We start from the raw sequence: 57,671 nt of genomic DNA on the forward strand, positions 1-57,671 counted from the left end.
TTTTAAATAAACCTCAGGATCAACAAGTTGAGTTAACACTTCGCTCAAACGTGTACGATGATGAAGTTTTTATTGATGGGGTTAGTTTTGGCTCTACGCGCTTAGTAACTCGTTTACCGCGTGGTGTGCATAACGTAGAAATTCGCAAATTGGGCTATAAGCCTTATCAAGTGAGAGTCGATTTATCAAAAGCGCAGACTATTCATGCTAATTTAGTAAAAAAGTCTGAGTCGATTGCTGCACCGGCTTACACTCGCGAGCAACCAAAATCTGCAAGTCGTACTGCTAGTACTACGCGTAGCGCAAACGTACAAAGCAATGTTGTCGTTGTGCCCGCTGGTAAATTTAAAATGGGCGATATTAACGGCAATGGCTTAGCAAACGAGCGACCAGTAATTGAAAAAGTAATTGCTAGCTCGTTTGCAATGCAAACAAAAGAAGTAACCGTAGGGGCTTATGAGTCATTTGTAGCAAGTACAGGTTATAAAACACAAGCAGAGCAAAGCAAAGGGTGTGCGTATTACTTAAATGGCGAACCAGTATGGGAAGCTAATTTAAACTGGCGTAACCCAGGCTTTGAACAAAGTAGCGATTTTCCTGCTGTGTGTTTAACGTTTAATGATGCCAAAGCTTATGCAGAGTGGCTATCTGGCGAAACAGGTCAGCAATACCGTTTACCTAATGAGGTAGAGTGGGAATATGCAGCACGTGCAGGCACAGAAACAGAATACCCTTGGGGTAACGAAATAGGTAAAAACTTAGCTAACTGTGGTTGGTGTGGTAGCGAATGGTCAAACAAACGTGCAGCACCGGTTGGTTCTTTTTCTCCTAACGCATTTGGATTATACGACACCGTAGGCAATGTGTGGGAATGGACAGCTAAAGAGTCAGGCGAATCTGATGTAGCAGTAAGAGGCGGTGCGTGGAACTTTGCGCCAAGCCTTGCGCGTGCTTCAACACGATTAATTTTAGCGCCAGATTTTAGATCTAACTACATTGGCTTTCGCTTAGTCCGCGAACGATAGCATTAACGAAGGAAGCCTAGCTTCCTTTTTTCACAATTTAACAAAGGTAGCTGTGCTTTATATTGCTCATCTAATGAAGCATGTTAAAGTGAGTGCAGCTAACATAAGAACGTATTTCAAAGGTCATCCAGCCTCATGTTTAAAAAACTCCGTGGTATTTTTTCAAACGATCTATCGATCGACTTGGGTACAGCCAATACCCTTATTTATGTAAAAGAAGAAGGTATTGTACTTAACGAGCCTTCAGTAGTCGCTATTCGTCAAGAACGTGCTGGTGGACCTAAAAGTGTTGCGTCTGTAGGTACAGAAGCAAAGCAAATGTTAGGCCGTACTCCAGGTAATATTAAAGCGATTCGCCCGATGAAAGACGGCGTAATTGCCGATTTTTATGTAACTGAAAAAATGTTACAACACTTCATCAAGCAAGTGCATAACAACAACTTTATGCGTCCAAGCCCACGCGTACTTATTTGTGTACCGTGTGGTGCTACTCAGGTAGAAAAACGCGCTATACGCGAATCTGCAATGGGCGCCGGCGCGCGTGAAGTTTACTTAATTGAAGAGCCAATGGCTGCGGCAATTGGTGCAGGTTTACCTGTATCTGAAGCAACTGGTTCTATGGTTGTTGATATTGGTGGCGGTACCACAGAAGTGGCTATTATTTCACTAAACGGTGTTGTTTACTCATCGTCTGTGCGTATTGGTGGCGACAAGTTTGATGAAGCCATTATCAATTATGTACGCCGTAATTTTGGTAGCTTAATTGGTGAAGCAACAGCTGAAAATATTAAGCACCAAATAGGGTCTGCTTTTAAAACAGATGAACCAATTGAAATAGAAGTTCGCGGCCGTAACTTAGCTGAAGGTGTTCCTCGCTCATTTACGCTTAACTCGCACGAAATATTAGAAGCCCTACAAGAGCCACTAATGGGCATTGTAAGTGCAGTAATGGTTGCACTAGAGCAATCGCCACCAGAGCTTGCGTCAGACATTTCAGCTCATGGCATGGTATTAACTGGCGGTGGCGCACTATTAAAAGATTTAGATCGTTTATTAATGGAAGAAACAGGCATTCCTGTGGTTGTTGCCGACGACCCTCTTACGTGTGTAGCACGTGGCGGCGGTAAAGCACTTGAAATGATTGATGTTCATGGTGGTGACGTTTTTAGTTACGATTAATGAAATTACTGTTTGGACAAACCATCTCTTTGCAGCTGCGACTTTTTGTCGCAGTGCTTTTGAGCATAGTACTCATTGCGGGCGATAAGTTTACACAAGGCGGTACGGTTGTACGTACGAGCCTTAACACCCTTGTTAGCCCATTAATTTACGTTGCAAACCTGCCTTACGAAATATTTAGCTTAGGTGCTAAAAGCCTGCATACCCGCGATCAACTATTAAGTGAAAACGAAGCGCTGAAAAAAAAGCAAATGCTGCAAAGCGAACAGCTACAGCAGTATCAGTTTTTAGCCCGTGAAAATCAAAAACTGCGTGCCTTACTTGGCTCATCTGCCAAGCAATCTAACCGTAAAAAAATAGCACAAGTGTTATCTGTTCATTCAAACCCATACAGTCATCAGGTAGTTATTAACCGTGGTACAACCGACGGCTTAAGCGAAGGCCAAGCTGTAATAGACGAAATGGGTGTAGTGGGGCAGCTAACAAAAGTAGGTTCAACTACCTCACGTGTTTTACTCATGACCGACACTACACACGCTACACCTGTTCGTATACTTCGAAACGATGTACGTACTGTGGTAGAAGGCATAGGCAAAATTAATGTGGTTAAGCTTTCGCATGTGCCGCATAGTTTAGATGTACGCATTGGCGATGTATTAGTTACATCAGGCCTAGGAGGAACCTTCCCTGAAGGTTACCCCGTTGCTGTTGTTACTGAAATTAACCGCGATGAAGGCCGCCCGTTTGCGCAAGTATTTGCCGAGCCAATTGCACAGTTAGACCGAATTCGTCTACTGGTTATTTTATGGCGCAATCAACAGGAGCAAATCAGCGATGATTAGCCGTTATTCATTGTTAATTGCCCTAAGCATATTTTTTGCTTTAATAATGGCGTTAATGCCATTGCCTTTTTCGTTTGAACCTTTCAGGCCAGATTGGGTGTTACTTGTATTAATGTACTGGTCTTTAGCTGTACCACACAGGCTAAATATAGGCACAGCATGGGTAGTTGGTTTATTAATGGATTTAGCTTTAGGCTCGCCGCTTGGGGTTAACTCACTCACCTATTCAATTTGTATTTTTGTTACTGCAAGCAACTTTCAAAAAATTCGCAACTTTTCGCTTTGGCAGCAAAGCTTATTAGTTGGATTATTTTTAACCTTGTACCACCTAATGCAATTTTGGCTAAATCACTTTTTATTGGGCGTTTATTTTAACCCACAATATTTATGGCCAGTTGCTACCGGAATGGTTAGCTGGTTTTGGGTATTTTTACTTCTTCGCAAATACCGCAGACATTTTAGGATCAGGTAATGACAACCGCAGTATATTTGGCATCAGCTTCCCCTCGTCGTAAAGAGCTGTTAAGCCAGTTAGGCATTGAGTTTGAACAATTTAGTGTAGATGCTGACGAAACCCCACTTGTTAATGAACAGCCGCATGCTTTAGTAGAGCGTTTAGCACGCTTAAAAGCCCAAAGTGGTGTAGCTCTTGGATATACCGACCGCCCTGTGCTTGGTAGCGACACTATAGTGGTAATAGATAATGAGTCTTTGGGTAAGCCGCGCGATAAAAACGATTTTACTACTACATTAAAGCGTTTATCAGGTAACACACACCAAGTGCTGACAGCTGTGGCCTTTGCTACACAAACTGATGTACTAAGCTGTGTAGTGAGTACCGATGTAACCTTTAAAACACTCACAGATGAAGAAATAGCAGCCTATTGGGAATCTGGTGAGCCGCAAGACAAAGCCGGTGGTTATGGCATTCAAGGTTTAGGTGGGCGCTTTGTAACACATATTGCAGGTAGCTATTTTGCCGTTGTAGGCTTACCTTTATACGAGACCGAACAATTATTACAAGCATTCTTAAGAAGGTAACATGAGTACAGAATTACTAATAAATGTCACGCCAAGTGAAAGCCGTGTTGCCCTAATAGAAAACGGTGTACTACAAGAAATTCAGCTAGAGCGAATTGGTAACCTAGGTATTGTTGGTAACATTTACTTAGGAAAAATTAGCCGCGTACTGCCAGGTATGCAAGCTGCGTTCGTAGATATAGGCCTAGAAAAAGCCGCTTTTTTACATGCATCAGATATTGTTAATAGCGCTTCAATTGTTGAAGGAGTAGACGACGAGCCGATTAAAAAAGTACAAGATATCCGTGAGCTTGTGCGCCAGGGTCAGTACATTATGGTGCAAGTGGTTAAAGACCCACTAGGTACTAAAGGCGCTCGCTTAACTACCGATATTACTATTCCTTCTCGTTATTTAGTGTTTATGCCAGATGCTACTCATGTAGGTGTAAGCCAACGCATCGAAACAGAAGAAGAACGCGCGCGCCTTAAAAAAATAGTAGCAGAATACGGCGACGACAATGGCAGCTTTATAGTACGTACAGCTGCCGAAGGTGCAAGTGAAGCCGAGCTTAGGCACGATGCTGAATTTTTACGTAAACTGTGGCAAAAAATTGTATCGCGCCGTAAAAAAACTAATAAAGCCAGTATATTACATGAAGACCTTACACTTGCCTTTAGAACCCTGCGAGATTACGTAGGTGAAGATATGGAGCGCATTAGGGTCGACTCTAAGCTTACTTATCAAGAGCTAAAGTTATTTACTGAAGAGTTTGTACCTTTGCTTTCTCAAGCACTTGAATATTACCCAGGCGAGCGCCCAATTTTTGATTTATTCGATGTTGAAAACGAAATTCAAAAAGCGCTGCACCGCAAAGTTACGCTTAAATCAGGTGGTTATTTAATTATCGACCAAACCGAAGCAATGACCACGGTTGATGTAAATACAGGCGCGTTTGTAGGGCATCGTAATTTAGAAGAAACCATTTTTAATACCAACGTTGAAGCCACATCAGCAATAGCACGCCAACTACGACTGCGTAATTTGGGCGGCATTATTATTATCGATTTTATCGACATGATCAGCGAAGATCATAAACGCAGAGTATTACACTCACTAGAGTCGGCGCTATCTAAAGACCGTGCAAAAGCCAATATTAACGGTTTAAGCGCACTAGGTTTAGTTGAAATGACCCGCAAACGTACTCGCGAAAGTCTAGAGCATATATTATGTGATGTGTGCCCAGCGTGCTCTGGTCGTGGTTCACAAAAAACAGTTGAAACCGTGTGCTACGAAATACTGCGTGAAATAGTGCGTGTTAACCGCGCTTATGATGCCGACAAATTTATGGTTTATGCAGCCCCAGCTGTAAGTGAAGCTTTACTCAATGATGAGTATCACAACCTTGCTGAGCTTGAACTATTTATAGGAAAACAAGTCAACATTCAAACAGAGAGCCTATACAGCCAAGAGCAGTTTGATGTGGTAATGATGTAATGAAAGCCAAAGCGGTCTGTTTTTTTTGTTTTAGAAAATTATGGCAAACCTGCGCCATAATTTTAGTATTACTGGCCGTGATTGTTTCTATTTTAAAGTACACCCTACCTTATGCAAACGACTACAAAGGCGATATAGAAACCTACCTGCACGACAAATTTGCCATTAGTCTTTCTATAGGCGCTATCTCTGCTAGCTGGCAAGGAGCAGGCCCTGCACTCGTTTTAGAAGACCTGTCGTTTAAAGATAACGAAACAGCACCAATCTCTCTTACTATTGCTAAAACAAGCCTAGAGCTCAACTTATGGGAAAGCATTAAAACCTTTCAACTTAAGTCAAACTACTTTGTGATTAACGGTTTTCATACCAGTGTAAATATTCAAAACCTGTTTAATAATACCAATAACGAAGAAGTATCGTTTGAGCAAAAAGAGCTAATAGAAGAGCTATTTTTAGGTGATACAGGCCACTTTGCAATTGAAAACTCTAGCATTAACTTTATTTTAGAAGATGGTAGAGAGCGAAAGTTACTGCTAGAGAATATAGTATGGCAAAACCAAGACGAGCAGCACTTAGGCAGTGGTAGCCTTGCTTTACCCGGTATAAGCGTTGGTAGTTTTGATGCGCGCATAGCTCTAAGCGGCAAAACCATAGAGCAAATAGCGGGTGATATATACGTTCAAGCTAATAATGTTGATGTGTCAAACTGGCTTGCACAATATATAAATACCGAAAAACAACAGCTCCATACAGACATAAATTTAAAGTCATGGTTAGCGCTTAAAAATGGCTTTATAAGTGACGTTAAAATGCAATGGATGCCAAGCTTTGTTCGCTGGCAGCATAATGCTCAAACTAAACAGGTAAGTTTAAGTGAAGGCGGGTTTCACTTATTCCCAGAGCAAAAATCGTGGCACTTAAAAAGTACCGGCTTAGCATTTAGTAATAACGACAAAACATGGCCTAGTTTAGAGTTTGAAGCAAAGCTGGGTAAGCAAAACAAAGTATGGCTACAGCAAGTTGATTTAACTTTGCTAAGTAATTTAGCATCGTTAACTAATTTTGATGCCTTACAGCCTTTTTTAAACCGCCAGCCTAGCGGCTTTATAGACCAAGCCTACCTTGAGCTCAACCCAAAAGAGCAATGGCAGTTATGGTTTTCTGCTAATAATATTGGCTGGCAGGAAGTTGCAGGTATACCAGCCGCTCAAGCGCTCAGAGTATCTGGCCTTGTAAACCAAAGCCGGGGCCGCATAGACCTATTTGGTGAAAATGGCACTTTAATTACCGGCGAGAGTTTTAGTAAAAACATAGATTATAACCAGCTTAACGTTGAGCTAGATTTAGCGAAAACAGAGCAGTATTGGTCTGTAAGTAGCGATAATATTTGGTTTGATAACAACGAAATTACACTTGCGGCAGAGCTAAATTTAACCCTGAATGACGAGCCACGCCTCGATCTTTACGCTGAAGTATTTGCAGAAGACGCAAGCATTGCTGGGCACTATTTTCCGTTAAAAGCCATGAGCCCTAAGCTTGTTAGCTATTTAAATGGTGCCATAAAAGGGGGCGATGTATCTAAAGCACAAGTGCTGTTTGCTGGTCCTTTATCTGGCTTTCCTTTTACCGACGGTAGCGGCCAATTTGATGTGCTAGCGCAAATAGATAACGCAACGTATGAGTTTGATCCTAACTGGCCTGTGGTCAATAATGCCAATGTGCAGCTGCATTTTGCCAACGAGCGAATGGATATTTATAGCCAGCAAGGGCAATTGGTAAATTTAGATTTAGGCAAAAGTGTACATGTGAGTATTGCCGATTTAATGGATGCCGATGAGCTCGTCGTACAAATTGATAAAAAAGCGCCAATGGAAAAGCTCCATGACTTTTTTGCCGCGACGCCTATTGCCGAGCCATTGGCTAATATTTTTGAAGTAATACAAGGCAAGGGCGAAGCTGATGCGAGTGTAACGCTTTTAATTGGCTCTAAATTTAAAGGTGGTGCTAGCGTAAGCGGTAAAGTAGGGCTTAATAACTTACCACTTTATATTGCCGCACCAGGTATTGAGCTGGAAAAGCTAAACGGCGAGTTAAGTTTTGAAAACGATATTATAAGCTTAAAAAATGCCACAGCTACGTGGCTTGGTATGCCGCTGACGATTGACTACACCAGCCAAAACGAAGCTAAAAGCTATCAAGCCAATATAAATATTAAGGCATTGTTAGATGCAAAAACATTAACAGACAAAGCTCAAGGTGTATTAAATGGTTATTTAAGCGGGCAGAGCGAAGTGGATATTGGGCTTGCGCTTAATTTTACTGAGCAAGGCTTTAATTATCGGGCTCAGGTAAGTTCAGCGTTATTAGGTTTAACCAGTACATTGCCTGCTCCTTATAGCAAAACAAGCGATCAGGTATGGCCGCTGGATGGCGTAGTCCAAGGCGATGATATTTCTAATCTAATAACTGCTAATGCTAATGAGCAGTTGTATTTTAATGCCATTTTAGAAAACGGCCAGCCGCAATTTAGCAATATGCATATTGTACTAGGCAAGCAAGATTTAGGGCTTAATCAAAAAGATTTGAGCGTAAATATTAACCTAGAGCAAACTCAGTTAGACAAATGGATTGATCTGATTGATCAAATAATTAAAGCGGCTCAATCAAAACCTGATCAACAAGCACCTGGCATTATGCCGCCATTAAACGAAGTCGTCGCGAATATTAAACGCGTAAATGCCAGCGACATTATTTTCAACGATTTTGAAATGCGTTTAGCGCCTATGCAAAACGACTTATTTTTAAAATTGAATGCTAAAGAGCTCAGAGCTGGCGTGTTTATTCCAACGTCACAGCCTAGCCAACCTATTCGTATTACTAGCGATTATTTGAGGGTTAACTTTGCACCCCATGTAGAAGAAGATATTGAGGTTACCGATATATTGCCCGAGCAAAACCTCACGTGGCTTAATAACGTACCGGCTATAGAGTTTGAATGTGCCGATTGCAAAGTGGCTAGTTATCAACTTGATAAAGTAAGTGCTTCATTGGTTGGTGAAGGAGATAGGCTCTCTATTTCTGAGCTGGTTGTTGATAAGGGCGATCATATCTTACGCACTCAAGGTCAGTGGCAAAATGGCTTAACGCAATTAAATGGTGAGCTGAAAAGCGACGACATAGGCGCCCTGTTTAATGAGTTTGATATAACTACCGCAATAAAAGACTCCAAAGCTGATATTAACTATAACCTTGCATGGCAAGCAGCACCTTACGATTTTGATGTTCCCAGCTTAAGTGGTGAGGTTAAATGGGATTTAGGCGAAGGCCATATTGCAGAAATTAGCGATGGTGGTGCGCGTGTATTTTCATTACTTAGCCTTGACTCATTAGTACGTAAATTAAAGCTCGATTTTAGAGATGTCTTTTCAAAAGGTTTTTTTTATAACAACTTGCAAGGTTCAATGCAGCTTGAAAAAGGCATTGCATACACAAAAGATACAAAAATGGATGGCGTACCTGCCGATTTAGCTATTAAAGGGTATGCTAACCTCAACACCCTTGAAATTGATTACGACCTAGCCGTTGCGCCTCAAGTAACCTCGAGTATTCCAGTTATTGTGGCGTGGATGGTTAACCCAGTAACTGGGCTTGCAGCACTTGCGCTTGATAAGGTGATTCACTCAGCCAGAGTAATCTCGGAGATCAACTTTAAAGTCACCGGCAAAATGAACGATCCGGTTGTGCAAGAACTCGACCGTAAAAGCCGAGAAGTTACCTTACCACAAGCTGCGCAAAATCAGCCACAAGCTTCGAGTACGCTTAAGCTTAAAGATGCTGCGCCAACGGCTACACAATGAATACAGCAAACGCGCAAATAGTTGCTTTGCAAATGTGCTCAGGCACAAACCCAGAGCAAAACATGCAAGCGCTCACACAAGCATTAAATGAGCTACCGGTAACACGGCCCATGCTAGTATGTTTACCAGAGGCGTTTTTAGTTTTTAGTAAAAGTGGCCAGGATACCTTAGCCATTGCTAAAAAGGCCAAGCAGTATAAACAGCAATTAAGCGCTCTTTGCCAAAAACATAATATTTGGTTAAATGCCGGCACCATACCTGAGCCGTATAATGAGCATAAATATTTTGCCGCTTCGCATTTATTTAATAGCCAAGGCAAGTGTGTTGCTACATATAATAAAATGCATTTATTTGATGTTGATGTGGCCGATAAAACCGCAAGTTACCGAGAGTCAGACTTTACGCAAGCAGGCAATGATGTTGTCGTTGTCGCCACGCCATTTGGTAAAATTGGCTTAACAGTATGTTATGATCTGCGTTTTAGTGGGTTATTTAACGAACTTGTCCGCCAAGGCGCTGAAATTATTTTAGTTCCTAGCGCCTTTACAGTGCCTACAGGGCAGGCACATTGGTTAGCGTTACTTACTGCTCGCGCGATAGAAACGCAGTGCTATGTAGTTGCAGCCGCGCAGGAAGGGACGCATCAAAATGGCCGCCAAACATATGGCCACAGTATTATTATTTCACCGTGGGGCGAGCAACTAGCAGCATTGCCGAGCGGGATTGGGCTTATAAGCGGTCACGCAAACTTAAGCCAGTTAAATAAAATTAGAAGAGATATGCCCGTGCAGTCTCATCAACGATTTAGAGAGCATTTATTATGAATTCGGTTGAACAGCATTTATTACACGACAGCCAGCTAAATCGAGAAGAACTCGAAAAAACGCTTGGGTATATTCATCAGCATAAAGTGGATTACGCCGATTTATACTTTCAATCTAGCCACCACGAATCGTGGGTATTAGAAGACGGCCTAGTAAAAGAAGGCTCTTACAATGTAGAGCGCGGCGTAGGCGTACGTGCTGTGAGCGGTGAAAAAACCGGTTTTTCTTACTCTGATGCAATAAACCTAGAAGCGTTAAACAAAGCAGCTACTGCAGCGCGCAGTATTGCAGACGCTGGCGAAGACAAAGCAATTAAAGTATTTAGCGATGTAAAAGCAAAAGAGCAGTTTGCACCGCATCAACCTATTTCAAGTATGAGCGATAGCGATAAAGTTAGCTTACTGCGTGAACTTGAAAACTACATTCGTGAACTTGCACCTGATGCAGAGCAAGTTATTAGCTCTATGTCGGCCGTTTATGAAGAGGTATTAATTGCAGCAAGTGATGGCACATTTGCTACCGATATTCGCCCACTTATTCGTTTAAACTGCTCTGTACTACTTGAAAAAAATGGCCGCCGTGAACGTGGCGGTGCAGGCGGTGGTGCTCGTTTAGATTACGGTTACTTTAAAGAGCTTGTTGAGGGTAAACCTCGCTGGATGGGCTTTGCTGAAGAGGCTGTACGCCAAGCTAAAGTAAACTTAGAGGCTATTGATGCGCCAGCAGGTACTATGGAAGTTGTACTTGGCAATGGCTGGCCTGGCGTTTTATTACACGAAGCAGTAGGGCATGGTCTAGAAGGCGACTTTAACCGTAAAGGGGCGTCGGCATTTAGCGGCAAAGTAGGGCAAAAAGTAGCCTCTGAGCTATGTACTGTCGTTGATGATGGCACAATGGCTGATCGCCGTGGTTCACTTAACGTTGACGATGAAGGCACACCAGCGGCTTATAACGTACTTATTGAAAACGGTATTTTAAAAGGCTACATGCAAGATAAGCTCAATGCACGTTTAATGGGTGTAAACCCAACGGGTAATGCACGCCGCGAATCATACGCACACTTACCTATGCCGCGTATGACTAACACTTACATGTTAGGTGGTGAGCACAGCCAAGCCGATATTATCAGCTCAGTTAAAAAAGGCGTATTTGCCCCAAACTTTGGCGGCGGACAAGTTGATATTACCTCAGGTAAGTTTGTATTTAGCGCATCAGAGGCGTACTTAATTGAAAACGGTAAAATTACCCAGCCAATTAAAGGTGCAACGCTAATTGGTAACGGCCCTGAAGTGATGCAGCATATTTCTATGGTGGGTAACGATTTAGCGCTAGATAAAGGCGTTGGCGTATGTGGTAAAGATGGCCAAAGCGTACCTGTTGGGGTGGGTCAACCAAGTCTGAAAATTGACCAGCTAACGGTAGGCGGTACTGCCTAGTAAATAATAAAGCGCAAAGTAATTTACGCTTTAAATATTATATAAGCGAGGCTTAAGCCTCGCTTTTTGTTTCTTTGTTTTTCTTCGCTTCTTCGTACCACAAAGCCATAAAACACTCTGTTAGTTTATGCTCTATTTCAAGTGCTTTATTTGTGGGGCAAAACAGCGTAAAACTTGCTTTAAACTCGCCTAGCTCCGTTGTACCAAAGTGAATCACTGGTGCAGGGCCCGATATTTTAGCGTCTAGTTTTCGCTCTATCATTGAATTATAACGTGTTGCCACATCCTGAAACTCTTCACAATAAAGCTTAGCCTGATTGACTAATTCGTCATGAATAACGTACGGGTTAAAGCTCTCTCTTCGTACTATTGTAAAGTGGTGCGTTACAAAGCGCTTTACATAGTTAAGGTTTTTTATTGAGCTGGTGATTAGCTTATTATTAGGAATGTAAATGGTTTTACGTGAAAACTGATAAGTATGCATGTCTATTTCGTGCATTGTTGTTTTAACCCAGTCGGTTTCGGCAACTTCACCAAAATAATCACCTACCTGAATCCAATCGCCCACTCTAAATGGCCGTGTGGTCACTAAATAAAAAAAGCCAATAACGCACTGAATAAACTCGCGCGTAGCAAGTACAATGGCAACAGCAAAGGCTGCAATCGAAAGCGCAAAATTTTGAATTTCGGTAGACCACACAAACAGCAGCGACAACACCATTACAAAATTAATAAAGTGCTTTATGTTGTGTGTAATGTAGCGAATGTCTTTTTCTTTTTTTTCTGCGCGATTTCTTGCAAGCTTATCAACGAGTACTTTTAGCACAAACGCAATGGCAAGCACGAATAGCGACACTAAAAAAGGGTGCATGAGTATGTCTTTAATCATAATTTCCAAGCTGGTGTAGTTTTATACGCACAAGTATATGAATTAACTAAAGCATTAAGCAAATAAAAAGCCCTTACTACGCAAATAGTAAGGGCTTTTTAACAATGCTTTGCTATTAGCGCATTGTTACAAACTCTTCAGACCCTGTAGGGTGCAGTGCTACAACTGCATCAAAGTCAGCTTTTGTTGCGCCCATTTTCATGGCAACAGCAAAACCTTGAATCATTTCATCAACCGCAAAGCCAATGCCGTGTAAGCCAACAACTTTTTCTTCAGGGCCTACACATACAAGTTTCATTGCACATGGTTGGCGGTGCTGCGTAACTGCAGTGTACATAGCGGCAAAGCCCGACTTGTACACTTTTACGTTTTCTTCACCGTGGCGCGCAATCGCTTCTTGCTCGGTTTCGCCAATAGTACCAATAGGCGGGTGGCTAAATACTACCGTTGGTACTAAGCTGTAATCCATTTTTAAATCGTCAGGTAGTTCTTTATTGAACAAGCGCTCTGATAACGTACGCCCTGCTTTAACGGCTACTGGCGTAAGCTCAATACCGTGTTCAATAATATCACCTACAGCGTAAATACCTGGCACGTTTGTGTTTTGGTATTCATCAACTTTTACGTAGCCTGAGCTATTTAGCTCAACACCTGTTGCTGCAATGTTGATTACATCGGTGCTTGGCTCACGACCAATGGCCCAAATAACTTGGTCAACATTTTGGCTATAACCATTTTCAAAATGAATGGTTAAGCTACCATCGCTTTCTTTAACAACTTCTTTAGGCGAGCATTCGGTGTGAAGCGTTGGCCCTTCTTTTTTCATTATCTCTACGAGTGTATCAACCAGTAAGGTATCAAAGTTACGCAGTGGAGCATGTTTACGTACAAACAAGTGTGTTTCTGTACCTAGCCCATGTAATACACCAGCAAGCTCTACGGCAATGTAACCTGCGCCAATTACAGCTACGCGCTTAGGCTGCTCTTTTAGTTCAAAAAAGCCGTTTGAATCAATACCGTATTCTGCACCAGGAATATGAGGAGCATGCGGGCGACCACCTACTGCTATTAAAATATGGTCTGCAGTGTAATGTTCGCCATTAACTTCAACTGTTTTGTTATCTACAAATTTAGCAAAGCCATTAATTACGGTAACGCCGTTACTTGCAAGGCCGTTATCGTATCCTTTATGAATGCGGCTAATGTAGGCTTCACGGCTTTCAACTAATTTACCCCAATCAAAGCCTTTTACTTCTACGTTAAAACCGTAATCAGGTGCATATAAGTTAATTGCTTCAGCAACTTGAGCGCCGTGCCACATTACTTTTTTAGGCACACAACCTACATTTACACAGGTGCCACCCATGTGCTTTGCTTCAATAAGAGCTACTTTAGCGCCACGCATTGCAGCACGGTTAGCAGATGCAATTCCGCCGCTACCACCACCAATTGCAATGTAATCAAAATGCTGAGCCATGTTTAATCCTCAAAAAATATATTTAACTATAATGTGCCGATGATAGCATATGCTAAGTGCAAGTCACCCAACGCGGTGCTGTAAAAACCGATAAATACAACAAACGAAATAGTTTATTATGGCGATCAGTTAATCACGCTTTTTATCCTAAGCTATAACAGACCCCTTAATCGAGGCTTGTATTTCATCGTTTTGCCCCAACTTCAAATTCATAGTCAATTAAATTGAGAAAATTCATGAGCGAAGCACAAACAAATCCACTCATTGGCCTAGAAGGCTTACCACCATTTTCAAAAATAAAGCCAGAGTACGTCGTGCCGGCACTAAAACATGGTATAGAGCAATGTCGTCAAGCCATTGACGATGTACTCGCTAAAGGTTCATACACGTGGGATGAGTTAGTGCTACCACTTGAAGAAGTGGATGACAAACTGTCGCGCTTATTTTCGCCGGTTTCTCACTTAAACTCGGTGATGAACAACGATGAATTACGTGAAGCTTACGAGCAATGTTTACCGCTTATTTCTGAGTATTCTACGTTTGTTGGCCAGCATCAAGGTTTGTATAAAGCCTATAACGCGCTTTACAACAGCGACGAATTTAAAACACTAAGCACGGCTCAGCAAAAAAGTATTACTAATGCACTACGTGACTTCAAACTTTCGGGTATTGCTTTAGCAGCTGACGAGCAAAAGCGTTACGGTGAAATTAGTGCTCGCTTATCAGAGCTTGCTTCTAAATTTGGTAATAATGTGATGGATGCAACACTTGCATGGCATAAACACATTACCGACGAAAGCCAATTAGCAGGGTTACCAGAGTCTGCTTTAGCGCTTGCTGCTGACACCGCTAAAAGTAAAGAGCTAGAGGGTTGGGTATTCACGCTCGACTTTCCATCTTACTTGCCAGTAATGACTTACGCAGATGACCGTGAATTACGCAGAGAAACCTACACGGCATTTTGTACCCGCGCGTCTGATCAAGGTCCAAACGCCGGTGAATACGATAACTCAGATATTATGAAAGAAGAGCTTGCGCTTCGCCATGAGCTAGCGCAGCTATTAGGCTTTAATAATTACGCTGAAAAATCTCTTGCGACTAAAATGGCTGAATCACCAGCTCAAGTATTTTCGTTTTTAGAAGATTTAGCGGCTAAATCTAAGCCTCAAGCAGAGCAAGAAGTTGCCGAGCTAAAAGCGTATGCAGAGCAAAAGCATGGTATATCAGAGCTTCAAGCCTGGGATTTTGGTTACTACAGCGAAAAACTAAAGCAAGAAAAATACGCTATTTCAGATGAAGTACTGCGCCCGTACTTCCCTGCAAATAAAGTACTTAGTGGTTTATTTGAAACCGTTAACCGTTTATTCGGTATTACGGTTAAAGAAGTCAACGATTTTGATAGCTACCACAGCGATGTGCGTTTTTTCGAAATTTACGACAGCAGCAACACATTACGTGGCCGTTTTTACCTAGACTTATACGCACGTGAGCGCAAGCGTGGTGGCGCGTGGATGGACGACTGCATGGGCCGTAAAGTACGTGCCAGTGGAGAGCTACAAACGCCTGTAGCTTATTTAGTGTGTAACTTTAATAAAGCCGTAGGCGATAAACCTGCGCTATTTACACATGATGAAGTAACCACATTATTCCACGAATTTGGCCATGGTATTCATCATATGCTTACTCAAGTAGATGCTGCGCCCGTTGCCGGTATTAATGGTGTAGCGTGGGATGCCGTAGAGCTGCCAAGTCAGTTTTTAGAAAACTGGTGCTATGACGAAGAGGCGCTTAGCTTTATTTCAGGCCACTTTGAAACAGGTGAGCCATTACCAAAAGAGTTACTTGATAAGCTACTAGCAGCTAAAAATTATAACTCGGGTATGCAAATGCTGCGTCAAATTGAGTTTTCGTTATTCGATTTTAAAATTCATAACGATTACACAGCGGGGCAAGAGTGCCAAATTCAAGCAATACTAAACGATGTTCGTAGCCGTACATCGGTTGTTAATCCGCCTGAATTTAACCGTTTCCAGCACGGTTTTAGCCATATTTTTGCCGGTGGTTACAGTGCGGGTTATTACTCGTATAAATGGGCTGAAGTACTTTCGGCCGATGCATTTTCTAAATTTGAAGAAGAAGGCATTTTTAATGCCGCCACTGGCCAAGCCTTCTTACAAAATATTTTAGAAAAAGGCGGCAGTGAAGAGCCAATGGAGTTATTTAAAAAGTTCCGCGGCCGCGAGCCAAACGTTGATGCCTTACTGCGTCACAGCGGTATAGCTGCATAAACAACTACTTAACCTTATAAAGCGCCTATATGGCGCTTTTTTTATGTTTTTTAATATATTGGCCATTTGTTTTTAGTAATTTTAACCTCCCGTACTATGCTTTGTGTATACGCAGCAAAATGGACTAGGGCATGGCAAAGTTGGTACTAACAATTGATGACGATTTATATGTGCATCGAATTATTGAAGAAGCTTTAGCGGGCTTTTGTAAGCTTATTCACGCTAAAGATGGCGAACAAGGATTTAAGCTAGCCAAAAAGCACACACCCGACATAATTTTACTCGATATAGAAATGCCTGGTAAATCAGGTTATGAAATTTGCCAAGCTTTAAAAGAAGATGAACTTACACACGATATTCCTGTGATGTTTTTGTCTTCAAAGGTTGAGCTAACAGACCGCGTAAAGGGTTATAGTGTTGGCGCATCCGACTACATTACTAAACCCTTTAATACCGAAGAGCTTATGGCGCGCATAAAAGTGCTTTATGAGTACCGACAGCAATGTGTAAAACTTAAATATGATGTAGCTAAAGCACAAAATACAGCGGCTATGGCGTTAGCTGAGTCGGGAGACATGGGCCGTATAGTAAGGTTTGTAGGGCAAAGTTTTCACTCACATAACTTTCATTCATTAAGCGAGCACTTACTTGCATTTTTTAGCCCATTTAATTTAGATGTGGTGGTGGTTTTTTGGTATCAGGGGAGTAGCTTTTTTTATAGCTTAGAGTCGGGTGTGTGCCCGCTTGAGCAAGAGCTATTAGATCAACACCGAAACGCAACTCGATTTGTTGATATTGGTAACAGCACCATTATTAACTACCCAAAAATATCATTACTTATAAAAAATATGCCTGTTGATAACCGTGCACTTTACGGACGTTACAAGGATTTATTTCCGCATATTCTTGAAGTTACAAATGAAAAGGTCGTTGCTATGGAAAGAAACGAAAACAGCTTTGAGCAAGCCACGCAAATTAGTACTGCACTGCAAGACATAGTAAAGCAGTTAAACAGCCAAAATATTGCCCAAAATGACTATGCAAAACAGTTTATAGAGCAATTGCATGAATTGGACTGCGCTATAAAGCAACAGCAAATACAAACAAACACCGCCGACTTAACTTTGTATATGTCGCAGCTAGATCACACTATGGAGCTATTGGTTTCTGCAAATAGTGATTTAGCCTTTATTAAATATCAGCTTAAGCAAGTAACAGAAAGCCGTAACGAGTTATTGTGTAACCTGCGTAGTAAAGTAGAGCAGGCAAGTGCACAAAGCCTAGCTCACCAAAGCGATATAGAGCTATTTTAGTGCGTTAACGCTTGTTATACTGCAGCTGAAATTTATCGTCGGAGTGTGTAGTGGTTATTCAGTGTGCTTTTAAAGAGTTGCGCCCATATTTAAATGAGCTAGAAACGCGTTTTAACTTGGCTCAGTGGGCGCAAAGTTGCAGTGGTTTTAGCCTACATTACGACGAAACCGGCCTAAATTTACTTAAAACTGATGAACCCAAGCTCGCTGCTATAAACGTAGATTTTGTAACAGGGGCTGTGGCGCACAGGCGTAAATTTGGTGGCGGCAAAGGGCAGTCTATAGCTAAAGCGGTAGGCTTAAATAAAGGCGCAACGCCGGTAGTATTAGATGCAACGGCAGGCCTTGGCCGAGACGGCTTTGTATTAGCCTCCTTGGGCTGTAAGGTAATACTGCACGAGCGTCATCCCGTAGTAGCGGCATTACTATTTGATGGTTTAAAACGTGCCTATGACGATGCTGAAATTGGTCCTTGGATGCAACAAAATATGAGCTTAGTGTTCGGCTCAAGTCATACTTTGTTGGAGCAATGTGAGAGCATGCCCGATGTAGTGTATTTAGATCCTATGTTTCCACATCGTGAAAAATCAGCGTTAGTTAAAAAAGAAATGCGCGTATTCCAAGAACTTGTTGGCGCAGACACCGATGCGGACGACCTACTCGATTTTGCCTATCCACTTGCCAGTAAGCGTGTTGTTGTAAAGCGCCCCGATTACGCCCCATTTTTAAATGACAAAACGCCTAGCATGCAAATTAAAACAAAAAAGAACCGTTTTGACGTTTATGTAAAAGCGGCCATGGTTTAACTGTATTATTCATATTTTGATCGGGTTTAAGGATCTAGGATCTTATTGCTATTTTATGTTAGAATTCGCGCAATTTTTTGGCATAGCAAAGTAGCACAGCAATGATCTTAGATGATATTCGCATCGTTTTAGTTAACACCTCACACTCTGGCAATATTGGTTCAGCGGCTCGCGCCATGAAAACCATGGGCTTATCAAAACTGTATTTAGTAGACCCTGCCTGTGAAGTAGATAGCCATGCAAGCGCACTTGCAGCTGGCGCTACCGATGTATTAGGAAATGCGGTTATTGTTGACACTGTAGCTGATGCCATTGCTGATTGTGCATTAACAATTGGTACAAGTGCTCGCTCGCGTACGCTTTCGTGGCCTATGGTTGAGCCACGTGAATGTGGAGAAAAGCTTGTTGAAGAGGCTGTAAATGGCCCAGTAGCGCTTGTATTTGGTCGTGAAAATAGCGGCTTAACTAACGAAGAGCTTCAGCTTTGTAATTACCATGTATGTATTCCTGCAAATCCAGATTACAGCTCACTTAATTTAGCAATGGCAGTACAAACGCTAAGCTATGAAACACGCATGGCGTTTTTAAATCAGCAACCTAAAACAGAGCAAGCCGATGACGATGCGGCTTACCCAAGCTCAAAGCAAACAGAGTTGTTTTACGACCATCTTGAAGAAACACTCGACAACACAGGCTTTATTATTAAACAGCACCCAGGTTTAGTAATGACTAAGCTGCGTCGATTGTTTAACCGTGCACGCCCAGAAGAAGCAGAATTAAATATACTGCGCGGTATTCTTACCTCAATAAATAAATCTATTCCTAAGTAAGGTATAGCGATTGGTTATAAAAACCACGGTTAAAAAGCTCGCTAATACTTGACTAAAACACTCAGGTAATTACAATACACATAATACTTGACCAAAAAGGTCAGGTATTAAAAATTTGTTAATGTACTTAGCTCAAAGCAAAGTGCGTTTTAATCAAATTTTTATCAAGTGATAATACTTGACTATTTTACTCTGGTAATTAAAATTTGCACTCTTTTGTGCGGGGGGCGTTATGAAGTTAACATCTAAAGGCAGATATGCCGTTACAGCTATGCTGGATGTTGCACTACATGCGAGTGTAGGTCCTGTAGCCCTTGCTGATATTTCACAAAGACAAGAAATTTCTTTGTCTTACCTTGAGCAATTATTTGCCCGTTTACGTAAAAATGGTTTAGTGAGCTCTGTTCGCGGCCCTGGTGGTGGTTATTTACTAGGTCGAGAAGCAGCCGTTATCTCTGTTGGCGATGTCATTAGCGCCGTAGACGAGTCGGTAGATGCCACGCGTTGCCAAGGTGCCGATACCGGGTGTCAAAGTGGTATGCGATGCTTAACTCATAACTTATGGTCTGATTTGAGCGCACGCATAGAAGAATTTTTAAATAATATTACCTTAGCTGAATTGGTGGAAAAATCGGATGTGAAAGAAATTGCATCTCGCCAAGATAACAGCATCAATAATGCAATTAAGCAGTTGGAAAACATTCAAGTAAGCTGTCAACTTTAAGGTTGACCTGCAGCGGAGAGAGAAATGAAGTTACCGATTTATTTAGATTACGCAGCGACCACGCCTGTTGACGAGCGTGTTGCAAAAGAAATGATGCAATGCCTTACAATGGACGGTAATTTTGGTAATCCTGCGTCACGTTCGCACCGTTTTGGTTGGCAAGCTGAAGAAGTGGTTGACCAAGCGCGTACAGATATTGCCGATTTAATTAATGCCGACCCGCGTGAAATTGTTTTCACTTCGGGCGCAACAGAATCAAACAACCTTGCAATTAAAGGTGCTGCACAGTTTTACAAAAAGAAAGGTAAGCACGTTATTACCGCTAAAACTGAGCACAAAGCAGTAATCGACACATGTCGTGAGCTTGAGCGTCAGGGTTTTGAAGTAACCTACATGGACGTTGAAGAAAACGGCCTGCTAGACCTTAAAAAGCTTGAAGAAACAATGCGTGAAGACACTGTTCTTGTAAGCATCATGCACGTAAATAACGAGCTAGGTGTAATTCAAGACATCAACACTATTGGCGAAATGTGTCGCGAACGTAAGATTATGTTCCATGTAGATGCAGCGCAAAGCGCAGGTAAAGTATTAATCGATGTACAACAGCTTAAAGTTGATTTTATGTCGTTCTCAGGCCACAAAGTATATGGCCCTAAAGGTGTAGGTGCACTTTACGTTCGTCGCAAACCACGTGCTCGCTTAGAAGCACAAATGCACGGTGGCGGCCATGAACGTGGTATGCGCTCTGGCACACTAGCAACTCACCAATTAGTGGGTATGGGTGCAGCATTTAGAATTGCTAAGCAAGACTTTGAAAAAGATCACGCACATATCAGCGCACTACGTAAACGCCTAATTGACGGCATTATGGCTGATATGGACGAAGTATACTTTAACGGCGCACAAGACCAGTCAGTACCAGGTATTGTAAACATCAGCTTTAACTTTGTTGAAGGTGAGTCGTTACTCATGGCAGTAAAAGACATTGCGGTATCATCAGGGTCTGCGTGTACATCAGCAAGCTTAGAGCCTTCATATGTACTACGCGCACTGGGTCGTAACGACGAATTAGCACACAGCTCAATTCGTTTTAGTATTGGCCGTTTTACTACCGAAGAAGAAATTGATTACACCGTTGAATTAATGAAAAACTCTATCGGTCGCCTACGCGAGATGTCTCCTTTATGGGAAATGCATCAAGAAGGTGTTGATTTAGATTCAGTTGAATGGGCTCACCACTAATACGTGTGAGCACCTACCGTAGCAGGTAATGAGGATAGAATTATGGCTTATAGTGATAAAGTAATCGACCACGTAGAAAACCCACGTAATGTTGGTGTTTTAGACAAAAGTGATCCGTCAGTGGCAACGGGTATGGTTGGCGCACCAGCATGTGGTGACGTAATGAAATTGCAAATTAAAGTATCGTCTGAAGGCGTTATTGAAGATGCAAAATTTAAAACATACGGTTGTGGCAGTGCAATTGCTTCATCTTCACTTGTAACAGAGTGGGTTAAAGGCAAAACATTAGACGAAGCAGCAACAATAAAAAACACTGATATCAGTGCAGAGCTTGAATTACCGCCAGTGAAAATTCACTGTTCAATTTTAGCCGAAGATGCAATTCAAGCAGCAATTGCTGATTACAAAAGCAAACAAGCGAAGTAAGAGAAACTCATGGCAGTGACATTGACAGATGCGGCAGCAAACCGCGTACAATCATTTTTAGCAAACCGCGGTAAAGGTTTAGGCCTGCGCGTTGGCATTAAAACGACGGGCTGTTCAGGTCTTGCTTATGTACTAGAGTTTGTTGATGAGCTTAACGAAGACGATGAAACCTTCGCAGCTAAAGGCGTTACCTTAATTGTTGACGCCAAAAGCTTGGTTTACATTGATGGCACCGAGCTTGACTACACCAAAGAAGGCTTAAATGAAGGGTTTAAATTTAATAATCCTAATCAAGCCGACGAGTGTGGTTGTGGCGAAAGCTTTACTGTTTAAGCTCAAACTTGTTTTGAATACCTAAGTTACTTGGGTATAAATAAGCCCTGCCAGTAATTGTAGGGCTTTGTTATTTGTGAAATTTGTTTTTCTAAATTTTATTGGTTGAAGCTATGCGTTACTTTGAGTTATTTGCAATACCGGTTGATTACAATATTGACTTGGCAACAATAAATAAGCATTACCTAGAGCTGCAGCGCGCAGTGCACCCCGATCGTCATGCTAATGCGAGCAGTCGCGATAAGCTTATGGCCGTACAAAGTACCGCTGAAATTAACGACGCACTACAAACTCTTAAGCACCCAGTAAAACGTGCTGAATATATGCTTAGTGAGCTAGGTGTAGATATTCGTGCTGAGCAACAAACACTGCAAGATCCTATGTTCTTAATGCAGCAAATGGAGTTACGTGAAGAGTTAGAGGAGCTTGAATCAGCGAGTGATCCTGATGTCGCTATCGCCAATTTTGAATCACAAATAAAGCAACTAAAAGCCCAATACAGTAATGAACTTGCCGAGCAACTTGCAAGTAACGACGAGGCGCAATATCAACAAGCTGCTGACAACATTCGCAAATTAAAGTTTGTATATAAACTAAAAGACGAACTTGAGCGCATTGAAGACAGTTTATTTGACGATTAATTACTTGCTGCAAAGCGAGCAACACGAGTTTAAAGAGCATTATGGCATTATTGCAAATTGCTGAGCCGGGGCAGAGCGCGGCACCACATGAACACAAATTAGCAATAGGTATTGACTTAGGCACCACTAATTCGCTGGTTGCGACGGTACAAAGTGGCGAAGCCCGCACATTAACAGATGACCTTGGCGCAGCGATGTTACCATCGGTTGTGCGTTACCAAGCAGGTGGCATTACCGTAGGCAGTGATGCAGCACAGGCTGCAACACAAGACCCAGCAAATACACTTATTTCAGTTAAGCGCTTTTTAGGTAAAACACAGGCTGAAATTGAACAAAGCTACGGCCAGTTGCCGTACCAATTTTGCGAAGACAACGGCTCACTAGCTATTGAAACCGAAGCTGGAAAAATCAGCCCAGTAAAAGCATCTAGCCATATTTTAGCGGCGCTTAAAGCCCGTGCAGAGCAAAGCTTTGGTAACCAAGAAATTTTAGGCGCAGTAATTACTGTGCCTGCATACTTTGATGACGCACAGCGCCAAAGCACCAAAGACGCTGCAGAACTTGCAGGCATTAACGTATTACGTTTATTAAATGAGCCAACAGCCGCAGCCGTAGCTTACGGATTAGATTCGGGGCAAGAGGGCATCATTGCGGTATACGATTTAGGTGGCGGTACGTTTGATATTTCAATACTTCGCTTACATCAAGGTGTGTTTGAAGTTATGGCAACTGGCGGCGATTCAAGCTTAGGTGGCGATGATTTTGACTCATTATTAGTAGATTACTTTAAAAAACAAACTCAAGTAACGAGCTTATCTCCTTCAGTACTACGTTTGTTTATTAACAAAGCGAAAGCCTGTAAAGAAGCGTTAAGCCAATACGCTAAAGTAAATGTAGTGCTTGAGTTTGACGAGCAAAAACACACCGTAGAAGTAACCCGCGAAACCTTTGACGAGCTGGCTATGCCACTTGTTAAAAAGACGCTTCGTTCTTGTCGTCGTGCTGTAAAAGATGCCGGTATTGAAAACGAAGAAGTACTTCAAGTCGTTATGGTGGGCGGTTCTACACGTATGCCACTGGTTCGTAGTCAAGTAGAAAGCTTTTTTGAAAAAGAGCCACTTACCTCAATCGACCCTGACCGTGTAGTCGCACTCGGTGCTGCATTACAAGCTGATGTTTTGGTAGGTAATAAGCCAGATTCAGACATGTTATTACTTGATGTATTACCACTGTCGCTTGGCCTTGAAACCATGGGTGGATTAGTCGAAAAAATAATTCCACGCAATACCACAATACCAGTTGCCCGCGCACAAGAGTTTACTACGTTTAAAGATGGCCAAACCGCCATGTCTTTACATGTGCTACAAGGTGAGCGCGAACTGGTTGACGATTGTCGCTCATTAGCTAAATTTAGCTTAAAAGGTATTCCGGCGATGGCCGCAGGTGCTGCGCACATTCGTGTTACCTTTAAAGTAGATGCTGATGGTTTGTTAAGTGTGTCAGCAATGGAAAAATCAACAGGCGTGCAAGCTGAGATTCAAGTTAAACCATCGTTTGGTTTATCTGATGACCAAGTAGCTAACATGCTTAAAGAGTCTATGAGCAACGCTAAAGACGACATGCAAGCGCGTATGCTTAAAGAGCAACAAGTAGAAGCATTACGTGTAATTGAAGCGCTTGAAGCGTCACTTGCTACCGATGGTGATTTGCTGGATGATATTCAACTTGCTAACTTGAAAGCTGAAATAAGCGAACTTGCTAAAGTGCGCGAAACAGCACAGCAGCCAGGTGATATTAAAGCCGCAATTGAAAAAGTAGATAATGCTAGCAGCGATTTTGCCTCACGCAGAATGGATGCATCAATTAAAAAAGCCCTTACTGGGCAGTCAGTAGACAACGTTTAAAGAGGTTAGAATGCCACAAATTATTTTTCTTCCCCATCCGGAATTATGTCCTGACGGTGCAGCACTTGAAGCGCCAGCGGGCGAAACCGTCCTCGATGTGGCCCTTAAAAACGGCATTAGCATTCCACACGCATGTGAAAAATCGTGTGCATGTACCACGTGCCATTTAGTAATTCGTGAAGGCTTTGACTCGCTAGAAGAAAGCGATGAGCTTGAAGACGATATGCTAGATAAAGCATGGGGCCTAGAGTCAGAATCGCGCTTAGGTTGCCAAGCTATAATTAGAGACGAAGACTTAGTGGTTGAAATACCTAAGTACAATCTCAATATCGTTAATGAAGAGCACTAGTTTTTAATTAACGAAAAAGTTTTAAAAGCCGCTGTTTGATACAGCGGCTTTTTTGTTTTTAAGCACTGCGCGTGACAGTAAGCGCATAACTTGCTGGCGCGACGCGCAAAGCGCGTAATTTTATTGAGCTATTGTTTATTTTTAACAATAGAAGCTAATGCTTCTCACGTGAGCAAGCTCTACGTCTACAACGAAGTTATTAGCACTACGCATGACTGTAGGCGCACAGCTTGCTGGGACGACGGGTAAAGCGCGTAATTTTATTGAGCTATTGTATATTTATAATAATAGAAGCTAATGCTTCTTACGTGAGCAAGCTCTACGTCTACAACAAAGTTTAGCATTGCGCATTAATGTAAGCGCACAACTTGCTGGGACGACGCACTAAGCGCGTAATTTTATTGAGCTATTGCTTATTTTTAACAATAGTAGCTAATGCTTCTTACGTGAGCAAGCTCTTCGTCTACAACAAAGTTTAGCATTGCGCATGACTGTAGGCGCACAGCTTGCTGGCGCGACGCGCAAAGCGCGTAATTTAATTGAAGTTTATTTTTAACAATAGAAGTTAATACCTCTCACGTGAGCAAGCTCTACGTCTACAACGAAGTTATTAGCACTGCGCATGACTGTAGGCGCACAGCTTGCTGGCGCGACGCGCAAAGTGCGTAATTTTATTGAGCTATTGTTTATTTTTAACAATAAAAGCTAGCGCTTCTTACGTGAATACGCTTTTAGTCTAAAACGAAGTTGAGCACTGCGTGTGACTGTAGGCGCACAGCTTGCTGGCGCGACGCGTAAAGCGCGTAATTTTATTGAGCTATTGCATATTTTTAATAATAGAAGCTAACGCTTCTCATGTGAGCAAGCTCTACGTCTACAACGAAGTTGATCATCGCATGCGATTGAAGGCGCACAGCACAATTTTTAATTAAACGGTAATATGGAGGTGTATTTTGAGTAATCTTATTTTTTCTGACTCGTTTATTAATGGTGAATTTTATAAAACCAGCCAACGCTTTAGCGTTGACGACCCCGCTACCGAAAAAAGTATCGTTGAAGTAAGTGATATTGATGAGCAAGGTGTAAATAACGCAATAAGTGCTGCTCAAGGTGCCTTTGTAAAGTTAAAATCGACCAATGCGACCGAGCGCAGTGAAACACTAATGCGTTGGTATGAGCTTGTAATTAAGCATAAGCAAACACTAGCAGAGCTTATGACAAAAGAGCAGGGAAAACCGCTCAAAGAGTCTTTAGGCGAAATAGATTACGGTGCTGGATTTATTAAATGGTTTGCAGAAGAAGCCAAGCGAAGCTACGGCGATGTGATCCCTCCAACCGACAATAGCCACCGTTTAACCAGCTTTAAACAACCTGTAGGTGTTGTTGCAGGTATAACGCCATGGAACTTCCCTGTTGCTATGGTGACACGTAAAGTAGCCCCTGCGTACGCGGCAGGATGCAGCTTTATTTTAAAACCTTCTGAATATACGCCTTTGTGCGCTATTGCTTTGGCTTACCTTGCCGATCAGGCGGGTTTTGTTAAAGGTGCATTTAACGTGCTTGTATCTCAAGATGCAAAAACAGTAGGTAAAATGCTAACAGACTCTGAGGTTGTGCGTAAATTTACTTTTACCGGCTCCACTGGAGTGGGCAAACAGCTGCTTTCGCAATGTGCAGATACAATTAAACGAACATCTATGGAGCTTGGTGGTAATGCGCCGTTTATAATTTTTGATAATGCCGATATAGACGAAGCAATTGAAGGCCTAATGGCTGCTAAATTTAGAAACAGCGGCCAAGCGTGTGTTGCTGCAAATCGTATTTTTATTCAGCGCGGAATTTTAGATGAAGTACTTAGTAAAATTTCACCAAGGGTAGCTGGGTTAAAAGTTGCCAATGGCTTTGATAAAGAGGTAGAGATTGGCCCGTTAATTTACCCTAAAGCTAAAGAAAAAGTACAGCAACTGGTAAAAGATGCACTTGATAAAGGTGCTAACCTAATTGGTGATAACAGTGATTTAGGTGGTAGTTTCCAAAACCCACTTATTGTTACCAACGTGACAACCGACATGGATATATACCATGAAGAGGTTTTTGGCCCAGTATTAACGGTTATTCCTTTTGATGAAGAAAGCGAAGTACTTACTCTGGCTAATGATGTGCCTTATGGCTTAGCTGCTTACTTTTACAGTCAAAATATTAAGCAAATTTACCGCATTAGCGAAGGGCTTGAATTTGGCATGGTAGGTGTAAATGAAGGCGTTATATCAAACCCTGTCGCACCGTTTGGTGGTGTTAAGCAATCAGGATTAGGCCGAGAAGGTGCTCATCAAGGGCTCGATGAATACTTAGAAGAAAAATACGTTTGTATTAAAATTTAATACTAACCATACACGCAAAAGCGGTATTAGCAATGAGTTAATATTTACGTATTTATACACTTGTATTTTAAATTAAATATTTATTTTCAATTGGTTGAGTATACTTTATTAACCTAATGGGGTTATATAAACAGCACCTTTTTATTGCTAGATATAACCCTTAGTGCTACATTTACGGCATAATTTTTGTTTAAAAGTAATCAAAAATAACAGAATTTCTACTTGTAGAAATAACCCGTGTGTAAATGCCACCGCAAGGTGGCATTTTTTATGCTAAAAGTATTAGCGAAAAGAGGTTATTTTATAGGTGAGTAGCCAGGCAATGTTGTAAGATCAACATGATCGAGTTGCTCTGGATTAGCAAAATCATTAATGTACTGCTTATAAATTTCACACTCTACAAATACAGCAAAAATATCCGCATCTAGGTGGTTATCTTCGACCATTCGGCCCAAAATTGTTAAACATTCACTTACCGGTTTTGCTTTTTTGTAAGGTCTATCTACTGCAGACAGAGCTTCAAATATATCAGCAATAGCCATTAACCTTGCTGGAATCGACATTTGATCTTTTGTAAGCCCTTGCGGGTAGCCAGTACCGTCGAGCTTTTCGTGGTGCCCTAATGCATACTCAGAAACATTACTTAAATGTTTAGGGAAGGGGAGTGTATCTAAAATACTTTTAGTTACATCCATATGGCGTTTCATTACCTCACGCTCGCCGAGTGTTAAGGTTCCGCGTCGAATTTGTAAGTTTTCTACTTCGTCTTCACTTAATAATGGAGTTTGCTTTTCGTTTATTACAAACTGATATTGTGATGCAATTCGGTCAATATTAGCCACATCTTCATCAGATAAAAACTCGCCACCTACGTTCACTCTTTGTAAAAATGCACGGTCTAAAGAAAGCTGTTTTAGTTCTGTGTCTAGCAGGCGCTCAAACTGTAATACTTCAATTGGCCTGTTGAGCTTCATTGCCGATATTATTTGTTTTTGGTAGTCGATTTCCAAGTCGCGTTTAATTATTTCAAACTTGGTGTCAATGTATTCAATACGATCAAAAATAGTTTCTAACTTAGTCGACTTTTCCATTATGTGATCTGGGGTCGCTATTTTACCACAGTCATGGAGCCAGCCTGCAATATCAAGTTCATGACGGTCTGAGTCACTCATTACGAATGTGGCTAATGGACCCTTATCAGTATTATGTACAGCATCTGCAAGCATTAAGGTTAAAGCTGGCACGCGTTTACAGTGCCCACCGGTATGTGGGGACTTTTCATCAATTGCCATCGCAATGGTTTCTACAAAGGTAGAGAACAACTCTTCCATTCCTTTAATCAACGTTGAGTTGGTTAAAGATATAGCCCCTAATGAGGCAAATGAACGAATGAGTGTGACTAGCTCATCGCTAAAGGGGATGATGTTGCCGTGTTGATCTTTAACGTTGATCAGCTGGATCACACCAATAATATCATCGGTATGATCTTTTAATGGAATTGTTAGCATAGATTGCGTGCGGTAGCCCGTGCGGGCATCCATGTTACGTGCTGCGCTCATATCAAAAGGAAGTGCGGCATACACGTCAGGAATATTTATAACGTCACCAGAGTTAACTGCATGTGCAACAATAGCGGTTTCGTTTTCTTTGCCATCTATAAACAGATCTATATTTGGAAAGTCTACAGGCTCGCCTAATTCCCCTCCTAAGTAGAGGTTTAACGATTTATTAATAACAGTTTCAAACTTTAGCTGTTTATTCTCAGTAACAGAGTAAATAGTCCCTGCATCAGAGTGAGAGATAGACATAACTACTTTTAGAATTTCCTCAAGTAATTTACTTGCATCCTTTTCTGTTGTTAGCCTAATGCTAATATCAATAAAGTGATGAAGGTTTGTTCTATCTTTAATGTACTCTGACATATTTTTACTACTTTGTTTTGTGAATAAAGGCGCCATTCCAATCCTGTGCTAAAGTTTGCAAATCGGTTTTTTTAATTCGGTTAATAAAAATGTGGTAAATGTGATCGCTCAGTAGAGCAGTGTCACTTAACTCTTCAAATAGTGCTAATGCTTGTTGCCAATTTTTATTATTGTAATGCTGCATAGCGGTGAACGACTTTTTAATTTCAAGTAGATGGCTTTCATTCAGCTCTGCTGTAAAGTTTATAGGTTCGTAAAGCTCAGTCGCTTTTTCTTTACCAACTACTTGTACTTTATCAATTAAACGAAAAGTAATATGCGGGCAAGCCAACATTGTATCTTCAGTAACCAGAATAGCTACCCCGTAAAATTTGGTCAAGCTTTCTACTCTTGACCCTAAGTTAACCGCATCACCAAGTACCGTATACGCTTTTCGATATACTGAGCCCATATCGCCAACATTCATATCGCCTGTACTTAAGCCAATACCAATATTTATTGGTGGGAGCTGTTGTTGTGCAAACGCGTTATTAATACTATCGAGCCCTTTAACCATAGCCATAGCAGCCTCTACACCATGCTGTGCATGCTTGCTATCTTCAAGCGGCGCATTCCAAAAAGCCATAACCATATCGCCTACGTATTTATCTATAGTGCCGTTGTGAGCAAAAATAACCTCCGTAGTAGCAGAAAGATATTGATTTAAATAGTCACTTAATTGATTAGCTGTCATCCCTTCCGATAAAGGCGTAAAGCCTCTTATATCAGCAAATAATACGGTCATATTACGTTTAACGCTTTGTTGATTTAATTGATTACCTTGACGTATTAGCTGATCAATATGATCGGGCGGTACATACTGGTTAAACATAGATTTAATTTTACGGCTATGCTTCATTTCTGCGATTGATCCTATAAAAACAAAGTACGCCGCTAATAATGCTGTAAGCAATAAGGGGGTAAATAAAGGTAGGCTAATTTTTTGCACTGACCACAAATAAAAATTTATGAATACAATAAATGCAGCCACCCCAAGAGAAAGCAAAACAATATAACGCGCGCTTTTACGAAAGCTCAATACTGATAATAAGCAACCCGTAAGCGTAATAATTAACAGCGTAGCGCCTAAAGACCAATTGGGCTGCGAAGGTAAAATTTCTGGATGAAGTAACCCTTCAAAAATATTGGCATGCACTTCAACACCGGGATACTGTAACCCAACAGGTGTTGCTCTCAAATCAGCTAAACCTATTGCGGAGGTACCAATAAATACAACGCTCCCCTCTAATTGCTGCTCAGCTACTTTTTCTGTTAGTACGTCGGTTGCAGAATAATATTGAAAGCTTTTTGCACGGCCTTTATACGGTATAAAAATTTGACCGTATTCATCGGTTTGGATCCAGTGCTCATGAAATTTAACCCCTTCAAAAAAAGTAAGGCTACCTTGGGTACTGGCGCGTGTTTCTATACTGTTTGCTAGCGTATATAAACGAGCGGCCTCAAGCGCAAGGGAAGGGTACAGCTTATCACCTACTTTGTTTACAAGAGCGGCTTTACGAATAAACCCATCGTTTTCACTATGTGCGTTTATAAAGCCATTACCCGTCGCACTATTTTGCAATAGAGGTATATTTACAGTGGCGCCTAAAAACGCAGTTACTTGCGTGTTACTTTGCTCACTTTGCGGCCATACAATACTTGTATCTGGAAGAGGGTTACGTTGTTTGTAAGTATCGTTGTTTAATAAAAAGCCTAATACTGTATCGTTATTACTTAATGCTTTAGCAAAGGTTGTGTCTGCATCAACTTGCTGTTTAATATCATCTAGCGCTAAGTTATATGAGCTTAATAAACCAGGCACCCTTGATTGAATTTGATTAATCGGGTTTATTTCTGGTTCTGAAAAAAATATATCAAATGCTATTACTATCACTCCAGCGTTAGTGAGCTTAGTCACAAGTTCAGCCATTTTTGCACGACTCCACGGGAAGCGACCCTGTTCCAACATGGTTTTTTCATCTATATCGATGATAATAACGGTTTCGTCTATCTTTCTAGGAGTGTTAGGTAGAGTGAGTAATAGCCTTGAGTCGTAAATAATGCCTTCAACTCGATTAAGCAACTTGGCCAATGCACCGGTAGAAAATAGCTCTATTGCAGCTATAAGTAGAGTAATGGCTAAGCCTATAAACAAGTGCCGATAAATTTTTGGAATATACACGCGAGAAATAACCGTTAATCCTTTATTGGTGCAAAATCAAAAGTTCGGCCTTCTCTGGCGCACTCAATATTTATGTGTTTCCCATAGCTCGCTTGTAAATGCGCTTCTATTGCTAATAGCTCGTTATCGGTTCTTGCTGGATCGTGGCTTATTATGGCTAAATTTTTAACCTGTGCTTGAACTGCTAATTCGGCTACCTGTTTAAATGTGCTGTGTCCCCAGCCGTGCTTTAAAGGTAAATCATCATTTGTAAATTGAGCATCGTGAATTAGTAAGTCAGCGTCTTTTATAAACGCTGCCCATTGTGTAATGGTTGTTTTAACGGAGCCTGGTGGATCTAATTCGTTATCAGTTACATAAGCTATTTTTTTGCCGTCTGCATTTACACAATAAGCGGTTCCCCCTCCTGGGTGATTAAGTGGTGCAGTGAACACGCTAAAATTATTAATAGTAAAGGTGTTTTGTAAAGCAAGCTGGGTGTTTAGGGTAATACTTGCGGGCAAGTTTTGGTAATTAACAGGAAAAAAAGACCCTGACATTTGCGTTAAAATACCATTTTTACTCTGCTCGTCATCTACGTCACCAACTACAATCGTTATGTCACGGCCAGCTTGGTAAATCGGCTTAAAAAAAGGAAAGCCTTGTATATGATCCCAGTGGTTATGCGTTAATAATATTGCAATGGGCGAAGATTGATTTAATAGTGTTTCACCAAGTTGGGCGATGCCTGTACCTGAGTCTAATATAAGGCTATCGCCATTAGATTGCTCCACATAAACGCAAGAGGTGTTGCCACCAAATAGGTGCGTATGCTTACCCGGTGAAGGCATAGAGCCTCTTACGCCATAAAATTCAACTTTCATAATTTAAGGTTTGATTCCGTCGGGGTAAAAGTTAAATTTAGATACGCTGACGTTATTTGAAGCATTATCAAAACACGTACTGCTTAGTACAATTTGGGTATCAGTTTGTAATAGCATTGATGTAAATGTGTGCGTGCTATCGCATTGCTCTGCTAGGTAGTAACCAAGAGCGCTTGTTCCAAATAAAGTGTCAATTGTGCCGTCAGCTAATATACGTGCAATCATGCCCTTTGATTCACTCATGCCAGATAGAACTATATTGCCTGAAGTATCTAACGATGCATCAATCACTTTTGTATCGGAGCTTGGTGATAACTGATATTGCCCCACACCACTTGTGGCAAAGCTTGTATCTAAGCTGCCATCAGCAGCTAACTTTATAATAACTGCTTGATTAGGCGTTGTGCCTTCGTTTGCAATTAAGTAAAGATTTGCTGCGCTATCGGCCAATACTTTTGAAGCGCTATCAGTTATATCTGCAGTAATACGGGTATCTGTATAAGTAAATATTTCATTAGCATCATCGTCGACTTTTAGCATTATTAATTGTGAATCACTGCCAGATACTTGCTTACCCGCTATAAATATATCTTTATTTATATCTATATAGAGTGTTTCAAAAAACTCATTGATGTTGCCGTAATAAGCCCCGCTGGTGCCAAAGCTATTCTCTAATTTGCCATCACTTTTTAACATAGTCGCAAATGAGCGGGTAACACTTAATGCATCAGTAAATGAGCCCACAGCAACAATATAGCCACCGCTATCTATAGCGACATCAGTAAAGTTTATATCGCTATTTAAAATATCTACCGTAGTGTAAATACCCTCAGTAGCAAAGCTGTCATCTAAGTAACCATCTTGGTCTACTTTTGCTATAAAGCCTTCTTCAGTTAAACCATTTATTTGCGTTCCAGCAATGATGATACTGCCATCAGCAAGCTCTTTTAATGTAACAGTTTTAAACGCTACATTTATGTTGAGCGCTTTAATTCCATCAATGCTAAAGCTGGTATCAAGAACTCCAGCACTCGTATAGCGAGTTAAAACCAGCTTATTAGTTGTATTAAATTGTGCAACCGAGGCGCTTAAATATTTATTAGCTTGAGTGCCGTTTTGTAGCTGTAGTAAGCTCATTGACTGATCGTCTGAGCTAATGGCTAAATTATTTATGCTTGTATAGCCATCAGTTGAAAAGTTGGTAAACAGGCTTGCATCATTAGTTACTGAGGTTATAAAAGGCTCATTAGTCGAGTCGTTAAATTTACCAGAGAGCCATACGCTATCATTTTCATCAATAGTCATAGCATTAGCTGATTGATTGCTGATGAAGTTTGAAATTATATTAACGCCCGAAACACCGTAACTCGTATCAAGCTCTCCGTTACTTACAGATACGCGGGCTGTAAATAGTTGCTCATTTTGGGTGGTATCAGAGGCTTCAATACCCGTAGTGCCTGAAAGTATTAGCTGATTACTCATCGGCGCATATTTTACGCCAGTAATTTGTGCACCGCCGTTACCAGTGCCAGAGTTTCCATCAATATTATAAATTGCGATACCTTCATTGCCAATATTCTCATCAATATCGCCATTGCTATCAATAGAGATCATCACAGCTTCTTTTTCACCTGATGAGCGAGTAATGTAACCTCCCAAATAAGCAGTAAAATTAACCGCGTCTATGCCAGCAATAGCAAGTAGCTCATCGTCACCTTCTTCATCAGATAAGTCTATTATAAGCGCATCGCCAGAGTTAAAGCTTCCGCTATTGTTGCCATCAGGAATAAGGTATCTGACAGTTGCATCTAAATCGTTTTCCTCACCTATGGTGCTTCCCACTACCAGTAACTCAGAGTTACCAAAGTTTTTAATTGCATGCGACTCGTCATCATCGTTATTTCCGCTTACATCAACAATACCTGGGCTACCCGCTTCAAAAGCGAGAGTTGACACATCGTATTTAAGAAATAAACTGTCTTTATCTAGGCCGTTTACCGAATAGCCTACGCCTTGTACTTTATTATCTGTGAATTCAAGGTCGTTTATTGCAGATTCACTCGCAAGCGTTGTACATTTAGTACCTGAGTTGCCGTCACCTGAATTTGTACTAACAATACCAGTCACACTCATTTTTAATAAACACGCTTCGGTTTCTGTTCCATCAAAGCTTGAGTAGCCAATAAATAGCTCACCATTACCAGAGGTGATAGCAGTGCCTTTTTCATCTTCACCTAGGTCAATAGTTTTAAAACCAGTGCCATTAAATGCAGTGTTTACATCGCCGGTATTTGTGTAAGAGGCAACAATAATATCTGCGTCTGAGTTGTTATTGTAACCAACAAAATAAAGGTTGGTATTAAGCTCAATACTGTCGTTAAATTCACCGTCAGAAAAAACACGCGAAAGGTCTATTTGCCCACTTAGTGGCCGCCCAAACGTATTATCTTCCACGGGAATTAGTGGGTCTTCTTCGTCAATAATATTTACAGTAGCTGTTATAGTCGTGGTTTCATTTGGAGTGCCATCATCAGTAATATTAATATTTACAGTATGTTGTGTAGCCGTTTCATAATTGAATGGGCTAGTACCATTTGCACTTAATTCCCCGCTAGTGCTATTAATATTAAATAGCGCTGTTTCGCCGCCACTTAAGCTAAAGTTGAGAGTGTTACTTTCAATATCAGAGGCTGTAATAGAACCAACTACTTCACCATCTGTTGCATTTTCTCCAATAGAGAACGTTTGGTTGAGCGCTTCTGGGGCATCGTTAATTGGTGTAATAGTAATGGTTAAGTTACCTTGCACATCGTCGGTACTATCACTTAGCGTATAAGTAAGCGTTGCAACACCCTCGCTGTTTAAGGCCGGCGTGTATTTAACTTGGTTACTTTCAACACTTGCACTACCAATATCAGCTGTCACAGCGGTTATTGAAAGAGTATCGGTTACATCTACATCGGTGTCGTTACTAATAACATCAATGGTTGTTTCGGGTGCGTCTTCATTAATAGTGGCAGTATCCGATATGGCAACTGGGGCATCGTTAACGGGAGTTACGGTAATAGTTAGCACGCCGCCGGCTGTATCTGTACCATCACTTAAGGTGTAATTAACGACAGCTTGGCCATTAAAGTCGGCTTCAGGTGTGTAAACAATGTTACTACCAGAAACAGTTACTGAGCCGGTAATTGCATTTACTGAACTGATCGAAAGTGTATCGTTTTCTATATCCGTATCGTTACTCAGAACATTAATACTGGTTGCTGCTGCATCTTCTAAAATAGAGGCGGTGTCGGGGTTTGCTACAGGGGCATCGTTTACTGGGGTAACCGTTATTGTTAACTGGCCAGTTGCCGTATCAGTGCCATCACTTAATGTGTAGTTTACAGTAGCTTGACCACTAAAGTTGGCAGCTGGCGTATAAATTACATTATTACCTGAGCTTGAAACCGAGCCAGTGCTTGCACTTGCAGCACTAATAGAGAGGGTGTTGCCCTCCACATCGGTGTCATTACTAAGCACATCAATACTTGTTGCAGCAGCATCTTCTAAAATAGTAGCTGAATCTGCATTAGCCACAGGAGCATCGTTTACTGGTGATACTGTTATTGTTACTACGCCAGGTGCTGTATCTGTGCCATCAGATAAGGTGTAATTTACAATAGCCTGACCATTAAAGTCTTCACTCGGTGTGTAAACAACGTTGCTTCCAGACACCGTAACTGTTCCATTACCAGTAGTGGCACCACTGATTGACAGTGTATCGTTTTCTATATCTGTGTCGTTAGCGAGCACGTTTATATTAGTTGCTGCTGCATCTTCCAAAATCGTTGCTGCGTCAGCGTTAGCTACCGGGGCATCGTTCACTGGGGTGACCGTTATTGTTAACTGGCCAGCTGCTGTATCGGTGCCATCACTTAGGGTGTAACTTACAGATGCTTGGCCATTAAAATTAGCCGCTGGTGTATAAATTACATCAGTACCTGAGCTTGTAACGCTTCCCGATGTTGCACTGACAGCGCTGATAGAAAGCGTATCGTTTTCAACATCAGTATCGTTAGCGAGTACGTTAATATTTGTTGCTGCGGCATCTTCTAAAATAGTGGCTGTATCAGCGTTAGCGATAGGTGCATCGTTAACTGACGTAATTGTTATATTGAGCGTACCAGATGAAGCCGCATTCCCATCACTAATTGTGTAAGTAACAGTTGCAGTGCCATTGTAATCAGCTTGAGGAGTATACTGCACTTGATTACCAACAATATCAGCGCTGCCTATGTCAGCTGAAACGGTTGTAATAGTGAGTGTGTCGTTTTCAATATCGGTATCGTTAGCAATAACATTTACAGTTGTGGCGTTATCTTCATTAATGGTGACTGTATCGGTATTTGCTATTGGTGTGTCGTTTACCGCTGTTACAGTAATACTAAGAATGCCTGTAGCTGTATCGGTGCCATCACTTACTGTGTAATTAATTGTTACTTGGCCGTTAAAGTTAGCCTCTGGCGTGTAAGCAAGGTTACTACCGGCTACAGAAACATTACCTGTAGTGGTAGTCGCGGCACTAATTGAAAGTGAGTCACTTTCAGGGTCTGTATCGTTGGCCAATACATTAATATTAGTGGTTACGGCATCCTCGAGGATGGTTGCTGAATCAGGGTTAGCAACAGGGGCATCGTTAACGGGTGTAACTGTTACGGTTAATACACCGGCAGCCGTATCAGTTCCATCATTTAATGTGTAATTTACGATTGCTTGCCCATTAAAATTAGCCGCTGGTGTATAAATTAAATTATTGCCCGACACAGATACTGAACCCGAGCTTGTGTTTGCCTCACTAATAGAGAGCGTATCGTTTTCTACATCTGTGTCGTTAGTAAGCACATTAATATTTGTCGCTGCGGCGTCTTCTAAAATAGTCGCTGCATCAGGGTTTGCAATGGGTGCATCGTTTACAGGCGTTACCGTTACAGTGAGTACGCCAGCTACGGTATCGGTGCCATCACTTACTGTGTAATTAATAATTGCTTGGCCGTTAAAGTTAGCCTCTGGCGTGTAAGCAAGGTTACTACCGGCTACAGAAACACTACCTGTAGTGGTAGTCGCGGCACTAATTGAAAGCGAGTCACTTTCAGGGTCTGTATCGTTGGCCAATACATTAATATTAGTGGTTACGGCATCCTCGAGGATGGTTGCTGAGTCAGGGTTAGCAACAGGGGCATCGTTAACGGGTGTAATTGTGATGGTTAATACACCGGCAGCCGTATCAATGCCATCACTTAATGTGTAACTTACGGTTGCTTGCCCATTAAAATTAGCCGCTGGTGTATAAATTAAATTATTGCCCGACACAGATACTGAACCCGAACTTGTGTTTGCCTCACTAATAGAAAGCACATCGTTTTCTACATCTGTGTCGTTAGTAAGCACATTAATATTTGTCGCTGCGGCGTCTTCTAAAATAGTTGCTGTATCAGGGTTTGCAATGGGCGCATCGTTTACAGGCGTTACCGTTACAGTGAGTGCGCCAGCTGCTGTATCGGTGCCATCACTTATTGTGTAATTAATAATTGCTTGGCCGTTAAAGTTAGCCTCTGGTGTGTAAGCAAGGTTACTACCAGCCACAGAAACACTACCTGTAGTGGTGCTTGCTGTACTAATAGAGAGAGTGTTGCCATCCACATCGGTGTCGTTGATGAGTACATTAATATTTGTCGCAGCAGCGTCTTCTAAAATAGTCGCTGCATCTGGGTTAGCCACGGGAGTATCGTTAACGGGGGTAATCGTTACTGTAAGCGTACCTGTAGTACTTTGTGTACCGTCACTAATAGTGTAAGTAACGCTGGCAGTACCATTATCGTTTGCAGCAGGTGTATATTGAATTTGGTTATTAACAATAGACACACTACCAACATCACTTACTGCTGAACTAATCGTTAAGTTATCACCATCTATATCAGTATCATTACTTAGTACATTTATTAAACTTGCTTGTGCATCCTCAGCAATTGTAATGCTATCGGAATTTGCCACCGGTGCGTCATTAGTAGGGGATATAGTTATTTGTAAATTGGCGCTGGCACTCGCCTCATTTCCATCTGATATTGTATAAGAGACAATGGCAACCCCATTACTGTTAGGGTTAGGGCTATACTGAACTTTATTTTCAACAATCGATGCCGAACCAAATTCAGTCATAACATTTGTTATTGTTAAATTGTCACCGTCAATGTCGGTGTCATTCACAAGTACATCAACCAAAATAGGCGCTGCATCTTCTACCATAGACGCACTATCAGCAGAGGCTACAGGTGTGTCATTTACGGGCAATATAGTAAGTGAAACGGTGCCACGACTTGTTTGTGGCGCATCATTCGCAATGCCATCAGAAATTGTATAGGTTAGGGTCACTTCACCAAAGTAATTGGGCTCAGGTGTATACTCAATATTATTATTTACAATTTGGGCTGTACCCACTGTGTTGCTAATACTTGTAAGTGTAATTGTATCGCCATTGGCATCAGTATCATTATCTAATACGTTAAGCGTTGCAGTAGGGCTGTCCTCAGGCAGTGTATATTGATCGTCATTTGCTTTTGCTGGTGAATTAGAACCCGTTTTGCTTAATACAACTTGCGCTGTTGCTGTTAAGCCTTGTTCATTTGAAACTAAGTAGGTGAAGCTATCTACATCTAATGCATCTGAATTGGGTTGATAGGTAAATGAGCCATCACTGCTTAATAGCAATGTGCCACTTTGAACATCAACAACAGGCGTTTGATCAACCGTTAAGTCACCAGGTTCTATGTTTACATCATTTTTAAGTAAACCATTATCAGCAGAAACACTTAAAGTTTGATTATACTGAAATTGATACTCATCATTTTGAGCGACCGGGTTATCTGGTGTGCTATTGATTGTAAGTGTAACAGTTGCGGTTGCGGTTGCGCCAAAAGCATCAATTACTTGATATTGAAATTCATCAACGCCGTAATAGTTTGCATCTGGAATATACGAAAAACTACCATCAGTATCTAAAAGTAGCTGCCCATGAGTGGGGGAAATTACATAGCTATCATCAATGATAAAAGTATCATTATTAGGGTCTGTATCGTTTGCAAGTAATCCTTGGCTTGCATTAACAATAAGAGTTGTGTCTTCATCAACACTGTAGTTGTCGTTCGCAGTTGTTGGCGGACTATTTTGATCTAGCGCGTTAATAGTAACGCTTGCAGTAGCTTGTGCGCCTAAAGCATCAATAATACGGTACTCAAACGTATCAGTGCCTTGCATATTGGCACTTCCTACATACTCAAAGCTGCCATTACCATTAAGGGTGAGCGTGCCTTTAGTCGGTGAGCTAACTGCTGTTGTATCTACGGTAAGTAAATCTAGGTCTATGTCGCTGTCATTCGCTAATAACCCAGGTGCTGTTACTACTAAAGAACCGTCGGCGGTTATGTTATAGGTATTATCAAGTGCTATTGGCGCATCATTAACGGCATTAATAGTTATTTCTACAATGCCTGTGTCGGTCATGCCTAACTCATTGATTACCTGATAGCTAAACGCGTCATTGCCATTAAAGTTGGTGCGGGGTGTATAAGTAAAGTCGCCATTTTCGCTTATTGTTATATTACCGTGTTGTGGGCTAACGGCTACAGTGCTGTTTACATTCAAAGTACCTTGATATTCATCGCTATCATTAATTAACACGTTGCCTTGTAATGCTTGGTCTTCATTAACGTCAAATAAATCATTTGCTGCTTTTGGAGCAAAATTTAGCTCACCTCCAACAGGTGCCACATTAATTACTTCTGCAAAACCACTTTCGCCACTACCATCTATGCCTGTAATTAAAATTTGGTAACTTTTTTCAGTAAGCGTGTCGCTAATACTAAAGCTTGTATCCGCTATGCTTAAAAATTGCTGACCATTTTCGAGGGCATTTACATTATTGGTTGTTACGCCTGCTTCGGTAGCTAAATAAACGTTGTAACGGTTTAAGTTTTCGTTAGCTTGCCATGATAAGTTAATAGTTTGCCCATCTCGCTGCGCAGTAGTTCCTTCAATTTGGTACGGCTGCCAACTTACGGTTATCGCATCTGCAAGTACTTGGTTATTAAGATTATCAGTAACCCATATTTCTAGGCGTAGATCGCCAGGATCAACGCCGTAAAAATAAGGGCTAAGCCCTATAACCGATAGCTCAAATTCGCTACCACATGCTTGCGCGCATATCGGCAAGCTTTTATTTACACTAGGCAGTACTAAATTCACTGCACTTATGCCATCAGGGTCTGAAACATTGAGTAAAAACGTTATATTGCCCTGAATAACTTCGTTTGACTGTGAAAGGGTAAATGATGCTAAAGAGTTCGCAAGTGTTGCCCCTACAACGCCCCTATTAGATGCTACAGCACCTGAAACTTGGGTTTTTGTTGTAACTGTTTGGCCTACCACACCGGTAAGATTAATTGTTTCAGTAGATGGAGTAGGTGAGACCTGCTCTACGGGAGCTTGTGCTGTATCTTGTTGTGAAGTTTCTTCAGAGCCTCCACAAGCGCTGAGCAAAAAAACCATTGAACCGAGCAAAAAAAGGTTTTTTGCTGTCATTCTACATACTCCAATAAAAGCTTAATATTCAAAATTCTTAAGGTTCTAATCTAAAGTCACCACCGGCATTTATAGCAGGGTTACTTATTTCTTCTAGGCTAAAATCACCGGTAATAGTGTCTATGTCATTTAAAAAAACGGCGTCAATTTCGCCGGTCGCTTTATTGTTATTATGAGAGGCAAATGTGATAGCTAAATCTAACTTAGTTAAATCAATAAGGCCGCTGTATGCTGCGTACCAGTTTCCACCTGCATCGTTAAAACTAATTTCACCATCAGGTACAGTGCCATTATCAAAATCTACCGACATTGACATAGTAAAATCACTCACCTCACCCAAGCTTGATGACACATCAAAGCTTGTCGCTTGGTAATTAAATACACCTTGACGCTCTGCTATTTGGTCAATTAATGATGCATTACTGACTGCCTGAAATTGTTGCTCTGCGTACACATCTGCTATTGATGTATCGGCATCGGTAGTATTTTCTGAAGTATTATTTTGCGCCAATGACTGCTGCTCAGGTTGTTGTTCTGCGTTATTGTCATCGTCTATAGGTGCAAAAGTTTGAGTAAATACTGCTGGTGCTTGCGTAGTTTTAATTACATCGCCCAAAGCGGTAACTTGCGCAAAAGAAAAAGGCTCATTGCTACCAAGTGATACAACGCTTTGATCGTCAAGTGTAAGGTCAATTGCGCCATCCCAAACCGCAACATACATATCACCTTCTACAAGTTGTAGTTCAAAGTGAGTGCCTCGAATACCAATTGAGCCAACAGGGGTTTTTACATTATAAGAGCCACCGTTCTTTTTAATAACACCCGAGATAGAGCGCAAGCCACCTTTTATTAGTTCTATAGAAGCAGAACCTTGCTGAGTTGCATTATCAAACTCATAGTTCGCAATATTTAGCTCCGAGTTTTCTTTTAGTGCTATTAGGCCACCGTCAGACATAGAAAACTGTGCCTTACTTTTTTCACCTGTGGTTATTCTATCAACACCAAACACGGTATCCCTTCGTTTTAGAGTTCTTTGTTGAGCCGAACTTGCGTCAGTGGCCAGTACATCTCCTCGCGCCAAAATAGTTTTACCTGCAGCCGTATTACTTGCCTGAGAGGTAAAGCTCACACTAAGTAAGGTGGTTAATGCCAAAATTAAATGTTTCATAAATACCTTAAATTAGAATGAGTAACTTGCGCTTAAATTGGTGTCAAAGCGGTCGTATTCGAACAAAGAAATGTCACTTGTTTTATCTTGATAGTTTAGCGCTAACTGTAGCGCCAAGCTTTTATTGACCAAGTAGCGTACTGAGCTAGAAAGAATTAAGAGGTTGTCGCTGCGGGTCTGTAAAAACAGTGGGTGGTCGTCTTGATATTCAATCCATTGATACCCAGTTTGTGCGGATAGTTGCCACTGCTGGGCTAGTAGCGCACTCACTTGATAATAAACACCGCTAATATTTCGGGCGTTAAAGTCACCCTCATTAATGTTAGCGCTTTCATTTTTAAAGTTAGCACTTACACTCTGGTACCACCTTTTAGATAAGTAGCTTGCACCTATATTAAGCGTGTAAAATGAGTTGTCTAACTTCTCATCAAATGTATTGTTCATAGCACCTAATGTGAGTGAGCCAAATACACTCAATTGTTTGTCTAACTCGTAGCTTGCACCAGCTGTTAGTGATGTTTCTGTTCTGTATAGCTCACCATCTAACAATAAAGGCGTAATACCAGCTTGCACATACCACAGGGTTTGTTCTAATTGTTGTTGGTAGCGCCCTGTTATATTTGTATTTATACGGTCATATTCAGATAGTTCATTAAATTTATACCAGTCAGTAGATATACCCAATGAAAGTGCACTGCGTTGATCAAGTGGGTGAGAGTAACGGCCTTTATAGTTTAGTTTTATATAGTTATCGTCGCTGCTTTTACTTGCTGGAGATAACAAAAACTCGCCTAAATTAGGGATTAATATAGTATCTTCTGATGTACCAGCATTAACATTGCCATCCATACCGTAAGCAATTTCAACATTTTGATTATATGAACGCCCAGCTAAGCGTTGTTTAAGCTGTGAGGTTTCCAATAATTTGCGTGCAGCCACTTTTACTCTTTCAGGAGAAGCACTGGTATTAATTAGTACGGATGCTTGTGAATTAGCCGCAGGTAAGTTGTTGGCTGCAATATAAGATTTTACTAAATATAAGCGAGCCTCATACCACTGCGGCTTAGCTTCTATTACACGCTCAAAAGCAAATACAGCTGGTGCTGAAAGCCCAGAGTTAAGTGCCGAAACACCTAATAGGTAATCAAAGTCAGGCTCGCCTAGGTATTTATAATTTTTTTGGCTACGTTTATAAGCCTCATCGTAGTGTTTTTGCGAAATTAAATATTGCAGTTCACCAAGTAGCTTTACATACGAGATATTATTTTGGGCTTTTACATTTAAGCTAATAAAAGAAAAGTAACCAAGTAAAAAAATAAGAAAAGCTTGTTTGATCATGCTTGTTGGAATGTCCCGTGAAATAAGTGGAGGCCTGCTAATACTAAATACTATTAAACAATAATAAGGTAGCACTTTCTGTTTATATGTAAAGCATATTGACGTATTATTATACGGTTGTTAACAATGATTTGACATGGATAAATATAGATTAAGAAATATAAGAAGCATTAAAATATAATGAATTAATAAAGGAATTTATAAAGGGATTAACAAAGAATAACTAGAAGGGAAAAAATGGGGCGATTGACGGGGCTTGAACCCGCGACAACCGGAATCACAATCCGGGGCTCTACCAACTGAGCTACAACCGCCACTACACACCTCGATTGGTGTGGCGCGCATAATACATAAAATTATAAATGTTGTGAAGCCCAAATATAAAAAAAACTAAAAAAAATAAATATTTCATAAAATTAGTTTGTTATCAGTAAAGGTTCATAAATAGCATGTAGCATTTAAATCCAGCCAAAATGGCTAAAAAAGCATAAAAACCACGCGTAAGTAGTGAAAATTCATTATTTAATGAGAATAAAATGTAAATTAATGTATACTCACTTGCGGGAAATTGCTTAATAAAAACTATTTGGAGTTACTATGGATTCAATACTTAATTGGCTAAACGAAAACTCAGGCCTGATTTTACATTATGGTATTCAAGCGGTTATTGCGCTTGTGATCTTTTTACTTGGTAGTCGTATTGCTAAGTTTTGTGCTGGTTTAACAGAAAAAACCTTTGATAAAAAGAAAGTAGATAAAGCGGTTGGCTCGTTTGTATCTAGTATAGTTTATGCAATTGTATTTGCTGCGACTATTTTAATGGCGCTTTCGCAAATAGGCATCGAAACTACTTCTTTCATTGCTATTTTAGGTGCTGCTGGTTTAGCTGTGGGCTTAGCACTACAGGGTTCACTATCTAACTTCGCATCTGGCGTATTAATTATTTTACTTCGTCCATTTAAATCTGGTGAGTTTGTTGAAGCTGGTGGTAAAATGGGCACAGTTAAAAAAATCGAAATATTCTCAACTGAACTCCGTACTCCAGATAACAAAGTAATTATTGTACCTAACTCACAAATTATGTCGGGTGCTATTACTAACTTCTCAAGAGAATCTACTCGTCGTATCGATTTAGTTATCGGAGTTGGTTATGATGCAGACCTACGTCAAGCAAAAGAAGTATTAAAGTCTGTACTTGATGCAGAAACACGCTTGCTAAAAGACCCAGCGTATACAGTAGCTGTAAATGAGCTTGGCGATTCAAGCGTTAACTTTGTAGTTCGCCCTTGGGTAAATTCTGCAGATTATTGGCCGACTTACTGGTCATTAATGGAAAATATTAAAATTGCATTAGACGATGCTGATATTGCAATTCCATTTCCACAAATGGATGTTCACTTGCACAAGCAAGACTAATTTTTAGTTATAGATAGGTTATTTTTAAATGAAATTGAAGCTTTTAACACTTTTAGTTGCAGCGTCTGCTGCAACTAACGCATTCGCTGAAGACGCAGAGAAAAAAACGTGGGAAGTAACAAGTGAGCTTGGTGCTATTGTTACTAGTGGTAATACAGAGACAACGACCCTAAAAGGTGGCCTTAAAGTATTGCATCACTTAGAAAACTGGAACAACGAGTACAAAATTGACGGTATCTATAAAGAAGACGAAATAGAGAACGATCAAGGTGAAGACGAAAAACAACGTACAAACGAAAAGTACTCAGCATCTGCGCAAGGTAATTACAAATTAAATGAAAAGAATTCTCATTTATTCATTTATGGTTCACACGTTTCAGACTACTTTGGCGCGTATAGAACTGAATCTGTAATTTCTGCGGGTTACGGCTTACGCTTAATTGACCAGCCAGATATGTGGTTAAATGCAGAGTTTGGTCCAGGTTACAAATTTTTTGAATACTCAGACGACAGTACTCAAGAAGATGATAACGGTAACCTACTAGCTGGCGAAAGCGACAGTGAAGTAATTGCTTTAGGTAAGCTTGATTACAACTGGCAGATTTCTGATAGTGCACGTTTTACTCAACTTGTATCGGTTGAGTACGGTGATTCAAACACCAAAACACGTTCAGAAACTGCTTTGTTAGCGAAAATTAATGGCTCACTACAAATGAAAGTTGCTTTTAACGTAACCAACAACTCAGATGTTGCTGATGACGAAGAAAGCACAGATACAGAGACATCATTAACGCTTGTTTACAGTTTTTAATCAAACACGCTTATTTAATGACATTTAAGTGACAAAAGGGACGAAAGTCCCTTTTTTATTTGCAAAGTTTTAATGTATCATACCCTCCAATTTTGGTTGTAGACCTAGGGAAATACCTACTCGTGAATGTTTTTACACAATTTTTTAGTGCTTTTATTCTACTTTGTAGTTTTAGTGCTTTGGCTTTTACGCCAACAGCCTCGCAAATTGAGCAATTTAAAAAACTGCCAAAATCTCAGCAAGAAGCCCTAGCAAAGCAGTACGGTGTAGATGTTTCTACAATTACCGGTGCAAATCAATCAAGCGACGAAAACTCAAACGAGCCGCAGTCTACTATCGGCGAACGTCCAGAAAAAGAGCAAGAAGACTTAACTGACGAAGAGCGCTTTAAGCCAAAAACAGATGAATTAAAACCGTACGGTTATGAGTTGTTTGCAGGCGAACCAACCACCTTCATGCCAAGTGAAAACGCGGCCGTTCCAGATACCTATATTGTAGGCCCTGGCGATCAGCTAAAAATTAACTTTTACGGAAAAGAAAGTGATAGCTTTGATGTAACAGTTGACCGCGAAGGTCGCATAAGTATTCCTGATTTAAGCCCTGTAGAAGCAGTGGGTTTAACTTTTGCCGAAATTAAAGAACTCATTAAAGTAAAAGTAGAACAAGAAGTAATAGGTGTAAAAGCCTTTGTATCACTGGGTCAGCTGCGTAGTATGCGCATTTTAGTATTAGGTGAGGCATACAAACCAGGCAGTTACAGCGTATCGTCATTAACAACAGTATCGCATGCTTTATTTGTTAGCGGTGGTGTGTCTGAAATTGCTTCATTACGTAATATACAGGTAAAACGTGCGGGTGAAACGGTTGCTAACTTCGACCTTTATGACTTACTTATTAAAGGTGATAGCAGTAACGATATCGTGTTAAAGCCTGGCGATGTTGTTTTTGTGCCACCTGTAGGTGCGCAAGTTACTGTAGATGGTTTAGTTAAACGCCCAGCTATATTTGAGCTAAAAAATGGTGAGTCTGCAAAACAATTACTAACAATGGCAGGTGGCTTAAAACCGGGGGCTTACGCCAAAAATGCCGTGGTAGAGCGTTTTAATTTTGATCGCAAAGAAGTACTATCAGTTGATTTTACTAAGCCTCAAATAAACTACATACCTCAAGATGGCGACCGCATACGCTTTAACTCTGTAAGCTCTCAATACCAAAATTCTGTTAGCTTAATTGGTGCAGTAGCACGCCCAGGTAACTATCAATGGTATCAAGGCAAGCGCATTTCAGATGTTTTAAAATCAGTGCGCGGTGATTTACTACCACAAGCCGATTTAAGCTACGGCTTAGTTATACGCGAAATCAACATAAGCGGCGACATAGAAGCGCACCAGTTTGATGTGGCACAAGCCATTATTAAAAATCCTGAAAATAACCTAGCGCTAAAAGCGAATGATAAAATTATTGTATTCAGCCGCTTTGAAGAGAAAGAAGCTGAAAAATCAGCACTTGCTAATATGGCCTTAAGTCAAGAACAACAAGAACAACAGCTAAAGGCTGAGCAATGGCATACATATCAGCAAAAAGAGTTTGAAAAATACATTGGTATAAATCAAGAAGAAGAGGAGTTTATTTTCGAAGAAAATAAAGCCCTTACCCTTGCTGAAATGTCAAAACGTAAAGCTAAAGAAGAAGCCGAGCTTGAATTAAAACCAGAAGACTACGCTTTATTTAGCCGCCATAACTTACTAGCTCCACTTATAGCTAAATTTAAGCAACAGGCCTCTGTTAATCAGGCTATTCAGCTTGTAGAAATTAGCGGTAACGTTACATTCCCGGGTGTTTACCCGTTAATGGTCGGTGGTGACGTGCGTGATTTAGTAACCGCTGGCGGCGGTTTGCTCGAATCTGCGTACGTAAAGCAAGCCGAAATTACCCGTATTGTTGCAAGTGATGCGTCTAAAATAGAGCATTTACGTTTAGATCTTGAAAGTGCAATGCGTGGTGATTCACAAAGCAATATTACACTGCAAAGTAAAGATAGCATTAACGTATTTGCTATTCCGAATTGGCAAGAAAACGTAAAAGTTGAGCTTAAAGGTGAGCTAAGATTCCCTGGTACTTATACTATTCGCCGCGGTGAAACACTAACCGAGTTACTCGAGCGCGCTGGGGGCTTCTCTGAGTTTGCAGAACAAAAAGCAGCAATATTTACACGTGCCTCTATAAAAGAGCAAGAGCAAGAACAACTAGCCCGCTTATCAACAGAGCTACGCCGTGATATTGCATCAAAGAGCTTTCAAAATTCAGTAAGCAGTAACACACTTTCGTACGACGAAATGAACATGCTACTAAATGATTTAGCAAGCGTAGAAGCCGTAGGGCGTTTGGTAATTGATTTACCGTTAATTGTTGATAACAAGCAAAACTTAGTACTTCAAGACGGAGATGTTTTATATGTACCAAGTAAACGTGATTCAATTAGCGTAATCGGTGAAGTTAATTACTCAACATCACACCTATATAAAACAGGTGTTAGTGTTGATGAGTACATTGATTTAAGTGGCGGCCTTAAAGAACGTGCTAATGAAGATAGCATTTATATTATTAAAGCTAATGGCTCTGTAAAAATCCCGAACACAGGGGGCTGGTTTGCTGCTAATAACTCAGAGCAGTTAGAGCCAGGAGATACAATTGTGATCCCAATGGATGCAAGTCATATGGATAAGCTAACGCTATGGAGCACGGCAACGCAGATTATGTACCAATTAGGTGTAGCGGTAGCTGCGATAAGTGGTATTTAAGCGCTAGGTTTAAAATAAACCTTTAGACGGTATATCAGGTGTTACTGGTTGCGGGGAACCGGAGAAGCTCTTAACCCGAAAACAATAACTTGACGTGATAATTCATGTTATACAATTTTGATAGCTGATAGCTGATAGCTGATAGCTGATAGCTGATAGCTGATAGCTGATAGCCTAAATTATGAGATTTTAATGGAAAATAACCTAAACAATATAATTACAGCAAATGAGCCTAAGGCTGCCTACGAAGTTGCAGATGACGAAATAGATCTGCGAGAAATACTTAGTGCTATTTGGCAAGGTAAATGGGTTATTATTACAATAACAATCATGTTCTCAGTAGCATTTACTTTGTACGCAATAAAGCAGCCAAATGTTTATAAATCAGAGGTGCTTTTGGTACCTGCGGAAGAAGATCAAAAAGGTGGATTAGGAGCCTTGGCTGGACAATTTGGAGGTTTAGCGAGCTTAGCTGGTGTTAGTTTAAATAGTGGCAGTATCGATAAAACTCAAATGGCTTTACAAGTGCTAAAGTCACGCAAATTCACAAATGATTTCATTCAAAAGTATAATATTTTACCAGAACTAATGGCTGCTGAAGGATGGGGTCAGGAAAATAATGAGGTAATTTATAACCAAGGACTTTACTTAAGTAGTGAGAATAAATGGGTACGTGAAGTTACTCCACCTTTAAAATCAGAGCCTTCAATGCAGGAAGCTTATATTGAGTTTAGTAAGATTCTAAATGTTAACGTAAATAAAGAAAATGGCATGGTAGTAATATCTATTGAGCACGTGTCGCCTTCTGTAGCACAGCGCTGGGTAAATTGGTTGGTACAGGATATTAATCAAACAATGAAAGAGCGTGATGTACTAGAGGCTAATAAAAGTACGGACTTTTTAATTAAACAAATACAAGAAACTAAGATTGCTGATATTCGCTCAGTACTTTACAAGCTAGTTGAAGAGCAAACTAAAACTATCATGTTCGCTAGTGTACGTGATGAGTATGTTTTCAAAACAATTGATCCAGCAATAGTTCCTGAAAAAAAATTCAAACCTAACAGGGCTATTATTTGTATTTTAGGTTTTATATTGGGTTTGCTTATTAGCAGTGTCTATGTATTGATTAGACATTTTATAAAACAGGATAGTCGAGCTTAAGCTAAATACATTAGACTTAGCTGAACGGATGGAATAGGTTATTTTAAAGGCTACCGTAGAGCCTTTAAGCTAGCTTTCGTGAATTTATTAGCATATTAGATTAATTGGATATTTTAATTGTTTACTAAAAGTTTTAAATCAAAAAGAGAAGCATTAAAGCAAAATAAAATATATGTCTTTTGCCCAGATGAATGTGTTTCTAATATTGAAGAAATTATTAATTCTCATTCATTTGAGCTTGTAATTAATGACTTCTCATTAGCCGATTTTACTGAAAAAGTTATATGCCATTACAGAAGTGCTCAGTTAACAGATACGCAACGTGACTTTCTAGTTAGGGCTACTGAGAGTGGTGCGTGGGTTGAACCTTTAGTTAGTTACCTTGATGCTAGGCTAAAATATACAGAAGTTCGTTTGTTGCACAGTAGTTACTTCTTACATCAAAAAGCATTTTCAATTTTATCTAATAAAAGGACTCAAATTACTAAGAGAATTTTAGATGTAGTAAGTTCTATATTTTTACTTATTGTTACGTTACCGCTTTCTTTAATTGCAGCATTGCTTATTAAACTAGAAAGCCCTGGGCCTATTTTATATAAACAAAAAAGAACAGGTCAGTATAATGAAGAGTTTAAAGTTTATAAATTTAGGTCGATGAGAAGTGATGCAGAAAAAAATGGTGCTCAATGGGCCTGTAAAAACGATGCAAGAGTCACAAGAGTAGGTAACTTTATACGTAAAACACGTATTGATGAAATACCTCAGCTAATAAATGTTCTACAGGGAAGTATGTCAATCGTTGGGCCAAGACCTGAGCGAGAGATTTTTATTCAAGATCTTGAAAAAGAAATTCCATATTACCGTTTCCGTCATGCAGTAAAGCCAGGTGTTACTGGCTTAGCGCAAGTTAGTTACCCATATGGCGCATCAGTAGAAGACGCTATCTGGAAACATAAATACGATATTCATTATATCAAGCATCACTCTACAATATTAGATTTAAAAATTCTTATGCTTACAGTTAAAACTGTAATTTTTGGTATGGGCCGCTAGCAGCGTAAAAGGTTAAATCTATAAATGCAGCTTCATAAAGCCGTTAAAAAAAATAAATTAGGCTTAAATAGAACACTAAGCGCAATATTTATAAGCATTTTAATTTTCTCGATTTATAATCGAACATTTTCGCTTGGTTTGGATATGCGTTTTATAGTTTTTCCGGTTTTCATTTCAAGCTTGATTCTTGCTATGCTAGTAAAAGTAAAATTTAATGAGTGGAAAGTACCTACTTGCGCTATTTTACTAGCATTATTACTTATAATTATAATAATTCAAGACCAGGTTGCTTGGCAATTTTCTGATCTTGATAAGAATACGACTGTATATAAAAATGTAATTATTTTGTATATATATAACTTTCTAATAGCTATTTATCTCTTTCTAAATAAGAAATATTTAAATGATAAAGTGCTAATTAATTCGGTGCTCTTATCAAGTCTTTTTTTGTCTCTTTCTTGCTTGTTTCAAGCTATTACTGGCAATTTACCGTTTGTATCGATAGGGTCTTCCGGTGAAGTATTTGAAGATAAACTATCGTTGCTAGGCGTAAGGCCATCAGGTTATGCACATGATCCAAACTATACTTCACTACTAATGGTTTTTAGTATTTATATTATTTTTAGTATAAAAAAAACTATTTTTAACAGGGCTCTGCTAATAGTATGTTTGTTTACCCTTTTTGCCTCAGGCTCAAAAACTGTTTTATTAATCAGTGCCTTCTTATTGGTCAGGTTAATATTTATTAAATTAAAAATTAAAGTAATTTTTAATTTAGGCTTCATAATCTCTATTTTGTTCAGTGCTTTAATTGTCTTTTCTATTTTTGAACAATTATCAACATTTTCTCAGCGATTAGTTATGTGGCGATTAGCACTAGATGGGTTTTACGAAAGGCCGGTAATAGGTTACGGGATAACAGGAGTAAGGAGTTTACTCGAATTAAGTATGCGCTATGTGCAACCGCATAATGGTTGGCTAGCTATACTGGTAGATCATGGGGCGGTATTATTTACAATAATAGTAACTGGCTTCACGTATATGTTACTTAATACTAAAATAAGAGCTAATAGGTATTTAATTATAATTTTTTGTTTCCTGTCACTATCCAATGAAATGTGGGTTTACCCTTATTGGATTTTATTTTTTGTAGTCCCATTTGTATTTAATCTCGGTGATAAACGTGCCTAACAATAAACCTTTAGTAAGTGTGTATATACCTTCCCATTATCGGCCAGATGCTCTCGGTAGATCCCTTCATTCTGTTTTAGATCAAACCTATAGCAATATTGAAGTCATTGTAGTGCTTGACGGTTTATGTGAAAAATCAATATCTCTATTAGAGTCTGTATCAAAAGAAGATAGTAGATTAATCTACACCTTTAATAAAAAGCCTCTAGGTGCCTGTAATGCACGAAATCGAGCAATAGAGCTTGCAAAAGGCGATTTTATAACGGGTTTAGATGATGATGATGTAATGAAGTCAAATTGCATAGAAGCCTATATGAAAAACTGGTCTGAAGATTTCTCTTTTATATGCGGTAGTTATGACTTTATTGGGGAAGTAGCAAATAATTTGACAGGTGAGTCTTTCACAATTACTGAGAAAGATCTTGTAAAAATGAACGCTGTTGGTAATCAAATTTTTACTCGAATAGAAACGTTAAAGGCAGTAATGTTCGATGAAAATTTAAATGCATGGCAAGATTATGACTGCTGGTTAAGAATTTTAAAAATAACAGGAAAAAGTTCACTAAAGCTGGGCGAAAGGCTCTATTTGGTTGATGTAGACCCAAATAGAGAAAGTATTACAACTCGTTCCAATGCATCCAAAGGGGCTATTCAATTTTTGCAGAAGCATGCCAGTTTATATGATGGAAAATTTCACTTATGGCTTTTTAATGATCTGGCTAATAGGAGGCAGCCGATTCCCTTTTGGTTGGTTTTATCTTTATTAGGGACTTCGCTGTTTTATAGAGGATTGTACTTAAGTTTAAAGCACTCCTGTTTTTATAAATATGTTATTAGCTGTAGGAATCTTTTTACTATGATAGTAAACAAATTTAGAGGTCAATCTTGAAAATTTTACATGTCCTAAACTCAGATGGTGTTGGTGGTGCAGAAATATTACTCCGACGTATGGTAGATTCAAGTAAATTTGAGAACGAAGTAATGCTATTGTGGAAACATAATAATAGGCAAGAGAACTTTTGGTCTGGTCGTAATTTTAAATATGTAACGAACTCATTTTTCGGTTTATATGCACTAATTTGTGCATTAATAAGACTACCTGCAGCTATAAAAAATTCAAGCCCTGATTGTTTACAGTCTCAATTAAAAGGGGCTGATATAATTCTTTGTTTGTTATTTTTATTCAAACGAGTAAATAAAACTGGGAAATATATTGTTGTGATACATAATAGTTATTCATTTTATTATGGGGGAAGTGTTAAAAATAAATTGGTTGGACAAGTACATAAATTTTTAATTAACAGGTACGCTGATGAAATTATTGGTGTCTCAAGGCAAGATATTGATAAATTTGAGAAAGCATTTGGAAATAAGTATTCTGTTATAGAAAATGGCATAAATTTTAAGGGATTAGAGCCTAAAAAAAGTTTTGATTTAGAAGAAAATAAATTAAAGATAGCTTGTGTTGGTAATGTTAAATTTAGAAAAGGTTATGATAAACTTCAGAAATTGAAAGAGTCAATTGATAAATCAAATGTTTTTAAAGGTGTAGTGATTGAATTAACTATTGCGGGAGCTATAGAAAGTGAGCAGCTGAAACTGAAAGTTGAGTCCTTAGTGGGAAGTTATTTTAAAATAAATTTTCTAGGCAAGGTTGAGGACGTGAATTCAGTATTGAGGGAGGCTGACTTGTTTTTATCTTTATCAAGAGAGGAAGGACTGCCTATTTCAGTTTTAGAAGCCAATGCTTTGCAGCTACCATTTTTAATTTCGAATATTCCTGCACATAAGTTAATTGTACCTCAGCAAATCCAAAAAGATGTTTTGTTCACTAATGAAAGTGAACTGTGCACCCTTTTAGAAAATATTTTTGAAAAGACAGAGTTGAGAGTTTTAATTGCTACTAAGCAATTCCAGCAAGTTAATCAAAGATTTGACTTTGACATGATGATGGAAAAATACCAAAGTATTTATTCTGGGGCTGAATGTATATGAGGGTATTAATTGTTACTAACTCACAGTCTGGTGGGGGGGCTGAAGTTATTGTTAATACCCTTTCTATGGAGTTATCTAAACTTCAAGAATTGGATATTCATACTTTTTATTTGAAAGATACTGAGTCTGCATTTTGGCGATTCACTGCATTTTTTAAAATGTTATATGTAATTTTTAAGTTAAAGCCTAAAGTTATACAGTCTCACTTATTTTTTCCAAGCATTTTATCAATTTTTCTCTCTAACTTTTTTTCTTTTAAAACCCAAGTTGTTGTACATAGTATTTCAGAAATAGATTCAACTAACCTTGGTGCTAAAATAGCAAAGTATATTTACAGAAAAGCAGATATGATTGTATGTATTTCATCTAAAATGCTTGAATTAGCACAGGTGTTATTTCAAAAATCTACGGTTTGTTTAATAAATAACCCTCATGATTTTAAAAAATATTTGAGGCTTTCAAATACAAGAGTCCAGTTACCAGCTAGCCAGTACTTTGTATATGTGGGAAGATTGACCGCCTCAAAAAGAGTTGATCAACTAATAAAAGCTATATCAAAGACTAAGGGTGATAAAAAGTTAATAATCGTAGGTGATGGTGAAGAAAAATCTAATTTAAAGGAATTAGCCCTACAGCAGGGTGTTGATGAAAATGTCTACTTTTTAGGACGGTTATCGAACCCTTACCCCTATATTAAAAATGCAAAAGCGATGCTTTTAGCCTCTGAGTTTGAAGGTTACCCTAACTGCCTAATAGAAGCGCTAGGGCTTGGAGTCCCGGTTATTACTTCTAATTGTCAAACCGGGCCAGCAGAAATTTTAGGTGTAAGTTATAACGACGATAGTTTAAGAATAACAAATCAAAAATGTATAATATTCCCTGTGGGTGATAGTTGTGCGTTAGGTAAAGCTATTGAATCTGAGGAGTATTTAAAAGCTGAGCCGTTTATTTTACAAGGTATGGTTAGCCACTTATCTTTAAAGCCAATTGTTACAAAGTATATTAGTGCTATTAAATCTCTCTGTTAATACGATGCAGCTTGTAATTGTTTTGGCAAATCAAAATGTTTACTCTATTACTCCTAGGAATCAGATTATTCCTGTTTAGTATAAACGCTGAAACTGTAGTTTCTTATAGGTTGTGTGATTATTCGATTATAAATAGTCTGGTCAGAGTAACTTTTTAAGTTACTCATATGGCAAGTTTTAAATACCAACATTGCTAGTTTTATAGTCATGTTTGCTTGAAATAACTTCATGATATTTAATAATGCTTGGCGATAAGGAAAACTAGATAATTTTAAAAACAATACCAAGGCATTTCGTTTACCTCAGAAATTTTATTTGTATAGAGTAAACTAAATTGGTCATTATTTTTACAAATTCAATTAAAGGTTTCTAAATATTAAAATGAAAATACTCATAACTGGCGGTGCGGGCTTTATAGGCTCTGCTGTAATTCGCCACATTATAGAAAACACCAATGATTCAGTCATTAATCTCGATAAGTTAACTTATGCTGGTAATTTAGAATCATTAAACTCGGTTGCTAACGATGAACGCTACGTATTCGAACAAGTTGATATATGTGATCGTACTGAGCTTGACCGTGTTTTTAAAACACATAAGCCAGATGCAGTAATGCATTTGGCTGCTGAGAGTCATGTTGACCGTTCAATCACTGGACCTGCCGAATTTATACAAACTAATATTGTAGGCACTTATAACTTATTAGAAGCTGCTCGTGAATACTGGAATACATTAAATGAGGGTGATAAAAAATCGTTTAGGTTTCATCACATCTCAACTGACGAGGTATATGGTGATCTCCCGCACCCAGACGAGCAAGAAGGTGAGCTTCCATTATTCACCGAGCAAACGGCTTATTCACCAAGCAGCCCTTATTCTGCAAGTAAAGCATCAAGTGATCATTTAGTACGAGCTTGGTTACGAACATATGGGTTACCTACTATCGTAACTAATTGCTCGAATAATTATGGGCCTTACCACTTTCCTGAGAAATTAATTCCTTTAGTGATACTTAATGCGCTAGAAGGTAAGAACTTGCCTATTTATGGTAAAGGCGATCAAATTCGTGATTGGCTATATGTAGAAGATCATGCACGTGCTTTACACAAAGTGGTAACTGAAGGTGTTGTTGGAGAGACTTATAATGTTGGCGGTCATAATGAAAAGCAGAATATAGAGGTAGTACAAACTATTTGCAGTATATTAGATACTTTAGTTCCAAAGCCAACTAAATATGCTGACCAAATTACCTATGTATCAGACCGCCCTGGCCATGATAGACGCTACGCCATCGACTCGTCAAAAATGAGTGAAGAGCTTAATTGGGAGCCTATAGAAACATTTGAAACAGGGCTTCGTAAAACAATTGAGTGGTATTTGTCTAACAAACAGTGGTGCAAAAACGTTCAGAATGGCTCTTACCAGCGTGAACGGCTTGGCGAATTATAAAAGGAGTAATTTAATGAAAGGAATAATTTTAGCCGGTGGCTCAGGCACGCGCTTATACCCAATTACTATGGGTGTATCAAAGCAACTTCTGCCAATTTACGATAAGCCAATGATCTATTATCCGTTATCAGTTTTAATGTTAGCGGGAATACGTGAAATATTAATTATTACGACTCCTGAGGATAGTGATTCATTTAAGCGTTTACTCGGTGATGGTTCTCAATTTGGTATTGATCTTAGTTACGCAATCCAACCTAACCCAGACGGATTAGCCCAGGCATTTATTCTAGGTGAAGACTTTATTGGAAACGATGACGTGTGCTTAGTTCTTGGGGATAACATTTTTTATGGTCAAGGATTTAGTCCCAAGTTAAAGCACGCTGTTGAGAATGCTAAAACGGGCCAAGGCGCAACAGTTTTTGGTTACCAGGTAAAAGATCCCGAGCGTTTTGGGGTTGTTGAGTTTGATGAAAATCAAAAAGCAGTTTCTATTGAAGAAAAACCGGCCAACCCTAAATCTGATTTAGCTGTAACAGGGTTGTATTTTTATGATAACTCTGTAGTTAAATTAGCAAAACAAGTTGAGCCTTCTCATCGAGGAGAGTTAGAAATTACTTGTCTTAATGAGATGTATTTAAAGAAGAATAAGCTAAATGTTGAAATACTGGGCCGTGGTTTTGCGTGGTTAGATACTGGTACTCATGAAAGTTTATTAGAAGCAGCACAGTTTGTTGAAACAATAGAAAAACGTCAAGGTTACAAAATAGCGTGTTTAGAAGAGATTGGTTTTAATAATGGCTGGCTAACAAAGCATAAAATGCAGGAGTTGGCTGCTCCTATGCTGAAAAATAGCTATGGTAAGTATTTAATGGATTTAATATCAAAGTAATGAATAACTATTTTTCTCAAAGAGAATGGGATAGTCAGTTTTTCGAGCGTAAAATATTTGCGTTAGAGCTACTTACCCCAGAAATAAAAAGTAATGACTGGCCTATAAATTCACTTATAACTACAAAAGCTAGTTCAACAGATTACTTAAGCTTAAATATTATTAATGAGCATTGCTTTAGTTTTGTTGAAGGCGAGTTAGTCTTTAAAAAAAATATCAAGGAAACCTCAATAGCTTTTACAAGCTTTGAAGCCCATATAGCTAATCACGACTCTATTGAAGAGCTTAACTGTATAGTTCGTAACTTGTATATTAACAGTCGTTTTCGAGAGCCTTGGTTTTCTGCGCAAGAGCGAGACAGCTTTTACCAAAAATGGGTTGAAAATGCCGTCCTATCAAAGTTTGATGATTGTTGCCTAGTAATCAAAAATGATGATGACATATCTGGTTTTGTAACAGTCA

At 39.8% G+C, this 57,671-nt stretch carries 41 protein-coding genes and 1 tRNA gene (2 of these 42 only partly in view); 33 read left to right on the forward strand and 9 right to left on the reverse strand.

What is annotated here, in order from left to right; translation table 11 throughout:
* From PESP_RS01895 to tldD, 9 genes are all read left to right on the forward strand, one after another.
* Positions 1-1,025 carry the 3' portion of an SUMF1/EgtB/PvdO family nonheme iron enzyme gene (locus PESP_RS01895; RefSeq protein ID WP_089346526.1) on the forward strand. It extends 1,015 nt beyond the left edge of the window, so the window shows 1,025 of its 2,040 coding nt (coding positions 1,016-2,040); its start codon lies off the left edge, out of view; it ends in the stop codon at positions 1,023-1,025.
* 135 nt (positions 1,026-1,160) lie between these two features.
* On the forward strand, positions 1,161-2,204 hold the full coding sequence (locus PESP_RS01900) for a rod shape-determining protein (RefSeq protein WP_002958401.1): 1,044 nt from the start codon (positions 1,161-1,163) through the stop codon (positions 2,202-2,204).
* Positions 2,204-3,046 (forward strand): rod shape-determining protein MreC, encoded by an 843-nt coding sequence (gene mreC / locus PESP_RS01905; protein ID WP_024032490.1) that lies wholly within the window; start codon positions 2,204-2,206, stop codon positions 3,044-3,046. Before PESP_RS01900 ends, mreC begins: the two co-directional genes overlap by 1 nt.
* Entirely contained in the window at positions 3,039-3,518 is a 480-nt protein-coding gene (gene mreD / locus PESP_RS01910; protein WP_089346527.1) for a rod shape-determining protein MreD, read from the forward strand. The genes mreC and mreD overlap by 8 nt, the downstream gene beginning before the upstream one ends.
* On the forward strand, positions 3,518-4,087 hold the full coding sequence (locus PESP_RS01915) for a Maf family protein (protein WP_089346528.1): 570 nt from the start codon (positions 3,518-3,520) through the stop codon (positions 4,085-4,087). Before mreD ends, PESP_RS01915 begins: the two co-directional genes overlap by 1 nt.
* A gap of 1 nt (position 4,088) precedes the next feature.
* Positions 4,089-5,561 carry a ribonuclease G gene (gene rng / locus PESP_RS01920; protein ID WP_089346529.1) on the forward strand — a complete coding sequence of 491 codons (1,473 nt, stop codon included), beginning with the start codon at positions 4,089-4,091 and terminating at the stop codon, positions 5,559-5,561.
* Positions 5,561-9,418 (forward strand): YhdP family protein, encoded by a 3,858-nt coding sequence (locus PESP_RS01925; protein ID WP_089346530.1) that lies wholly within the window; start codon positions 5,561-5,563, stop codon positions 9,416-9,418. Before rng ends, PESP_RS01925 begins: the two co-directional genes overlap by 1 nt.
* Complete coding sequence (locus PESP_RS01930) at positions 9,415-10,242, forward strand: carbon-nitrogen hydrolase family protein (RefSeq protein WP_089346531.1); 828 nt, start codon at positions 9,415-9,417, stop codon at positions 10,240-10,242. Before PESP_RS01925 ends, PESP_RS01930 begins: the two co-directional genes overlap by 4 nt.
* Entirely contained in the window at positions 10,239-11,678 is a 1,440-nt protein-coding gene (tldD, locus tag PESP_RS01935; RefSeq protein ID WP_089346532.1) for a metalloprotease TldD, read from the forward strand. The genes PESP_RS01930 and tldD overlap by 4 nt, the downstream gene beginning before the upstream one ends.
* A 52-nt stretch (positions 11,679-11,730) precedes the next feature.
* On the opposite strand, the gene PESP_RS01940 is transcribed toward tldD, so the two are convergent.
* Together PESP_RS01940 and gorA are read right to left on the reverse strand one after the other, a co-directional pair.
* Positions 11,731-12,567 carry a mechanosensitive ion channel family protein gene (locus PESP_RS01940; RefSeq protein ID WP_089346533.1) on the reverse strand — a complete coding sequence of 279 codons (837 nt, stop codon included), beginning with the start codon at positions 12,565-12,567 and terminating at the stop codon, positions 11,731-11,733.
* Positions 12,568-12,682: 115 nt separating this feature from the next.
* Positions 12,683-14,044 (reverse strand): glutathione-disulfide reductase, encoded by a 1,362-nt coding sequence (gorA, locus tag PESP_RS01945; protein ID WP_089346534.1) that lies wholly within the window; start codon positions 14,042-14,044, stop codon positions 12,683-12,685.
* A 236-nt stretch (positions 14,045-14,280) separates the two neighbouring features.
* Between gorA and prlC the strand changes: the two genes are divergently transcribed.
* The 12 genes from prlC (at position 14,281) to PESP_RS02005 (ending at position 27,281) form a co-directional block, all read left to right on the forward strand.
* Positions 14,281-16,332, forward strand: a complete 2,052-nt coding sequence (prlC, locus tag PESP_RS01950) for an oligopeptidase A (RefSeq protein ID WP_089346535.1) — start codon at positions 14,281-14,283, stop codon at positions 16,330-16,332.
* 131 nt (positions 16,333-16,463) lie between these two features.
* Entirely contained in the window at positions 16,464-17,645 is a 1,182-nt protein-coding gene (locus PESP_RS01955) for a response regulator (RefSeq protein ID WP_089346536.1), read from the forward strand.
* Between the two features lie 50 nt (positions 17,646-17,695).
* Positions 17,696-18,451 (forward strand): class I SAM-dependent methyltransferase, encoded by a 756-nt coding sequence (locus PESP_RS01960; RefSeq protein WP_089346537.1) that lies wholly within the window; start codon positions 17,696-17,698, stop codon positions 18,449-18,451.
* A 101-nt stretch (positions 18,452-18,552) separates the two neighbouring features.
* The gene (trmJ, locus tag PESP_RS01965; protein ID WP_089346538.1) at positions 18,553-19,281 is read left to right on the forward strand and encodes a tRNA (cytosine(32)/uridine(32)-2'-O)-methyltransferase TrmJ; all 729 of its coding nucleotides are present in this window, start codon (positions 18,553-18,555) and stop codon (positions 19,279-19,281) included.
* A 232-nt stretch (positions 19,282-19,513) separates the two neighbouring features.
* Positions 19,514-20,005, forward strand: a complete 492-nt coding sequence (iscR, locus tag PESP_RS01970) for a Fe-S cluster assembly transcriptional regulator IscR (protein WP_004585770.1) — start codon at positions 19,514-19,516, stop codon at positions 20,003-20,005.
* 24 nt (positions 20,006-20,029) lie between these two features.
* A complete protein-coding gene (locus PESP_RS01975; RefSeq protein ID WP_089346539.1) occupies positions 20,030-21,247 on the forward strand; it encodes an IscS subfamily cysteine desulfurase in 1,218 nt (405 codons plus the stop codon).
* Positions 21,248-21,289: 42 nt separating this feature from the next.
* On the forward strand, positions 21,290-21,673 hold the full coding sequence (gene iscU, locus PESP_RS01980) for a Fe-S cluster assembly scaffold IscU (RefSeq protein WP_089346540.1): 384 nt from the start codon (positions 21,290-21,292) through the stop codon (positions 21,671-21,673).
* Positions 21,674-21,682: 9 nt separating this feature from the next.
* On the forward strand, positions 21,683-22,006 hold the full coding sequence (gene iscA, locus PESP_RS01985; RefSeq protein ID WP_006791976.1) for an iron-sulfur cluster assembly protein IscA: 324 nt from the start codon (positions 21,683-21,685) through the stop codon (positions 22,004-22,006).
* Between the two features lie 113 nt (positions 22,007-22,119).
* Positions 22,120-22,647, forward strand: coding sequence for a co-chaperone HscB (gene hscB / locus PESP_RS01990; protein WP_089346541.1), 528 nt, complete (start codon positions 22,120-22,122; stop codon positions 22,645-22,647).
* Between the two features lie 41 nt (positions 22,648-22,688).
* A complete protein-coding gene (hscA, locus tag PESP_RS01995) occupies positions 22,689-24,551 on the forward strand; it encodes a Fe-S protein assembly chaperone HscA (protein ID WP_089346542.1) in 1,863 nt (620 codons plus the stop codon).
* A gap of 10 nt (positions 24,552-24,561) precedes the next feature.
* Positions 24,562-24,900 carry an ISC system 2Fe-2S type ferredoxin gene (gene fdx / locus PESP_RS02000; protein ID WP_089346543.1) on the forward strand — a complete coding sequence of 113 codons (339 nt, stop codon included), beginning with the start codon at positions 24,562-24,564 and terminating at the stop codon, positions 24,898-24,900.
* Positions 24,901-25,853: 953 nt separating this feature from the next.
* On the forward strand, positions 25,854-27,281 hold the full coding sequence (locus PESP_RS02005; RefSeq protein ID WP_089346544.1) for an NAD-dependent succinate-semialdehyde dehydrogenase: 1,428 nt from the start codon (positions 25,854-25,856) through the stop codon (positions 27,279-27,281).
* Between the two features lie 296 nt (positions 27,282-27,577).
* Here PESP_RS02005 and PESP_RS02010 read toward each other — a convergent pair whose 3' ends face one another.
* The 7 genes from PESP_RS02010 to PESP_RS02040 all read right to left on the reverse strand — a co-directional run bounded on the left by PESP_RS02010 (position 27,578) and on the right by PESP_RS02040 (position 43,726).
* Positions 27,578-29,239, reverse strand: coding sequence for an HD family phosphohydrolase (locus PESP_RS02010; RefSeq protein WP_089346545.1), 1,662 nt, complete (start codon positions 29,237-29,239; stop codon positions 27,578-27,580).
* On the reverse strand, positions 29,211-31,424 hold the full coding sequence (locus PESP_RS02015) for a CHASE2 domain-containing protein (protein ID WP_245852124.1): 2,214 nt from the start codon (positions 31,422-31,424) through the stop codon (positions 29,211-29,213). The genes PESP_RS02010 and PESP_RS02015 overlap by 29 nt, the downstream gene beginning before the upstream one ends.
* A 14-nt stretch (positions 31,425-31,438) precedes the next feature.
* Positions 31,439-32,287 (reverse strand): MBL fold metallo-hydrolase, encoded by an 849-nt coding sequence (locus tag PESP_RS02020; protein ID WP_174694368.1) that lies wholly within the window; start codon positions 32,285-32,287, stop codon positions 31,439-31,441.
* Between the two features lie 3 nt (positions 32,288-32,290).
* Positions 32,291-40,906, reverse strand: coding sequence for a beta strand repeat-containing protein (locus PESP_RS02025; RefSeq protein ID WP_089346546.1), 8,616 nt, complete (start codon positions 40,904-40,906; stop codon positions 32,291-32,293).
* Positions 40,907-40,943: 37 nt separating this feature from the next.
* Positions 40,944-42,074, reverse strand: a complete 1,131-nt coding sequence (locus PESP_RS02030) for a FecR family protein (RefSeq protein WP_089346547.1) — start codon at positions 42,072-42,074, stop codon at positions 40,944-40,946.
* Between the two features lie 12 nt (positions 42,075-42,086).
* Positions 42,087-43,412 (reverse strand): surface lipoprotein assembly modifier, encoded by a 1,326-nt coding sequence (locus PESP_RS02035; RefSeq protein WP_089346548.1) that lies wholly within the window; start codon positions 43,410-43,412, stop codon positions 42,087-42,089.
* Between the two features lie 238 nt (positions 43,413-43,650).
* Positions 43,651-43,726: transfer RNA gene (locus PESP_RS02040), tRNA-His, on the reverse strand.
* Between the two features lie 283 nt (positions 43,727-44,009).
* Here PESP_RS02040 and PESP_RS02045 point away from each other — a divergent pair.
* From PESP_RS02045 to PESP_RS02100, 12 genes are all read left to right on the forward strand, one after another.
* On the forward strand, positions 44,010-44,828 hold the full coding sequence (locus tag PESP_RS02045; protein WP_089346549.1) for a mechanosensitive ion channel family protein: 819 nt from the start codon (positions 44,010-44,012) through the stop codon (positions 44,826-44,828).
* A gap of 28 nt (positions 44,829-44,856) precedes the next feature.
* Positions 44,857-45,639 carry a DUF481 domain-containing protein gene (locus tag PESP_RS02050; RefSeq protein ID WP_089346550.1) on the forward strand — a complete coding sequence of 261 codons (783 nt, stop codon included), beginning with the start codon at positions 44,857-44,859 and terminating at the stop codon, positions 45,637-45,639.
* Positions 45,640-45,761: 122 nt separating this feature from the next.
* Positions 45,762-48,440, forward strand: coding sequence for an SLBB domain-containing protein (locus PESP_RS02055; RefSeq protein WP_089349077.1), 2,679 nt, complete (start codon positions 45,762-45,764; stop codon positions 48,438-48,440).
* 192 nt (positions 48,441-48,632) lie between these two features.
* Positions 48,633-49,604: a Wzz/FepE/Etk N-terminal domain-containing protein gene (locus PESP_RS02060; RefSeq protein ID WP_089346551.1), complete on the forward strand. Its 972-nt coding sequence runs from the start codon at positions 48,633-48,635 to the stop codon at positions 49,602-49,604.
* Positions 49,605-49,721: 117 nt separating this feature from the next.
* Positions 49,722-50,657 carry an exopolysaccharide biosynthesis polyprenyl glycosylphosphotransferase gene (locus tag PESP_RS02065; RefSeq protein ID WP_089346552.1) on the forward strand — a complete coding sequence of 312 codons (936 nt, stop codon included), beginning with the start codon at positions 49,722-49,724 and terminating at the stop codon, positions 50,655-50,657.
* 24 nt (positions 50,658-50,681) lie between these two features.
* Positions 50,682-51,848, forward strand: a complete 1,167-nt coding sequence (locus tag PESP_RS02070; protein ID WP_089346553.1) for an O-antigen ligase family protein — start codon at positions 50,682-50,684, stop codon at positions 51,846-51,848.
* Positions 51,841-52,737: a glycosyltransferase gene (locus PESP_RS02075; RefSeq protein ID WP_164504400.1), complete on the forward strand. Its 897-nt coding sequence runs from the start codon at positions 51,841-51,843 to the stop codon at positions 52,735-52,737. The genes PESP_RS02070 and PESP_RS02075 overlap by 8 nt, the downstream gene beginning before the upstream one ends.
* Entirely contained in the window at positions 52,734-53,843 is a 1,110-nt protein-coding gene (locus tag PESP_RS02080) for a glycosyltransferase (protein ID WP_089346555.1), read from the forward strand. The genes PESP_RS02075 and PESP_RS02080 overlap by 4 nt, the downstream gene beginning before the upstream one ends.
* Complete coding sequence (locus PESP_RS02085; RefSeq protein ID WP_164504401.1) at positions 53,840-54,871, forward strand: glycosyltransferase; 1,032 nt, start codon at positions 53,840-53,842, stop codon at positions 54,869-54,871. Before PESP_RS02080 ends, PESP_RS02085 begins: the two co-directional genes overlap by 4 nt.
* A 381-nt stretch (positions 54,872-55,252) precedes the next feature.
* Positions 55,253-56,320 (forward strand): dTDP-glucose 4,6-dehydratase, encoded by a 1,068-nt coding sequence (gene rfbB, locus PESP_RS02090; protein ID WP_089346557.1) that lies wholly within the window; start codon positions 55,253-55,255, stop codon positions 56,318-56,320.
* A gap of 13 nt (positions 56,321-56,333) precedes the next feature.
* On the forward strand, positions 56,334-57,209 hold the full coding sequence (gene rfbA / locus PESP_RS02095) for a glucose-1-phosphate thymidylyltransferase RfbA (protein ID WP_089346558.1): 876 nt from the start codon (positions 56,334-56,336) through the stop codon (positions 57,207-57,209).
* Positions 57,209-57,671, forward strand: the 5' portion of a protein-coding gene (locus PESP_RS02100) for a GNAT family N-acetyltransferase (protein WP_089346559.1). The gene runs 230 nt beyond the window's last position; 463 of the gene's 693 nt are visible here — the first part of the coding sequence; it begins with the start codon at positions 57,209-57,211; its stop codon lies off the right edge, out of view. Before rfbA ends, PESP_RS02100 begins: the two co-directional genes overlap by 1 nt.

This window comes from Pseudoalteromonas espejiana DSM 9414, assembly GCF_002221525.1.
GTDB lineage: Bacteria > Pseudomonadota > Gammaproteobacteria > Enterobacterales > Alteromonadaceae > Pseudoalteromonas > Pseudoalteromonas espejiana.

Coding starts and splice junctions, on each gene's coding strand:
- PESP_RS01900 (WP_002958401.1), top strand. CDS start 1,161: ATGTTTAAAAAACTCCGTGGTATTTTTTCAAACGATCTATCGATCGAC.
- mreC (WP_024032490.1), top strand. CDS start 2,204: ATGAAATTACTGTTTGGACAAACCATCTCTTTGCAGCTGCGACTTTTT.
- mreD (WP_089346527.1), top strand. CDS start 3,039: ATGATTAGCCGTTATTCATTGTTAATTGCCCTAAGCATATTTTTTGCT.
- PESP_RS01915 (WP_089346528.1), top strand. CDS start 3,518: ATGACAACCGCAGTATATTTGGCATCAGCTTCCCCTCGTCGTAAAGAG.
- rng (WP_089346529.1), top strand. CDS start 4,089: ATGAGTACAGAATTACTAATAAATGTCACGCCAAGTGAAAGCCGTGTT.
- PESP_RS01925 (WP_089346530.1), top strand. CDS start 5,561: ATGAAAGCCAAAGCGGTCTGTTTTTTTTGTTTTAGAAAATTATGGCAA.
- PESP_RS01930 (WP_089346531.1), top strand. CDS start 9,415: ATGAATACAGCAAACGCGCAAATAGTTGCTTTGCAAATGTGCTCAGGC.
- tldD (WP_089346532.1), top strand. CDS start 10,239: ATGAATTCGGTTGAACAGCATTTATTACACGACAGCCAGCTAAATCGA.
- PESP_RS01940 (WP_089346533.1), bottom strand. CDS start 12,567: ATGATTAAAGACATACTCATGCACCCTTTTTTAGTGTCGCTATTCGTG.
- gorA (WP_089346534.1), bottom strand. CDS start 14,044: ATGGCTCAGCATTTTGATTACATTGCAATTGGTGGTGGTAGCGGCGGA.
- prlC (WP_089346535.1), top strand. CDS start 14,281: ATGAGCGAAGCACAAACAAATCCACTCATTGGCCTAGAAGGCTTACCA.
- PESP_RS01955 (WP_089346536.1), top strand. CDS start 16,464: ATGGCAAAGTTGGTACTAACAATTGATGACGATTTATATGTGCATCGA.
- trmJ (WP_089346538.1), top strand. CDS start 18,553: ATGATCTTAGATGATATTCGCATCGTTTTAGTTAACACCTCACACTCT.
- iscR (WP_004585770.1), top strand. CDS start 19,514: ATGAAGTTAACATCTAAAGGCAGATATGCCGTTACAGCTATGCTGGAT.
- PESP_RS01975 (WP_089346539.1), top strand. CDS start 20,030: ATGAAGTTACCGATTTATTTAGATTACGCAGCGACCACGCCTGTTGAC.
- iscU (WP_089346540.1), top strand. CDS start 21,290: ATGGCTTATAGTGATAAAGTAATCGACCACGTAGAAAACCCACGTAAT.
- iscA (WP_006791976.1), top strand. CDS start 21,683: ATGGCAGTGACATTGACAGATGCGGCAGCAAACCGCGTACAATCATTT.
- hscB (WP_089346541.1), top strand. CDS start 22,120: ATGCGTTACTTTGAGTTATTTGCAATACCGGTTGATTACAATATTGAC.
- hscA (WP_089346542.1), top strand. CDS start 22,689: ATGGCATTATTGCAAATTGCTGAGCCGGGGCAGAGCGCGGCACCACAT.
- fdx (WP_089346543.1), top strand. CDS start 24,562: ATGCCACAAATTATTTTTCTTCCCCATCCGGAATTATGTCCTGACGGT.
- PESP_RS02010 (WP_089346545.1), bottom strand. CDS start 29,239: ATGGCGCCTTTATTCACAAAACAAAGTAGTAAAAATATGTCAGAGTAC.
- PESP_RS02020 (WP_174694368.1), bottom strand. CDS start 32,287: ATGAAAGTTGAATTTTATGGCGTAAGAGGCTCTATGCCTTCACCGGGT.
- PESP_RS02025 (WP_089346546.1), bottom strand. CDS start 40,906: ATGACAGCAAAAAACCTTTTTTTGCTCGGTTCAATGGTTTTTTTGCTC.
- PESP_RS02030 (WP_089346547.1), bottom strand. CDS start 42,074: ATGAAACATTTAATTTTGGCATTAACCACCTTACTTAGTGTGAGCTTT.
- PESP_RS02035 (WP_089346548.1), bottom strand. CDS start 43,412: ATGATCAAACAAGCTTTTCTTATTTTTTTACTTGGTTACTTTTCTTTT.
- PESP_RS02045 (WP_089346549.1), top strand. CDS start 44,010: ATGGATTCAATACTTAATTGGCTAAACGAAAACTCAGGCCTGATTTTA.
- PESP_RS02050 (WP_089346550.1), top strand. CDS start 44,857: ATGAAATTGAAGCTTTTAACACTTTTAGTTGCAGCGTCTGCTGCAACT.
- PESP_RS02060 (WP_089346551.1), top strand. CDS start 48,633: ATGGAAAATAACCTAAACAATATAATTACAGCAAATGAGCCTAAGGCT.
- PESP_RS02070 (WP_089346553.1), top strand. CDS start 50,682: ATGCAGCTTCATAAAGCCGTTAAAAAAAATAAATTAGGCTTAAATAGA.
- PESP_RS02085 (WP_164504401.1), top strand. CDS start 53,840: ATGAGGGTATTAATTGTTACTAACTCACAGTCTGGTGGGGGGGCTGAA.
- rfbB (WP_089346557.1), top strand. CDS start 55,253: ATGAAAATACTCATAACTGGCGGTGCGGGCTTTATAGGCTCTGCTGTA.
- rfbA (WP_089346558.1), top strand. CDS start 56,334: ATGAAAGGAATAATTTTAGCCGGTGGCTCAGGCACGCGCTTATACCCA.